We start from the raw sequence: 57,671 nt of genomic DNA on the forward strand, positions 1-57,671 counted from the left end.
GGTCAGGAACGCGAGCCCGGCCCCCATGCATCGGCCGGCCGATGCATGGGGGCCGGTGGAGAGCCGGCCTGTCACGAAGGCTGCTCGGCACCCCTGCCGTCCTCGCGTGCCTGCATCAGCGTTGCGACATCCCGGTCGCCCGACCTCGCCGAAGCCGAAAGGCCCGCGATCACGCCCTGCCGATTGGCGTCCGGATGATGCTGGATGAGCTTCCACACGCCTTCGAGATTCGAGACGGCGAGGCTGACGCCGACGATCGCGCGCGTCAGTGCCGCAACATAGTCCGAGGGTGCATCCGTGACGGCCCATGGCTCCGCCCGGCCCGTCTCGTTGAGCGCCGTCAGCTCCGTGACATGGCGCAAAAGCCAGTCCGGATCGCGCTCGACGGTCAGACTGCCCCGGGCATGGACCACGACGTAGTTCCATGTCGGGACCACCTTGCCGGTCTGCCGCTTGGTCTCATACCAGCCGGGATGAACGTAGGCCTGCGGCCCCTGAAAGACGGCAAGTGCCGCACCGCCGCGCCCGGCCAGTTTCCAGAACGGATTGCCGACGGCCACATGCCCTTCGAGACGGAGCCCGCCCGGGCTATCCTTCACGATCAGCGGCAGATGCACGGCTTCCGGACCATCCGCCCCGGACAGGACGAGCGTTGCGAACTGGATGGTCCGCATCGCGGCCTGCAGAACCTCCGCGCGGTCCTCCCGGAACTGCCGCGGCGCATAGACCATGATGCCGCGCCTTACTCCGCCGCTTCGGCGTAGGACGAAATATCCGGGCAGGAGCAGACGAGGTTCCTATCACCCCAGGCATTGTCCAGCCGGTTGACGGGTGAGAAATATTTCCCCGCGACCGTCCCGTTCGGAAAGATCGCAACTGTCCGGTCATAGACACGGTTCCAGTCGGGATCGGCCAGATCGGCGACCGTGTGCGGCGCGTGGCGCAAAGCGCTCTCCTCGGCCTTCATGTCGCCATTCTCGATCAGGGCGATCTCGGCGCGGATCGCGATCATCGCCTCGCAGAACCGGTCCAGCTCGCCCTTGCCCTCGGATTCGGTCGGCTCGATCATGAACGTGCCGGCGACCGGGAAGCTGACGGTCGGCGCATGGAAACCATGGTCGATCAGTCGCTTGGCGATGTCGTCCACCGTGATCCCCGTCACATCGCGCAAGGGTCGCAGATCCACGATGCACTCATGCGCCGTGCGGCCGTTCGCCCCGCGATAGAGCACGGGATAATGCGGCTCCAGACGGTGGGCGATGTAGTTCGCGTTCAGGATCGCGATCTCGGTCGCGCGCTTGAGGCCCGCATCACCCATCATCAGGATATAGGCCAGCGAGATCGGCAGGATGGATGCCGAACCGAACGGTGCCGCCGACACGCAGTGCGCCTCTCCGCGTTCCGGACGTCCCGGCAGATAGGGGGCGAGATGCGCGCGCACGCCGATCGGCCCCATGCCGGGACCGCCGCCGCCGTGCGGGATGCAGAACGTCTTGTGCAGGTTGAAGTGCGAGACGTCCGCGCCATACGCGCCGGGCCGCGCAAGTCCGAGCTGCGCGTTAAGGTTCGCGCCGTCCAGATAGACCTGACCGCCGGCTGCGTGCACCAGATCGCAGATCTCCCGCACGCGCTCCTCGAACACGCCATGCGTCGAGGGATAGGTGATCATGATGGCCGCGACCGACGCGCCATGCTGCGCGAGCTTCGCCTTCAGGTCGTCCACGTCCACGTTGCCCTGCGCATCGCAGCCGACGACCACGACCCGCATGCCGACCATCTGGGCGGATGCGGGATTGGTGCCATGAGCCGAGGCCGGGATCAGGCAGATGTCACGAGCCGCGTCGTTGCGGGCGCGATGATAGGCGCGAATGGCGAGCAGGCCGGCATATTCGCCCTGCGCACCGGAGTTGGGCTGGAGCGAGACCGCATCGTAGCCGGACAGGCGGCAGAGCCATTCCTCCAGCTCGGCGAACAGCGCGGCATAGCCTTCCGTCTGGTCGGCAGGCGCGAACGGGTGGAGCTGCGCGAAACCCGGCCAGGTGATCGGGATCATCTCGGCGGTCGCGTTCAGCTTCATCGTGCACGAGCCGAGCGGGATCATGGTCCGGTCCAGCGCCAGATCGCGGTCCGACAGCGCACGCATGTAGCGCAGAAGGTCGGTTTCGGAACGATGAGCCGAAAACACCGGGTGCGTCAGGATCGCGTCGCCGCGCTTCAGATCGTCAGGGATGGCGTCGAGGGTTGCCGCGCGGGCTTCGAGTTCACGCTCGATCAGCTCGAGGCGCACCTTGTCCGGGCAGAAACAGCGCCAGATCGCGCGGATCGTCTCCGGCGTCGTCGTCTCGTCGCAGGCGATGCCGATGCGGCCGTCGCCTGCATCGCGCAGGTTGATCCCCGCAGCACACGCCCGCTCCAGCACGAGCGGCGCCGATGCACCGGCAAAGGCCGTGACGGTATCGAAGAACGCCTTCGTCTCGACCTTTACGGCAAGGGCCGACAGTCCGCGTCCCAGGATGGCGGCCATCCGGTGCGTGCGTCTGGCAATGGCGCGCAGGCCTTCGGGGCCGTGATAGACCGCATACATCGACGCGATGATGGCCAGCAGGACCTGCGCCGTGCAGATGTTGGACGTCGCCTTCTCACGGCGGATATGCTGCTCGCGTGTCTGGAGCGCCAGGCGATAGGCCGGATTGCCGCGGCTGTCGCGCGACACGCCGACGAGGCGGCCGGGAATGTGGCGCTTGTATGCGTCGCGCACCGCCATGTAGCCGGCATGCGGGCCGCCGAAGCCCATCGGTACGCCGAAGCGCTGCATCGAGCCCACCGCGATATCCGCACCGCACGCGCCCGGGCTCTTCAGGACCACGAGCGCCAGCGGGTCCGCCGCAAGGGTTGCGATCGCGCCAGCCTCGTGGAGACGGGCGATGATGGCGGTCGGATCGCGCAGTGCGCCGGAGCTCGCGGGATAGGACAGCAGCGCGCCGAACACGGCGCCCGCATCCAGATCCGCGTCCGGGTCGCCGGTCACGATCTCGATGCCGAGCGGCTCCGCGCGGGTGCGCAGGACGCTGAGTGTCTGCGGATGCGTATCGGCATCGACGAAATAGGCGATCGCCTTCGATTTCGCGACGCGCTGCGAGAGCGTCATCGCCTCGGCGCATGCGGTTGCCTCGTCCAGCAGGGAGGCGTTGGCGATGTCGAGGCCGGTCAGGTCCCGCACCAGCGTCTGGAAGTTCAGCAGGGCCTCGAGGCGTCCCTGGCTGATCTCCGGCTGATAGGGCGTGTAAGCCGTGTACCAGGCCGGATTTTCAAGAATGTTGCGCAGGATCACCGGCGGCAGGACCGTGTCGTAATAGCCCTGCCCGATCATCGACGTCATGACGCGATTGCGCGCAGCCAGGGCCCGCAGATGCGCCAGAGCCTCTTGTTCCGACAGCCCCGGCCGCGATTTCTCGATGTCGGCATCCAGAATCGCGGACGGCACGGTCTGCCCGACCAGATCCTGAAGGCTGGCCGCACCGATCTCGGACAGCATGGCCGCGATCTCATCCTCGCGCGGCCCGATATGCCGGGACGCGAAGTCCGCGGCACCCGGTCCGGGCCAGAGGGTCGTGTCGGTCGGCGTCGTATCGATCGCGGGCACGGTGATTTTCCTGCTCTGTCTTCTGGTCAGCCGATCTGGGCCGCGTAGGAGTCCTGGTCCATCAGGCCCGAAAGCTCGGCGGACAGGGCTTCGGAATCGTCGATCTTCAGCTTGAAGATCCAGCCTTCCCCTTCGGAGTCGTTGCTCACGAGGGTCGGCTCGTCCGTGAGCCTGGAATTGAAGCCCGCGATCGATCCGCTGACCGGCGCATAGATGTCGGAAGCCGCCTTGACGGACTCCACGACAGCCGCCGCATCGCCCTGCTTCAGCTCGACGCCAGCATCCTTGGCCTCGACGAACACCAGTTCGCCGAGCTCGTCGGCTGCATGACGGGTGATGCCGACGGTTGCGATATCGCCATCGATGCGAACCCACTCATGCGACTTCGTGTAATACGTGGCCATTGGCACCACTCCTGGACTGTAGGGGTTGAGACTGTAGGGTTCGGCGACGCCGCGATCAGCGCTTGAAACGGGCCGGCGTGAACGGCAGGGCTGCCACCGTGACGGGCACGAACCGCCCGCGCAGCTCGGCATACAGCGGCATGCCGGTGCCGGCATGGGCAGGTGCCACATATCCCATGGCAACCGGATGATCGACGCTGGGACCGAAGGCGCCCGACGTCACCACGCCGACCTGCGTCGCGCCGTTCGGATCGGCGAACAGCGGCGCACCACCGCGAACAGGCGCGCGCCCGGTCGCCTGCAGGCCGACGCGGACACGCTGCGTGCCCTGGGCGAGCTGCGCTTCGACCTCGCCGGCGCCGGGATAACCGCCGGCACGGCTGCCGCCGGGCTTGCGTGCCTTCTGGATCGACCACATCAGCGAAGCCTCGACCGGACTTGTCGTCGTGTCGAGATCGCTACCGTAGAGGCACAGGCCGGCCTCAAGCCGCAGCGAATCGCGCGCGCCCAGGCCGACCGGCAGGACGTTCTCGTTTGCCAGCAGGGCATCCGCGACATGTTCCGCATCCTTGGCGGCGACCGAAATCTCGAAGCCGTCCTCGCCGGTATAGCCGGAGCGCGAGATAATGACGGGCGTATCCATGATCCTGGTCTCGCGCACGTCCATGAACCGCATGGCGGCCGCATCCGGGCAGATCGGCGCCAGAACGGCTTCGGCGGCGGGGCCTTGAAGCGCCAGCAGCGCGCGGTCGAAACAGCGCTCGACCGTCACGCGATTGCCGATCGCCGCTTCGATCCGGTCCGCGTCGGCATCCTTGCAGGCGGCGTTGACCACGACATAGAACCAGTCGCCCATGTTCGCGAACATCAGGTCGTCGCAGATGCCGCCATCCTCGTTCGTCAGCAGGCCGTAACGCTGGCGCCCTGCGCCAAGTGACAAAACGTCAGCCGGGATCAGCGTCTCCAGAGCCGTCGCAGCATCGGCATTGGAACCGCTGCGTGCCGTGATCTTGAGCTGCCCCATGTGAGAGACATCGAACAGACCGGCCTTCCTGCGCGTGTGGAGATGCTCGGCCATGAGCCCAGCCTTGTATTGCAGCGGCATCTCGTAGCCCGCGAACGGAACCATGCGGACACCGAGCGCCAGATGCAGCGCATGGAGCGGCGTCTGTTTCAGAGGGGCATCTGTCGAAGGGTCGGTCATGCGCGATCAACTCCGGATGCCGCTGGACATGTCCCTGGCGCGGCGACGGTTTCGGGCGGCCGGACCGCATGGTGCGATCCGGGTCTCGTGCCCCTTCTGTCCGTTCGCCTGAGATCGCTATCCCGTCGGCGGACACGCGAGATCGCGCGCCTCTCTCCAGAAGTTCGTCGCCGACAAGGTCCTTTGGCCTGAGAGTTTCCGGGGCGGTTGCTCCTTCGGCGCCAGCGGGCTGGTCTCTCCCGTGTCGACGGCCCAACTCTGGCGTCAGGGCGATGCGGCGTCAATCCTTTCGCACAAGACCGCGTTGCACGATCGAGAACCTTCCGGGATCATGCCCGCACGGTTTCAAGCGATCTTGCGAAAAGGAGCTAAGCATGTCCGAGAACTACACGGTGATCGCCGAATTCGAGACGACACCCGACACCCATGATGCGTTCGCCGCGATCTGCCGGTTCGATGCGGAACGGTCCGTTGCCGACGAGCCGGGCTGCTTTCTGTTCCATGTGCTGGAGCCGGTGGATCGGCCCAACGTAATCGTCCTGTACGAAGTCTATGCGAGCGAAGATGCGTTCAAGGCGCACAACCAGATGCCGCATTTCAAGAAGTTCGCGCAGACCGTCAAGGAACTGGACATCGAGACGGTGGCCGTCCGGTTCCATCACCGAATCGCCGGTTGACGGCATTCGACGCAGCGCCCGGGTCGAACGGACCCGGGCGCCTTACGCCGGTCAGCCCGCTGCGTTCGGAACCGGAAGGTGCTCCGCGATATAGGGCGGCAGCTGGAATGCACCGACGTGAACGCCGGGCGTCCAGTACCGCGTGTTGCCCAGAATGCCGGCGGCCTTCGCCCGGGCCTCGATCTGCTCGGCGCTCTGCGTGCCCGGCTTCTCGCCCTTGCCTGCGATCCCGAGCGTCATGAACCCGCCGACATAGGTCGGCACGGCTGCGACATACGCCGAGACATGCGGGAAGAATTTGGCACGACGCAGGCTCGTGTCATGCAGCTCTTCGGCCTGCATGAACGGCACGCCGCACTGGTTCACGATCAGCCCGTCCTTCGACAGGATGCGTGCGCAGTCGCGGTAGAACGCATCCGCGAACAGGACCTCGCCGACCCCGATCGGGTCCGTCGAGTCCACGATGATGACGTCGAAGGACGCATCCTCTGCCTTCGCGACGTAGTCGATGCCGTCGCCCACGATGACGTCGGCGCGCGGATCGTTCCACGCATCGCCCGCGATCCCGGGCAGGAACTCCTTCGACAGGGCGATCACGTCGCCGTCGATCTCGACCATGACCGCGCGCTCGACCGAGGCATGCTGCAGGACGCGCCGGAGCACGCCGCCGTCGCCTGCACCGATGATGAGGACGCGCTTCGGCTCGGGATGCGCCAGCATCGGGACGTGCGCCAGCATCTCCTGATAGACGAACTCGTCGCGTTCCGTGATCTGCGTGACACCGTCGAGCATCAGCACACGGCCATGGAACGCACTTTCGAACACCACGATGTCCTGGAACGCGGAACGCTTGCGCGCGAGTTCGCGCACGACGCGGAAGCGCTGGCCCCAGCTGTCATACAGGGTTTCGTCGATCCAGGTTTCGGTCATCGCTTCGGTATCTCCGGGTCTCACATTCGGGGAAAGTCGCGCGGCTTATAGAGTAGAACCGCGCGCGCCCGAAGAGCGAAGGTCAGAGAATCCCGCCCGAAATCGGAATGTTCACACCCGTGAGGTAGCTCGCGTCGTCGCTGAGCAGGAACGAGACCACGCCGGGGATCTCCTCGATGTCACCGTAACGGCGCATCGGGACGGATCCGATCATCTGCTGGGCCACTTCCTTCGGATCGGACGAGAAATACTGGCTTCCGGCCTTGGCCTGCAGTTCCACCTGACGATCCCACATGAACCCGGGGCCCATCAGGCCCGGACTGATCGCATTCACGCGGATCTTGTGGGGAGCAAGGTCCTTGGATGCGGTCTGCGTCAGCCCGACGATGCCGAACTTGGAGCTCGCGTAGCCGAGCATGTTCGGCGGGCCGCCGATGCCGGCCATGCTGGCCGTATTGACGATGGCACCACCACCCTGGGTCATCATCTGCCGGGCGCAGGCCTTCAGCACATAGAAGGCGCCACAGAGATTGATCTTCAGGACACGCTCGAAATCGTCTTCCGGGTAGTCCTGGATCGGCGTGAAGGCGCCCTGATATCCCGCATTGTTGAACAGAAGATCGATCCCGCCGAATGCCTGGACGACCTCGCCGATCGCGCGGCTGACCGCGCCCGGGTCCGTCACGTCGAACGGGTAGGTGCGCGCCTCGGCGTCGAGAGCCTCGAATTTCGGCAGGGTTGCCGCGAGCTTCCCTTCATCCACGTCCATCAGCGCGATACGGGCCCCCTCCCGGGCCAGCCGCAGGGCGGTCGCCAGACCGATATTGCCGGCAGCGCCGGTGACGACCGCGACCTTGCCGGAAAATCGTTTCGAATCACTCATGACCAAACTTGCGCCTTCTTCCGTGAACAGGACGACCGTGTCAGCCTGAGGAACGCACGCATTGCACGATGGATGCGCCGGGGATCGTCAGGGATTTGCGAGGTGCCGCGACGTGTTTTCCGTCGCCCGACAAAAACATGCGGAAGGGGGTAGAATTCACTTGCATCACGGAAGCACGGGCCTTATCACGCCGCTTCCTGGCCCAAGGGGGCAATACTGCCCAACAGGCCGTCTACTGGTTTTGGGGTACGTGATGAACGCACTTGCCGAACTGGGGATGGTATCGGACCTTCCGAGAGATATCCAGAAGACAGAAACTCTTTGCGCGCACGACGAAGAGCGCAAGGATTACTTCATCGAACGTGATGGCATGCGCTATGCCGGCAACCATCTGCTGATCGATTTCTGGGACGCGATCAATCTCGACGATCCCCAGCGTATCGATGAGGTTCTGTGCGAAGCGGCAGTGACCGCCGGGGCAACGATCCTGCACAGCCACTTTCACCACTTCACGCCCAATGGCGGCGTGTCTGGCGTGATCGTGCTGGCCGAGAGCCATATCTCGATTCACACGTGGCCGGAAAAGAATTTCGCCGCCGTGGACGTGTTCATGTGCGGCGCATGCGATCCGCATCTGTCGATTCCCGTGATGCAGCGCCTGTTCCAGGCCGGCCGCGTCGAGGTGGACGAGCAGCGCCGGGGCCGCGAGGCGGCCTGACGCCTCAGGCCGGTTCAGGCCATCGAGAATGAAAGGCCCGATCCGCCATGCGGACCGGGCCTTTTTCGTATAACGCGCGAGCCAGCGCTCACAACGGTTTTGGGACACGCATGAACGAGCATATCCCGGGCTTCAGCAAATTCTCGAAACTGTTTGACCTTTTCGAAGAACTGTCGATGCTCGTGTTGACGATCGGCATCATGGTCATCGCGGCCATAGGTCTGTTTCACGTGGTCGTCATGGTCGCAGCCGTGGTGCTCAGCACCACGTTTGCACCGACGAGCCCGGCCGTGCTTCAGTCCGTGTTCGCATTGTTCTTCACGGTGCTGATCGCGCTCGAATTCAAGCATTCGATCCTGGTGCTGCCGGAAGCGCAGTCGCACAGCATGATCCGCATGCGCTCCGTCCTGCTGATCGGCATGATGGCCACCGTGCGGAAGTTCATCGTGCTCGATCTCAACGGCGTCAACGTGCTCGAGATGCTGGCCCTTTCGGCCGCAGTGCTGGCTCTCGGCAGCGTCTACTGGCTTGTCCGCGATCGGCCCAGCGACGCATCGCCGCGCCTGATCACTCCTGCGGACAGGACATAGGCCGTCCCGCAGGCCAGAAAAAAGCCCGGCGGCACGATCTGCCGCCGGGCTTTTCCCTGATCAGTTGCGGGTCTTGTCGACCAGGCGGCCCTTGGCGATCCACGGCATCATGCCGCGCAGCTTCTCGCCGACCTGCTCGATCTGGTGCGCATCGTTGCGCGCACGGATCGCCTTGAAGCCGATCCCGCCGGACTGGTTCTCGAGGATGAAGTTGCGCACGAACGTGCCGTCCTGAATCTCGATCAGAACCTTCTTCATCACGTCCTTCGTCTCCGGCGTGATGATGCGCGGCCCCGTCACGTACTCGCCATACTCAGCGGTATTCGAGATCGAGTAGTTCATGTTCGAGATGCCGCCCTCATACATGAGGTCGACGATCAGCTTCAGCTCGTGCAGGCACTCGAAATAGGCCATTTCGGGCGCGTAACCTGCTTCCACCAGCGTCTCGAAGCCGGCGCGCACCAACTCGACCGCACCGCCGCACAGCACCGCCTGCTCGCCGAACAGGTCGGTCTCGACCTCTTCCTTGAACGTGGTCTCGATGATGCCCGCACGACCGCCGCCGTTGGCCGACGCATAGGACAGCGCGATCTCGAGCGCATTGCCCGATGCGTTCTGTGCGACCGCAACGAGGCTCGGCACGCCGCCGCCGCGCTGGTATTCGGAGCGAACCGTGTGGCCCGGGCCCTTCGGCGCAATCAGGAACACGTCGAGGTCCGGACGCGCCTCGATGATGCGGAAATGGATCGCAAGGCCGTGCGCGAACGCCAGCGCCGCACCCTGCTTCAGGTTGGCTTCCAGATGCTCCTTGTAGAGCGCGCCCTGCCCTTCGTCCGGCGTCAGCACCATGACGACATCGGCCCAGGCAGCTGCCTCAGCGGGGCTCACGACCGTGAAGCCTGCCTCGTTCGCCTTGGCCGCAGCCTTGGAACCGGGACGCAGGCCGATCCGGATCTCGGGAACGCCACTGTCCTTGAGGTTGTTGGCGTGGGCGTGACCCTGGCTGCCATAGCCGATGATCGCGACCTTCTTGCTCTTGATGAGACCGAGATCGGCGTCGCGATCGTAATAGACACGCATTGTGCTGCTCCTGGATTGAAAAACTCTGGAAACCGTCAGGGACCTTCTTTTTCAGCCGAAAAAGAGGCAAAAAGACTGGACCGCTTCAGGAAATGCTCGCCCGCCCGTTCAGGCGCCGCAAGCAAGGAAGAAATTTCCGGCTCTCTTCTGCGGAAACGGGCATTTCACAAGACGCCGGGGCCGCGCGCCATCGCAGCGACACCGGTGCGCGACAGCTCGGCCAGACCGAGCGGCCGCATCAGATCCACGAACGCATCGACCTTGTCGGCCGTGCCGGTCAGTTCGAAGACGAAACTGCCCGACGTCGTGTCCACGACCCGCGCGCGGAAGGCATCGGCGATCCGCAGGCCCTCGGTCCGGGTCTCGCCGGTCGAGACGACCTTCACCATGGCCAGCTCCCGCGCGACGCACGGCCCGTCGGCACCCAGATCGCGCACGCGATGCACAGGCACCAGACGCGCGAGCTGCGCCTTGATCTGCTCGATCACGTCGGCCGTCCCGGTGGTGACGATCGTGATCCGCGACAGCCTCGCCTCCGGATCGATGCTGGCCACCGTCAGGCTCTCGATATTGTAGCCCCGTCCCGAAAACAGCCCAACCACACGCGCCAGGGCACCGCTCTCGTCCTCGATCAGCACGCCGATGACGGCGCGCTTTTCCACCATGTTCGCCATCAGACCAGCGCCATCCCAGCCTGGGTCACGCTGGCCGCCTGGGCCTGCTGCTCCGGCCCCAGCAGCATTTCGTTATGGGCCGCACCGGACGGGATCATCGGATAGCAGTTCTCGTCCTGCGCCACGCAGATGTCAGCCACGACCGGCCCGTCATGCGCCAGCATCTCGCGGATCACGGCATCGAGCTCGCCGACATGGGTCGCACGCAGTCCCTTCCCCTGGAAAGCCTCGGCCAGACGGACGAAGTCCGGCAGCGCTTCGGAATAGGACTGCGAGTAGCGCGAGCCATGCAGAAGCTCCTGCCACTGCCGGACCATGCCCATGTAGCGGTTGTTCAGGATGAAGAGCTTCACCGGCAGACGATACTGCGCGATTGTGCCCAACTCCTGAATGTTCATGAGCGTGGAGGCCTCGCCCGCGATATCGATCACCAGCGCATCGGGATTGGCCACCTGCGCGCCGACCGCCGCCGGCAGGCCATATCCCATGGTGCCGAGGCCACCGGAGGTCAGCCAGCGGTTGGGCTTGTCGAACTGGAAGTGCTGGGCCGCCCACATCTGATGCTGGCCGACCTCGGTCGAGACGAATGCGTCGCGGCCGCTCTCGCGCACGATCTCGTAGAGCCTGCGCACGGCATGCTGCGGGCGGATGATCGCGGACGGCGCGGTGTCCTGCCTGAAGCCGAAGCTGTCGATCGCCCGCCATGCCTCGATCTGCCGCCACCAGGCGTCGAGGTTCGGCGCCTCATCGGGGATGTCGCGCCATTCGGCGATCATCGCCTCGATCGTGCGGCCGACATCGCCCAGAACCGGCACGTCAACATGGATGATCTTGTTGATCTGGGCGGGATCGATATCGGCATGGATCTTGAACGAGTGCGGCGAGAACGCATTGGTGCGGCCCGTCACCCGGTCGTCGAATCGCGCCCCCAGCGCCACCAGCACATCGCACCCATGGGTCGCGAGATTGGCTTCGTAGCTTCCATGCATGCCGAGCATGCCGAGGAACTGCCGGTCGGTCGTCGGATAGGCGCCCAGACCCATCAGCGTGGACGTGACGGGAAAGCCCGTCATGTCGGCAAGCTGGCGCAACGCCGTGCTTGCCTGCGGGCCGGAATTGATCACGCCGCCACCGGTATAGAGCAGCGGGCGCCGGGCCGCCTTCATCGCGCGGACGGCGGCGCGAATGGCCTCGCGCTCGGGATCGAGGCGCGGGGGATGCGCACGCTCGCGGCGCTTACCTTCCGGGTTCAGCGGCGCCGGGCCGACCGTGATGTCCTTCGGCAGATCGACCAGCACCGGGCCGGGCCGACCCGAGCGCGCGATCTCGAACGCCTCGCGCAGCACGGGCGCCAGATCCTCGGCGCGCTTGACCAGATAGTTATGCTTGGTGACGGGTCGCGTGATCCCCGTCGTATCGGCCTCCTGAAAGGCATCGTTGCCGATCAGATGCGTCGGCACCTGCCCGGACAGGCAGACCAGCGGGATCGAATCCATCAAAGCATCGAGCAGCCCGGTCACGGCATTGGTCGCACCGGGACCGGACGTCACCAGCACCACGCCGACCTTGCCGGTCGAGCGGGCATAGGCCTCGGCCGCGTGCACGGCGGCCTGCTCGTGGCGCACCAGGATGTGGCGCACGGCGGATTGCTGGAACAGCGCGTCGTAGATCGGCAGGACAGCGCCGCCGGGGTAGCCGAAGACGACCTCGCATCCGAGCTCACTCAGGACGCGCATGACGACTTCCGCACCATTGAGCGTGCGGGTCGGTTTCGCGTCGTAAGCGGCGTCGGTCATCTGCGGGGTAGCGTCCATCGTCCTCGTTCTCCGTCGGGGTGGGCGGTTTAGGCGGGCAACGCCGTCCCGTCAATGACGTTTTGTATGAAAGTTTCTATTTTTGCTCGGTAGCTTTGCATTAATTGCGCAGCACCCTCCCATCTTGCTGGAATGACCTCGGTCAGCGCCGGTGGCGTGAGTGCCTGATGACGGAACCACGTGGCCTGCCGCTTGGTGTAGCGCCCGGTCGCCAGCACAGCCTGGTCCTCGGCTTCCGCGAGGCTGATCGCGCCCTGACGCGCAGCCAGAAGCTCCGGCACGCCATGCGCGCGCATGGCCGGCAGTGCGGGATCCAGTTCGCGCAGGGCGAGACGCGCCACCTCGACTTCAGCCCCTGCCGCCAGCATGGCCGCGAAGCGCGCGGCGATGGCCTCACGCAGGACGTCGCGCGGTGGATCGAGGCGAATGGTGGCAAAACGGCCCGGTGCCGGCGGCAGGGCGTTGATCCGTCTCCATTCCAGCAGACCGCGACCCGTGCCGCGCCAGACTTCCCATGCGCGGGCAATCCGCTGGCCGTCCGCCGGGTTGAGCGTCGCGGCCGTCTGCGGATCGACAGCGGTCAGGCGCGCATGAAGCGCAGGCGCACCTTCGGCCTCCAGCAACGCGCGCGCCTCGATGCGGGCATCGGCACCCGGATCGGGAATGTCGGCGAGCCCCTGGGTCAGCGCGCGCAGATAAAGTCCTGTTCCGCCGCAGAAGATCGGCACCCGTCCGGCCGCTCGCGCCTCGTCAAGCGCCGCGAGCGCAGCCTTGCGCCACCAGGCGACACTGCCGGTCTCGGCCGCGTCCAGCACGCCATAGAGACGATGGGGCGCACGGCGCAGGTCGGCTTCGGGCGGGCGTGCCGTGATGACCCGCAAATCGGCATAGACCTGCATCGAATCGGCGTTGATGACCGTGCCTTCCAGCCGTTCGGCCAGTTCGAGTGCCAGCGCCGACTTGCCGGAGCAGGTCGGCCCAGCCACAATAAGGGCAAGCGCGGTGGAACTGGTCATCGCGCCAGTCTAGCCGAGTTCGCGTATCCGATCGACGCGGCCACCATTCCGCAGCCTGTCCGGAGACCGCATGGCCCTGCCCTATGTCCTCACCCTGATCGCCGATCGTGCGCATGGTCCGCTCAATCCGGCCGTCGTGCGCACGGCCCGTGACATGCTAGGCGGCGCAGCCCCGATCGAATTGTCGCCGGGCGAAGCAGTCGACATTCCCTGCCCGAGCCCTGGCCCCGGCGCACCGGGCGCCGCTGCCCTGCGGGCCGCCTTCGCCCCGCATCGCGTGGATGCGATCTTCCAGCGCGTACGAGGCCGCCGCAAGGCCGTCCTGATCGCGGACATGGACAGCACGATCGTCGCCAACGAAACACTCGACGATCTGGCGGCCCTTGCCGGATGCGGTGAGGCCGTGGCCGCCATCACGCAGGCCTCGATGAACGGCGAGATCGAGTTCGAGGACGCCCTGCGCCAGCGCGTGGCCCTGCTGAAAGGGCGCCCGGCCACGCTTCTGAAGCGTGCCTGGTCCGAGACGCGGATCAATCCCGATGCCCGGACAGTGGTGCAGACCATGCGCAGGCACAACGCGCGGACGGCCCTGGTATCGGGCGGCTTCACCTGGTTTACCGCGCGCGTGGCCGAGGCCTGCGGCTTCGACGAGCATCACGGCAATGCCCTGACGCTCAGTGGCGACACGCTGGCCGGAACGCTTCATGCCGAAATCCTGGGACCGGACGCAAAGCGACTGCATCTGGAACGTCTGGCCGAGGAGCGTGGCGTGAAGCTTTCGGCGACATGCGCGATCGGGGATGGCGCGAACGACATTCCGATGCTGACGATGGCGGGCCTGGGCCTCGCCTTTCACGGCAAGCCACGCGTGCGCGCGGTCGTCGAGCGGCAGATCAATTTCACCGGGCTTCGGACCGTGCTGTTCGCACAAGGCTATCCGGCCGCTTCGTTCGTGGAATGATCGACGCGCAGTCTCTGGCGTGAAACCCGCTGGAGGCTGTCGCCCTCAAGGCCCCTATCGACCGCGCCTTTGAAGAGGGCGAACAGTCCGGTCCGTGTGTTTCGGTAAGTATATGAGACCAGAGAGGCCCTGGCCCTGACACGAGAGGTCCGGGGCGAAAGCATCTATGGCGCACCGGGTTCGCGTCAGCGGCACCGCCGGGGAGCCAGGGTGCGGACAGATGGCCGTTTTGTCTGATCGCTGCCGAAGGCCCGGGGTTTTGATCAGGCCCGCGCCGGCACGCCATCACGCGCAACAGCTTGCGCTTCCATCTCCCGCTGCCACCGCCGTGCCAGCATCGTACAGGTGAACAGCTGGATCTGGTGATAGAGCATCACCGGCAGCACGACGACGCCGACCGTCGCGGGCGGGAAGATGACGTTGGCCATCGGCACACCTGATGCGAGCGATTTCTTCGACCCGCACAGGACAACCGCAATCTGGTCCGCGCGCGACAGGCCGCGCAGACGACACGCAAGCGTCGTCAGCCCCAGCACCGCGGCCAGCAGGGCTGCCGCCACGATCGCCATGCCCACGAGCGCTAGCGCCGAAAGGCGATGCCAGATGCCCTCCACCACGGCGCCCGAAAAGGCCGTATAGACCACCAGCACGATCGAGCCGCGATCGGTCAGCGACAACAGCGCCTTGTGGCGCCGCGCTGCCGGTCCGACCCACGGCTGCAGCACCTGCCCCAGCACGAAGGGCAGCAGCAGCTGCAGCGCCACATCCACGATCGCGTGTCCGGAAAACAGACCGTGCCGATGCAGCACGAGCCCGACCAGAACCGGCGTCGCGATGATCCCCACGATATTGGATATCGTGGCTGCACAGATCGCGGCGGCGACGTTGCCGCCGGCAATCGAGGTCAATGCGATCGAGGATTGCACGGTGGAGGGCAGGCAGCACAGGAACAGGAGCCCGTCCCACAGCGGCGGCGCGATCAGCGTGGGTGCAACCGCGCGCACCGCGATGCCGATCAGTGGAAACAGCGCGAACGTGGACAGCAGGACCATGCCCTGAAGCTCCCACGCCCGCATCGCGTCGATGACGGCATGGCGCTCCAGTCGCGCGCCCTGAAGGAAGAACATCACGAAGATGCAGACCGTCGTCAGACGCTGAAGCCAGAGCGCGCCCGCCCCATAACAGGGCAGCTCGGATGCCAGCGCGATCGCGCAGATCAGCGCGATCAGAAACGGATCGAGAGGGAGCTTGCGTCGTGCGGCCATGCTTCGCCTGTTAGCACAAAGCATCGTCGCGGAAATCGGCCAACCGCTCCAGCAACAGGCCTGCACGCATCACCACTTCGCGTTCATCGTCCGACAGCCGGGCATCCATGGCACGTGACAGCCACATATCCCGGCGACGGCGGCTCTCGTCGAGCAGCATTTGTCCCGCGCCGGTCAGGACGAGGCGCGTCACCCGCCGGTCCGTCGCATCGGTGGCACGCAGGACGAGACCGGAATTTTCCAGATCGCGCAGCACGGCCGCGACCTGCGGCGAGCGCATGTCCTCGGCGCGCCCGATGGCCGAAGGGGTCGCACCGACGCCCAGCCGATCGATCGCACTCAAGACGAGCATGCGTGTCCATGACTGTGGGTCGTTGCGCGCTTCCTGGCGCAGCCGGCGCGCGACCTGCGTCAACTGGCCGCGCAGGCGACTGATTTCTGCGGAACTGTCGGCTCTCATTTTTGCTACTTTATATTAGATAATTTTCATGAGCAATATGGCCCGCCATCCATGGAGACCTTCCGATGACCGAACCACGCCTCGACCGCGTGCTGCTGACCAATGATGACGGAATCGATGCGCCGGGCCTTGCGGTTCTGGAGGAAGTCGCCGCGACACTGGCGCAGGAAGTCTGGGTCGTGGCCCCGGTGCATGACCAGAGCGGCACCTCGCACAGCCTCAGCCTGCATGATCCCTTGCGCGTCACCGGGCACGGCCCGCGCCGTTTCGCGGTCTCCGGCACGCCGGGAGACTGCGTGGCGCTCGGCGTACGCCATATCATGGCGGCTCACCCCCCGACGCTGATCCTCTCCGGCATCAATCGTGGCGCCAATCTCGGGGTGGAAACCGTGTTTTCCGGAACCGTGGGCGCTGCAATGACCGGCATGCTGCTCGGCATCCCGTCCATTGCGCTGTCGCAGGCGTTCACGGATGGCCAGCCGGTGCGCTGGGAGACAGCCCGCGCCCTCGCGCCCGAAGCGATCCGGCATCTGGCCAGGACGGGCTGGCCGGACGATTGCTGTCTGAACGTCAATTTTCCCGGCTGTGCGCCCGAGAAAGCCGCAGGTCTGCGCCTGGCGACGCAAGGCGCCGGCCTGCTGGACGGGATCGACGCCATCGTTCGCACGGATCCGCGGGGCCTGGATTATTACTGGCTGAAACTACGCCGTTCACAAAAGCCGGACAGGCCCGACACCGAAACCGCAGCACTCGCGGCCGGCTACGTCGCGGTCACACCGTTGCGGTTTGAGCGCACGAGCGACGCCGCATACGAGGCACTTCGCGGCAGGATATGAGGTTTCCAGATCGTTCCATGCTGCCTGAGCGGATCGGCCTGTTGCGTCCTTCTGCGGCGGCTGCGCTCAGCCTTCATGCGTGAGGTTCAGGATCGGCGGGAGGCCGTTCGCGACACCTGCTCGGCTCAGGGCAGGGACTTCACCTCCCTGCCCCACGTCATCGTCCGCTGCCCTGGCCCCTATGCCTGCAAAGCCGCCGCCTCATTGGCGAAGGTCGGGCGCCCATCGAAGAAATTGGCATTCTCGCGCAATTCCAGCGTGACGATCGCAAGCGCACCGATCGCCTGCGTGACGGCAAGCCGCGCCGCCGCACCCGCTTCCACCGTGTCGAGCTGACGCAGCAGTGCCATGCTTTGTCCGGCGATCGCCACGAACCCGCGCGCGCCGTGATCCCTGTGCGACAGATCCTCGAAGGCCGCGCGCACCGCGCCGGCCGCCTCGGCCGGCATGTCGGGATCGGTGATCACGTGATGGAGATGCATCAGGTTCCGGCCCACGGTCATCAGGGCCAGCGTCCCGTGGAGATAGGCATCGACCAGAGGCGTCGTTTTTGACCCGCCATAACGGATCAGGCGTTCCATTCCCTGCGTGTTATGCCCGATCCAGCGGTTTTCATCGATGGTGCTGCCCTTGGGGCCGCCGATCCGACGCACGCCGGCCAGAACGCGGGCACGCAGCAGGGCGCAGACCCGCCGCTCGTCGAACGGCAGCACGCATTTGAACACCAGGACACCAAACAACAGGCCCAGCAGGAGTGCGGGCGTTCCGTTGAACCACTGGATTTCCTGGATCCGGGCCTGATTGCCCAAGCCCAGCAACGCCGGGAAAAACACGTTGTAGGCTCCGGCACCCAGTGCGGTGCGGGGATTGCGCGACGCAAGTCCACCCAGAAGCATGGGCACGAATAGGATGAGGGCGAGCCCTTCGAAATTCGTCGCAAGCGGCATTAGCACGAACACCGGCAGGATCGTGGCGACGGCCGCCCAGCACGCGCCGTAGAAGAAGGCATTGCTGGCCAGAACGGTGTTTTCAAATGCGGCGAAGCGTCCGCAGATGACCGAGACGAAGGCCACGAAGGCGCCACCCTGCGGCCAGGCGGTGACTTCCCAGATCAGCCCGGCCAGCAGGATGGCGACCGTCGAGCGCGTGCCGTTCGACATCGCGTTGCGCCACGTCAGCGCATGCCGCAGGCGATATCGCTCAGGCGTCAGCTGCTCCGCGCGATCGGCCTCGAAGTACCGCAGGAGTTCGGCAAATTCGTGAAGCAGAAGGTCGAGCCCGAGCAGCGCCACGCGGTCGTTGATGGCAATGTCTTCGGGTTCGCGCCGATCCATCGTCGCGGCGACGGCATGGCGACACCGGTCGCGCACGCCGTCCAGCGCGATGCGCGCGACGCGCACATCCGCGTCCGTGGCAAGCGCGTTCGGCAGGGCAGTCAGGAACGCCGCCGCGTCCGCGATCACGTCCGACGACAATGCCGAGCGCGTGCCGACAGCGGCCAGCCGCGACTTCATGCCCAGGGTGCGGGAGACGGCGCGCGACAGCAGGCCGAGCGTTGCGTAGGCGCAGCGCACGAGCCAGCGGTGGTCCTGCTGGAGTTCGACCGCGCTGAATTCGATCTGGTCATTCAGCGAAAGCGTCAGGCTGAAGATCCCGCGCAGCGAAGCCTCCGACGGGGGTTCGCCGCGCAGGATGCCGGCTGCCGCCATGCTCGCACGTCCGATGGCCGATACCAGTTTCCCGCGCATCGTGACCCGCGTCACGGCAGCGAGATCGACCGTGAAGACCATGCCGGCCACCATCTCGCAGATCACGCCCAGCAGGATGTAGGTCCCGCGCGACATGGCCGTCTGAAACACGCTGTCAGGGTGTGCGGTCGAGTCCATCGCGATGATGGCGCAGGTGTAGGCCGCGAGAACGAAGGCATAGGACCGGAAATTGCGGACCAGCGTTGCAAGGCCCGCACACAGACCGGTCCAGAGCGCCAGGGCCGGGAAGAACAGCCAGGGCGCCTGAGGCATAGCCGCGATCAGCGTGACGGCGGCAACCATGCCAAGCACGGTCCCGACGATACGCCAGCGTCCCTTCGACAGGCTCTCCCCACGCGAGCCGAGCGCCACGATCCAGACGGTCATCGGCGCCCATTGCGGATCGCCGAGCTCCATCCAGAGCGCGATCGCCAGCGCGAAGAGTGCGGCAAGCGTCGTGCGGACGGAAAATCCCAGTGCCGTCAGCTTGGGCGCATAGATCCACGCCAGCGGCCAGTCCCCAATCGGCCGCACGCCACGCCACCACGCCTCCAGACCGGCACGCACGCCCGGCAACTCCCTCAATCCCAGATTCCAGCGGGATTACTGGAGCGAAACCCGGCGGAATACAATCCGCCGGCTCGAATCAGGCCTTGATCGCGATCGACTTTCCCTTGGCGCCGAGATCGGCGAACGCCTCGTCCAGACGCTCGACGATCCCGACTTCGCCGATGCGCAGCCATTTGCGGGGGTCATAAAGCTTCTTGTAGGGCGCGCCGGTTTCAGGATCGATCTGATGCTGGAATGCGACGGGATGGGACAGCACGAAACCGCCCACGGCCTCGGCGAAGGCAAACTGGATGTCGGTGTCGATGTTCATCTTGAACACGCCATACGACACCGCGTCCGTGATCTTGTCCTTCTCGGAGCCCGATCCGCCGTGGAAGACGAGGCTGAGAGGCTTCGGACCGGTCCCGAGCGCCTTCTGAACGGCTTCCTGGCTGTGCAGGAGGATTTCCGGACGAAGCTGGACGTTGCCCGGCTTGTAGACGCCATGGACGTTGCCGAACGACGCCGCGACCGTGACATGACCCAGCGGCGACAGCAGGTTCCACGCCTTCAGCACATCCTCGGGCTGGGTATAGAGATGCGCGTTGTCGGCGCTGTCATCGAGATCGTGACCGACCCCGTCTTCCTCGCCGCCCGTGACACCGAGCTCGATCTCGAGGCTGATGCCGAGCTTTGCCATGCGCGGCAGGAGATGCGCGCACTCGGCGAGGTTGTCGTCCAGCGGTTCCGCGGACAGGTCGATCATGTGCGAGGAGAAGAGCGGCGGACGCCCGGCCTTCACCTCTTCTTCCGACAGGTCGAGCAGCCCCTCGATCCAGGGGATGAGCTTGCGATTAGCATGATCGGTATGCAGGATCACGCAGATCCCGTATTCCTTGGCGAGCAGATGCACATGGCGCGCCATGGCGGCAGCCCCCAGGACACGGGCCCGATGCTGGTCGGGAAGCCCTTCCCCCGCATAGAAACGCGCGCCACCGTTCGACACCTGAACCACGACATCGGCGTTGTTCTTGGCGGCCGCCTCGAGCACGGCATTCACGCTGTCCGTGCCGACCACGTTGACGGCCGGCAGCGCATAGCCGCCCGCCTTGCAGGCCTCCAGCAGCTTCAGATAGTCCGCGCCCGTCACGACCCCGGGCGCAAGCCCGATCTTCTGGGAGGGCCTGGCGGTGGTCGGTTCAGCGGTGGCGGACATGGGCAGCGGAGCTCCATTCAAATGTCGTTGGCGCCGTGTGTCATATCGCATCACGCCACTTTCATGGAACCTTGCACGCCCCCCCGCCCACGCTACCCGCCTTCACGTTATGCGGCGCGCGGGTGATCGGGCCTCTCAGTGCGCCGTGCTTGCGAGAACGGAGGCGCTTGCCGGATAGGCACTTTCCCAGCCGCCGCCGAGCGCGTTGTAGAGCTGCACGAGGTTCGACGCGAGCGTCGTGGTGCTGTCGCTGAGCGACATCTGCGCGGACAGCAGATTGCCCTGTGCGCTGAGCACGTTGAGATACGTCACGAGCCCGTGGCGATACTGGTCACGTGCCAGATCGAGCGCGCGCTGCTGATCCGCGACCGCCTGCTCCAGACCGGCGCGATGGGTCTGCTCGTCGCGATAGGCGATCAGGGCGTTGTCCACGTCATGCCATGCGCCGAGCACGGTCTGCTGATAGCTGATGGCCGCTTCCTTCTGCTGGAAGCGCCGCAGCGCCAGCTGCCCGCGCAGCTGCCCGCCCTGGAAGATCGGCAGCGAGATCGACGGCCCGACATTCCAGGCCCGCGCGTTCCAGAAGCCGAGATCGCGGAACGACAGCGACTGGAATCCGAAATCCGCCGTGATCATGACCTTCGGATAGAACTCCGCCGTTGCCTCGCCGACATTGGCGACCGCGGCATGAAGCTGCGCTTCCGCCTGACGGATGTCCGGCCGGCGCTGGGCGAGTTCCGAAGGGACGCCGGTCGGTACCACTGGCGGAACGACGGGCACACCCGCCCCCGCCTCCAGTTCGTGCGTCAGGGCACCGGGAGGCGCGCCGAGCAGGAGCGCGATCGCATTTTCCTGCTGTTCGATCCGCTGGCGATATTGCGCAATCTGCGCCGTCGTCGAATCGAGCTGGCTGCGGGCACTCGCCACGTCGAGCTCGGTCACCAGGCCGCCATGGAAGCGGTCCTCGCTCACCTTCACCGTCTGCGCCTGCGTGTCGCGATTCTGTTCGAGGATCTGCAACTGCTGCTGCTGACCGCGCAACGTCATGTAGTCGCGCGCCATATCGGCTTCCTGCGCGATCAGCACGCCGCGCCGTGCCTCGTCGGATGCTTCGAGATCCGCCTTCGCCGCTTCGTACTGTCGTGCGACGCGTCCCCACAGATCGACTTCGTACTGTGCGTCGACCTTGTCGCTCCACATGTCGAGCTGAGGGATGACCGCGCGTCCGGCGCTGCTGCTGATCAACGGGCCAATCTGCCCCCCGAGACCGCCGCCGACGCTGCTCCCGATGTTGCCGCCCACGCGACTGATCGCATATTGCAATTCCTTGGTGCTGTACTGCTCGCGCTGGTACGCGGCCGACGCACCGAGCGTCGGATACCGGTTCGCCCCTTCGATCAGCACCTGAGCGCGGCTTTCCGCCAGACGCGCGGTTGCCACACGTACGTTCAGGTTCTGCGTTGCGACCTGCCGTTCCAGCGCGGTCAGCTCCGGATCGTGAAACACGTTCCACCAGTCGGGATCGGGTGCTTCCTCCGTGACACGACTGGCGACAGCTGCGTTTTCGCCATGCGGGCGCCAGTCCTTCGGCGACCACTGCGCAGGCTTTTCATAATTCGGGCCGACGTGACATCCGGCCAGGGCCAGAACGAGGGCAGTCGTCAGACCAACCTGGTTGATGTTTGCGCGCAATCTGGTTCGTGCCTTCACCGCACGGCTCCTGTAATGACCCGCGTTCCCGGCAGTGCCGGGCAAGCGGTGTGGTGGCCGGATCGTGGCGCGATGGGGAATTTCGCCTTGCGCTGACCGATCAGTTCGGTCAGCATCGGCCGACCTTGACAAATTTTTCGTGCGGTGTGCGTGCGCCGCCCGTCGATGACGGGCCGTTGTGCCTGCGCCGCAGACCGCCGGGACAACTGCTTGTGAATACGTCGACCCTGCCTTCCGATCAGACGCTGAACGCCGCCTGCACGGCCAAGCGGCAGCAGATCCTGGACGGGGCTGCGACATTGTTCCTGCACAACGGTTACGAAGGCACGTCCATGTCCCAGGTGGCGCGGGAAGCCGGCGTCTCCAAAGGAACGCTCTACAACTACTTCGACTGCAAGGCTCAGCTCTTCTCCGCCCTGATCGAGGCCGTCGCCGAGACCAAGCTGCGCAACGTCTACGAGCGGATCCACTCGGACGACCTTGATTGCGCAACGACTCTGCAGCGCGTCGCCGAAGCCATGATCCGCACGTTGCTCCAGCCGGATTCGATGATGCTGTACCGCATCATCGTGGCGGAAGCCCGGAAATTTCCGCTGCTGGCCGACATTTTCTGGCAGCGCGCATTTGGCGTCTCGATCTCGACGCTGGCCGACTGGATCGCGAACCGGGCCGCCCGCGGCGAACTGGTCGTGGATGACCCGGTCTTTGCGGCGGAGCAGTTCTTCATGCTGTGCCAGACCCGCATCGTGCAGCGACACCGTTTCGAACTGCCCGTCGACAAGTCCGATGCCGCGATCAAGACCGTCGCCCGCATCACGAGCGAGAGCTTCATGAAGCTGAACGGCGCGCACTGACATGCCGTTCACGGGAGGAGTGGTCATCAATGCCCACCTCCCTTCGCGCCGCGTCCGCCCCCGGTCAGCGGCGAGAGCAGCAGGCACGCCGGCGACACGACGAACGCCACGATTCCGATCAGCATGAACGTCTCGTTGTAGGCGAGCATCGCCACCTGGCTCGAGAACGTCGACACGAGCTGGTGCGTCGCGAACGTGGACGCCTGCTGGGCCGTCATGCCGTAGTTTTCCGCCGTGCGCTGCACCGTCGAGAGATACGCCTGGTACTGCGGACGATAGGGCGACATCTGGTCGGTAACATAGACCTGCCGCTTCTGCTGGATCTCGGTCACGGCGGCGGTGGCCAGCGAAATCGCAAGCGACCCCACGTAATTGCGCGCCATGCTGAACAGCGCTGATGCGTCGCCGTTGAGCTCGCGCGGCAGGGTCGAATACGCGATCGTCGAGATCGGCACGAACATGAAGGCCAGCGAACTGGTCTGCATCACGCGGTAGAAGATCAGGTGCCGGAAGTCGGTATACGGCACGAGATGTGCCGAGACGAACATGGCAATGCCCATCAGGAAGAAACCGAAGGCAATCAGCCAGCGGATCTGCGCGACCTTCATGATGCGCCCGACAAGGGGGATCAGCACGATAACCGCGACGCCACCCGGAGCCAGCACGAGGCCGGATACGGTCGCCGTGTAGCCGAGCACCTGCTGGGCAAACTGCGGCACGATGATCGCCGAGGCATAGAGCGTTGCCCCCAGCATCGCGATCAGGAATACGCCCACCGCGAAATTGCGGTCCTTCAGCACGCTCAGGCGCAACAGCGGATTTTTCGCCTTCAGCAGCCACAGGATGGCGCCGACGATGCCGACGACCGACAGGATGCCGAGGACCGTGATGAACGGCGAGCCGAACCAGTCGTCATCCTCGCCGCGATCGCACATGACTTCGAGGCAGCCGAGCCCGAGCGAAATCAGTGCGATGCCGATCACGTCGATCGGCTCGCGCGCCTTGCGGGCCCACGGCGGATCCTCCACCAGCGCGGAAACGCCGATGGTCGCGAGGATACCGAAGGGGATGTTGACGTAGAATACCCACCGCCAGGAATAATTGTCCGTGAGCCAGCCGCCCAGCGCCGGCCCGAGGACCGGCCCCACGATGGTCGCGATCGCTGTCAGGCCGAACGCGGCCCCTCGCTGCGAAGGCGGAAACGTGTCGAGAATGATCGACTGCTGGGCTGGCTGAAGACCGCCGCCGAAAAATCCCTGCATCAGGCGGAAGATGATCAGCATCGGCAGGCTGTCGGACAGGCCGCACAGGAACGACGATACCGTGAACATGATGATGCAGATGATGAAGTAGCGCTTGCGCCCGAACAGTTTCGAGAACCAGCTCGAAATCGTCAGGACGATGCCGTTCGCCACGAGATAGGACGTCAGCGCCCATGTGGCGTCGTCATAGCTGCTGCCGAGCGTGCCCGCGATATGGGGCAGCGCCACGTTCACGATGGTGGTGTCGAGCACCTCCATGAAAGCCGCGAGCGTCACCGTGAGCGCAATCAGCCACGGATTGGCTTTCGGCTTCCAGACTTCCTCGCGGCTCCCGCTCATGGGAAATAGACCGTCGGTTCGACCGAGAGGCCGAGCGGCAGCGGCACGTTCGGATCAAGTCCGCTGTCGATGAGAATCTTCACCGGCACGCGCTGGACGATCTTCACGTAGTTGCCCGTCGCATTCTCCGGCGGGAACGTGCTGAACGCGGCACCGGCACCGAGCTGGACCGAATCGACATGCCCGTGGAGCTTCAGGGACGGGTAGGCGTCCACGTCGATGTCGACCTTCTGCCCTGCCCGCATGCGCGTGATCTGGGTTTCCTTGTAGTTCGCCACCACCCACACTTCAGGCTCGACGATCGAGAACAGCTGCTGTCCGGTCTGGACGAAATTGCCGCGTTCGACATTGCGCTGGGAGATCCAGCCATCGACCGGCGCACGCACGACGGTCCAGCCGAGGTTCAGCGAGGCCTGCTCGAGGTTGGCCTGCGCCTGGGCAAGATTGGCCTGCTGGACGGTGACCTGCTGTGTGGAGCTTGCGATGTTGGCCTTGACCGGCTGGGCGGTCTGCAACTGGCCCTGCGCCTGCATGACACCGGCTTCCGCCTGTGCCAGCGCGGCCTTGGCGTAGTCGATGTCCTGCTGGGTCGTCGCAGCCCGGGAGATGCTCTGCTGGCGCCGGTAGTCGGTCTGTGCCTTGAACAGCTGCGCCTGGGCCGAGGCAAGGTTACCCTGTGCCTCGACGAGACGGCCCGGATAGTTCTTGGTCGCAACCTCGTGCGAGAGTTCGGCCGCCGCGATGTTGGCCTTGGCCTGGTCCACGGACGCCATGCCCTGATCGTATGACGCCCGATAGTTGCGGTCGTCGATCACGAGCAGCACCTGTCCCTTGTGGACATACTGGTTGTCGTTGACCAGCAGCTGCGTGACGTAACCGCTCACGTGCGGGGCGATGCCCACCTTGCGCCCTTCGGTATAGGCGTCGTCGGTGCTCATCTGATTGCGCGTCAGGAACCAGTAGAGCCCGCCACCGATGATCGCGAGCAGGACGACGGCGATCAGAATGATGCGGACGAGCGGACTGCGCTTCTTCTGCCCGTTCTCCTGCTTCGCCTGATCCTGCTGCTGCCCACCATTTCCTTGGCCGCCCCCTTGGGCGTCCGTATCGTGCGAGCTCTGCCCGCTTCGATCGTCTTCCGACATTCCATCCCTTTCGGCAAAGCCCGAGACGCCCGCGGCACGCCTTTCCCCGTAGCGGGGTTCGGCGTAGCGGAACTCGACGCGGCATCCGGACATGCGGGCAGTTCACGCCGCCGTGACTGACCGACCAGTTCGGTCACTCATGGCATACATCCCGAGGGTCTTCAACAGCCTATTGAGGGTCGTCAGTCCCGATCTTCCGGAACGCGCGGCAGACGTTTGCGAAGGCTGTGATGAAAGGCCGGAGCGGGGGCCGCCTGCTGCGCCGCCATGCGCCGAACCCGTGCATCGGCGCCTGCGAGCAGCGCGGGAATATCGTTCGTTTCCGGAAGATTCCGCCAGTATTTCCGCGGCATCTCGGACTTCATGGCCTGGATCTTCACACGTGCGGGATTGAACGTCGCACCGTAATAGGTCCGCCAGAGCTGATCGAGGTCGTCAGCCAGCTCTGGCCGCGTGAAAGCCCCGGAACGCACGTCCAGTGTCTCACCGTCCCAGGCGATCGATCCCCGGGGCGTCGCGATCAGCCAGTCCATGTCGGTGAAGCGGTTGGCGAAGAAAGGCGCGACCCGCCGAAGGATGTGATGATCGGGCTCGAACCACGCACAGAATCGTCGTCGCCCGTTGCATCCCGGCTGCTCCCGGAAGCGCACGAATGCCGTCATCTTGTGCGAATCCCGTCGAACGGCCTGGGCCATGCGGCGCAGACGCGCGACATCCGCATCGGTTGAAACCGCAAGCAGGCCGGCCTCGTCCTGCAGACGCCAGACCAGCCGATAGGCCAGATCATGTCGTACCGGATCGCTGTGACACAGCGCCGTCTCGATGAGCGTCAGCGCAGCCCGTGACAGGACGGGCGCGCGAGCGGGATCCTCCTCAGGCCATGGCGCGTCGACAGGAAAGAGGTCGTCGTCTTTCCCGTCTTCAATCCAGTCCAGACGCTCCGGCGCGATACCGGCACGAAGGGCCCGCCGCGCCAGCGTGCGCCAGCACGCGCTGTCGCCATCGGCGCTCACACGCGCACGGAACCGGGTCACAGCAGGGACATCTGCTGCGGCTTGGGCGCGAACAACGTGCCGAGATCATGACGGTCTGCGAGTTTGGTCGGACTCCAGCCGCGCGCGCTGACGAACGGGCGCACCTTCCGGACCGAGACGTTCAGGCGCGTCAGATCCTCGACCCGGATCGTCCGGTGTTGACGCGCGGCCAGCAGTGCCTGGACGGCCTTCGGCCCGAGCCCCGGCACGCGCAACAGCATCTCGCGAGATGCCGTGTTCAGGTCGAGCGGAAACAGGGCACGGTTGGCCAGCGCCCATGCCAGCTTCGGATCGAGATCGAGCGACAGCATCCCGTCGGGAATCGCCGCCGTGATCTCGTCTGCCGCGAACCCGTAGAACCGCACCATCCAGTCCGCCTGATACAGCCGATGTTCCCGCACCAGCGGCGGCGGCCGCACCGGCAGCAGCGCCGATGCATCGGGAATGGGACTGAATGCGGAGTAATAGACCCGACGCAGGCGATACCCGTTGTAGAGGCGGGTCGCGCTCGTCAGCACGTCACGATCGGATGCGGCATCCGCACCTACGATCATCTGCGTGCTTTGCCCGCCAGGGGCAAAACGCGGCGGACGTCGGCCACCGTGCGATCTGTCGCGGCCAGCGTCGATCAGACCGCGCACATCACCCATGGCCTGCCGGATGCCGGCGGCCTCTTTCTGGGGGGCATACTGCGCCAGCCCCTGCTCGGTCGGCATCTCGACATTGATGGACAGGCGGTCGGCGTAAAGCCCGGCCTCCTCGATCAATCCGGGCGATGCGTCGGGGATCGTCTTGAGGTGAATATAGCCGCCGAATCGATGGGTCAGGCGAAGTTCCCGCGCGACCCGCACGAGTTGCTCCATCGTGTAGTCGGATGAGCGAATGATCCCCGACGACAGGAAAAGGCCCTCGATGTAGTTGCGGCGATAGAATTCGAGCGTCAGCCAGACGACGTCCTCAACCGAGAACCGCGCCCGCTCCACATTGCTCGACGAGCGATTGATACAATAGGCGCAGTCATAGACGCAGAAATTCGTCAGCAGGATCTTGAGAAGGGAAATGCAGCGTCCGTCCGGCGCATAGGCGTGGCAGATGCCGCCCCCTCCGGCCGAGCCCAGTCCACCGGCCTTGCGCGCATTGCGCTTGTCCGTCCCGCTGGATGCGCAGGAGGCATCGTATTTCGCCGCATCCGCGAGAATGGACAGCCGATCGGACATCGAGCGCTTCATGTGCGTTCGCTATATGTTCTGACCATTCTCGTCAAGTGGCACCGCAAGGCGGCGCAAAGAAAAGCACAGGGCGTTGAGAGATCATTAACCAATGACGGCTCAGATAGGCGGGCAAAATGCACAACTGGAGAAAATTCCAATGAGCCTGTCGATCAACACCAACAATTCCGCCATGGCCGCGCTGCAGAGCCTGAACCAGACGACCAATGCCCTGAACAAGACCGAGAACGAGGTCTCCACAGGCTATGCCGTCGGTTCCGCCTCGGACAACCCGGCGATCTATTCGATCGCCCAGACCATGAATTCCCAGATCTCGGCCCTGTCGGGCGTGTCCACCGGGCTTCAGTATACGTCCCAGGTGCTGAATACCGCATCCGGCAATGCATCGTCGATCAGCAGCCTGCTCACCAGCCTGACGAGCGCCATCAGCACCGGCGTGACCAACGGTGTCAGCGCCGACACGATGAACTCGCAGATTTCGAGCTTTCTGACCCAGATCGACAGCGACGCCAACACGGCGACGTTTCAGGGCGTGAACCTGTTGTCAGGCGCGACGGGCAACGGCGTTCAGTACACCTCGGTGTCGACCGCACAGGACATAAACGGCAATCTCTATACGCAGTCGGGCTTCAACGCGACGGCCGCGGGCCTCGGCCTCACGGGCCTGAACATCAACCAGTCGGGCTCCCAGGTCGCGCTTGGCGCCAACCAGTTCGTCACGTCGGACAGCGCGACGGGTGGCGGAAGCACGACGGCCAGCACGCTGTCTATCTCGAACAGCGTCGCCAGCGGGTCCGGAACGGCCCAGAGTCCGTCCATGACCTATGACTTCGTCATGGACAGCAACAGCTCCGGGATGCAGTCGACGACGTCGCTTGCCACCGCGCTCAATACGGCATTGACAGGCAGCGCCACGGCTCCGGCCGCAACCGATCCCATCGATCTGTCCGTCGGAACTGATGGCAAGATCACAAATGGCGGCACGTCCAAGATGACGACGTCCACGACCAATGGTGTCACGACGTATTCCTTCGACAATGGCGAGTCGCTTTCTGCCTCGAAGGACGCCAGCGGCAACACCGTCTACACCGCATCCACGGCATTCGATGCAAACGGCAATGCGACCGCCAAGACGATGGTCGTCGATGTGAACACAAGCGCTGACGCCAGCGCATCTTCGAGCGTCACGTCAGGTTCCAGCGTATCCGCCCAGACCGTCGCTCAGACCTCAACGCTGATGCAGGCCATGTCGAACGCAGGGTTCGGCGTCTCGACAGACGCCAGCAACACGCTGACGATCGCCGGCAATAATATCAGTTCGACGTCACCATCCATGACGGGGATGAACGCCAGTTCGACTACGGCGGCCTCGACAATCAAGGCAACGACCACCAGCGGTTACGAAGTCGCGCTGTCGGCCGTGCAGGCGGCGGTCACGAAAATGAACTCGATTTCGAGCGCTTTCGGCTCTGCCACGAACCAGGTCAGCCAGTTGGAGGGTTCGACGAGCAGCCTGTCCAGCGCTCTGACCAGCGGCGTCGGCGCCCTGACGGATGCTGATCTGGCTTCTGAAAGCGCCAAGCTGACTTCGCTTCAGACGAAGCAGCAACTCGCGATCCAGTCGCTTTCGATCGCAAACTCGCAGTCCTCGACCCTGCTCAGCCTGTTCCGCGGCTGACAGTTCTCTCTCCTGCGGCGCCGTATTCGCGTCGTCGCAGGAACAGTTGTCAGACAGAGGCGACGACCTTCCATGAGTTTCAGACCGCCAAACGCCGCCACGGCGTGCGATTGGACGCAGAAATGAGCTCTTGCCCGGCGGCCGTCGCCTCCTCTTCCTGACCCCTTCACCTTAACGCGCCTGCCAGCCTTTGGCCGCCCCCGCCATCGACCGCACGAAGAGGACGACATGAGCTACGCCGCCTTGCAGCAATATGGACGTTCGTCCGGCTCCTATCTCAGCGGCCGCGAAATCGAAGTCATCGCCCTGAATTTCGCCAACCGCAAACTTCGTGAAGCCCAGGCGCCGCAGCCGCGCCGGGAGGCACTGGCCGTCAATATCAGACTCTGGTCGACGCTTCTGAACGGCGTGCAGGATCAGAACAGTCCCCTGCCGCCCATTCTCAAACAGGATCTCGTATCAGTCGGCACCTGGGCGATGCGATACAGCAACCAGGCGCTGAACCGCATGATGTCCCTGGACCCTCTGATCGACATCAATCAGGACATGATCGATGGCCTGTCCGCCGGTTCGATCGCGATGCCAGAAAAACAAACCGACAATGCCGCGATGGCACCGCTCCAGTCACATCATTCACTTGCCTTGGTCGGCTAAGGCATCGGAGCGCTATCCGGCTCCCAACTGATTATCGGTACCGGCTCCTGATGAAGGGAGCGGGCACAGCCGATATCCTGTGCCAGATGATACGCCTGACGAATGACAGGAAAGGCTGCCGTCACCACTGCGGCGCCCGCTTGGACGGCATATCGCGCCCCGGGCGTTTCGTCTCTGTCGTCATTCCGGGCAATCTGTATGCAGCTTGTCTGCTCGCATCAAATGCGAGCAGATGTCTCACGGATACTGGATCAGATGACTCCGTTGCATGACATGACGATGTTTCAAGCGTTCGAACAGAGTGGCTACGGCAACCCGACTGAAAACCTGGCTCCAAACGAGTCCTCGTCATATCTTCCAATAAAATACAGAATTCAAAGGTCTTTTCTGAAAATCGATATGATGACGCCACAGCCAAAGCAGCATCACGTATCATGACAATGTCATGTCCGCATCGCAGGCATGCCGCCGATATCTCGATATCCGCTTACGTTCGCCGGCAGGGAAATTGACCATTCAGACTTCAGCGCCTTAATCGGTCGATTTCCGGGACCACGTGCGGGAACGCACGCAGTTGCCGCCATGTTGGCGCACGCGTCCCGACTGAAAGCGACTTTTATTATCAGGCAGCCGCCTGGATCTGATGCTGATACAGGTCAACCAGCCGAACCAGACGTGCGCGCACTGTCTGTATGACCGATTGCCAATCGCCGGGCGCCGCCTGCCTGACGATGCGCATTGACGGATACCAGGGAGTATCTTCGCATTCTTCGAGCCAGCGCCAGCAGGCATCGAAACGCGAGAGCATCCAGACAGGGCGGTTCATGCTGCCGGCAAGATGCACGATCGACGTGTCGACGCTGATCAGCAGATCAATCCCGGCCAGTCTTGCGGCAGTGTCCGCAAAGTCCGTCACACCATCCATGGCATCCAGCACAGGCCAATGACCCTGTGCGAGTGCGGCTCGCGCTGCCCCGAACTGAAAACTGACGAAGCGAATGCCAGGCACGTCGAACAATGGCGCGAAATCTCCGAGGCCGATCGAACGGCGACGATCGACCAGATTCGATTTCGGATCATTGGGGCGTGGATCGCCGGACCAGACGATTCCGACGACGAGATCCGGCGGCGTCATGCCCCCGGTTGCGCGCGCGCGCAACGCGTTACCCTGCCGGGCCTGATCGTCTTCTGGAACATGAAGGTAAGGACATGCCGGAATCCGACCGGGACGCGCACCGAACCGGAGCGGCAAGGTCGCCATCGGACAATGAAAGTCATAGGACAGATCATGTTCGAGACGCGTCACGACACGCGCAACGCCTGTGACATTGTGCATCAGACGTTGCAGCGCGGGAGGCACCTGCAGCACCACACATGCACCCAAGCCGGCCAGAAGCGGCACGAAGCGGACGAACTGCAATGAATCCCCGAAGCCCTGTTCGGCATGAATCAGGATCGTGCGCCCCGCGAGCGGCTCCCCGAGCCACAACGGCGCCCGCAGATCGCATCGCGGCCTCTGGCAATCCCGCCAGCGCCATTCATATTCGGCCCAGCCCTGATCGAAATGTCCGGCCTTGAGCAACGCCACTGCCAGCCCGAAACGCACAGCCGGCATGTCCGGCGCATCTGCCGCTGCCTGCGCATAGACAGGAATCGCTTCCTGGCTGCGGTTGAGCTGGACCAGCGCATAGCCGAGATTGTTGAGCGCCTTGACGTCGGACGGGGTTCTGGAGAGCGCCATTTCCGCGGCTTCATGTGCGGCCGTGAACTGCCCGTTCGCGGCCAGAGCGGCACTGAGGTCAGTCCATTGCTCCGCGAGGGGGGCCTCCTCGGCCATGGCGCGACGCATGTTATCCAGAGCACCGATCACGTCACCTGCGGCGAGGCGACAGAGTCCTGCCCGATGACGGGCGCGTGCATGACCGGGACGGGCTGAAAGGCAGCGTTCGTAAAGTGTCAGGGCGCCAGTCCGGTCCTCGAGAAGCTCGCACACGCTGCCGAGAACGAATTGTGCATCCGGCAGGTCCGGGACGCAGGCCACCGCTTTTGCGAGTTGCTCGCGCGCCTCCTGTGCACGACCGAGTGCATGCAGGCTGGTCGCGAGCAGGCCGAGCGTCAGGAAGTTTGGCGACAGCGCGGCCGCGCGGGCGAACCGGTCACGCGCTTCCTCCGTCTGCCCGGCTGCAAGCGCCGTCTGTCCAATCACGATCAGGGGAGACGGCAGTTGCGCGTCGCATTCATGGGCCTTCTCCGCTGCTTCTCGCGCTGCCGCGCCATCGCCACATGCCAGCGCCGCCTGCATCAGGTCGACATACCGCCCTGCGGCAGCTTCGACCTCCCTTGCTTCACGAACCACCGCCGCCACTCCCGAACCAAATTCCGATGGCGTCGAAAGTATTGCCCTTGCATTTCCACAAGGTTAACGCGCAGCCGGGGGACGCATTTGCGCCTTGGCAAGTCGCAAAACTTTGCTAGACCCCGAAGGAGAACCACGCCCACACTCTCTCTGGCGCGTTACCGGACCTTCTTCCGCATGACACAGTCCCTCGCCTCCCACGCCGTTTTCCCGGCGCACGCACCCCTGCGCGAGGCCATCGCGGATGCAACGCGACGTCCCGAGCCCGATTGCATGGGGCCGCTGATCGCAGAAGCGACGCTCGACCCGGAGCAGTCGGAACTGGCGGATGCGACGGCACTCGATCTTGCAACACGCCTGCGTGCACGCGGCCCTGCCGCCGGGGTGGAGGCGATGTTGCAGGCGTTCTCGCTGGATTCGCGCGAGGGCATCGCCCTGATGTGTCTGGCGGAAGCCCTGCTGCGCATTCCCGATGCCGCAACGCGCGATGCGCTGATCCGGGACCAGATCGGGCGCAATACATGGACGCTACCGAGCGGCCATGACCGTCCGATGATCGTCAATGCCGCCGCCTGGGGCATGGCGCTGACCGGACGCATGACCGGCGGGAGCAACGCCTCGATGCGCGGCGCGCTCATGAACATCGCCGGGCGCGGCGGCGCGCCGCTGATCCGTCGCAGCGTCGATGCCGCGATCCGCACCATGGGACGGCAGTTCGTCATCGGCGAGACGATGGGACAGGCGTTGAAGGCCGCACGCGCACGCGAGGCACAGGGCTTTACCTATTCCTATGACATGCTCGGCGAAGCGGCCCTGACGGCGAACGACGCCATCCAGTTCCGCAACGCCTACATGGGCGCGCTCGAGGCGCTGGCCCCGCAGGCCGCCCGACATGGAGCGCTGCACGAACGCCCGGGACTTTCGATCAAGCTGTCGGCACTGCATCCGCGTTACAGCCGTGCGCAACGCGATCGGGTGATGAGCGAGCTCCTGCCGACACTGCGCATGCTGGCCCTGCGTGCACAGGCCCTGGGCGTCGGCCTCAACATCGATGCCGAAGAGAGCGAGCGGCTCGACCTGTCGCTCGATCTGCTCGAAGCCCTGTGCGACATGCCGAAGCTGGCAGGCTGGGACGGCATCGGCTTCGTCGTGCAGGCCTATGGCAAGCGCGCCCATGCCGTCATCGCCTTCCTGATTGCCCTTGCGCGGCGGACGGAACGGCGGATCGCGGTCCGGCTCGTGAAGGGCGCCTACTGGGACAGCGAAATCAAGCGTGCGCAGGTGGAAGGTCAAAGCGACTTTCCGGTCTTCACGCGCAAATGCCACACCGATGTCAGCTATATTGCCTGCGCACGGCAGATGCTGAATGCGACCGATGCGCTATATCCACAGTTCGCCACTCACAACGCGCGCACGATTGCGACTATCCACGCGCTGGCAGGGCCTGATTTCACTCCCGGCCTGTTCGAGTTCCAGTGCCTGCATGGCATGGGCGAAACCGTCTACGAGCCGGTGATCAGCCCGGCAGGCCTTGCGCGCCCCTGCCGGATCTATGCCCCGGTCGGCCCGCATGAGACACTGCTGTCATACCTCGTGCGCCGCCTGCTCGAGAACGGGGCCAATTCCTCCTTCGTCAATCAGGCGAACGATCGCGACGTGTCGATCGAGACGTTGATCGCCGATCCGCTGGAACGCGCCCGCGCGATCATGCCGCCGCATAGTGCGAACCCGGGCATCCTGCGGCCGCCGGCCCTGTTCACGCGCGATCCGTTCGCGCCCGTGCGAACGAATGCGCGCGGCATGGACCTTGCCGATGAGGCGACGCTTGAGGCAGTCGCGAATGTCGCGCATTCGATGACGGGGCTGTTCCATGCGGGCCCCATGCTCGGCAATGCCGATGGCAGGGCAGCATTGTCCGCCACGCCCCTGCCCGGTCCGGCTCATGCTATACGCAATCCAGCGGACAAGGGTGATCGGGTCGGCGACGTGGTATTCGCACGCTCCGAAGATATCGACGCTGCCCTGTCAATCGCCCGCGATGCTGCGCCCGGATGGTCAGGGCGTTCACCGTCCGCCCGGGCCGAAGTGCTGGAACGCGCGGCTGATCTCCTGGAAGCCGATGCCTATTCCATGTTCGCGCTGCTGGCCCGGGAAGCAGGCAAGACGTTGCCGAACGCAGTCGCGGAAGTGCGCGAGGCGGTCGATTTCCTGCGCTATTACGCGGCCGGGATCCGGGTGCGCTTCGACAACGCAACATACGTGCCGCTTGGCACTATCGCATGCATCAGCCCGTGGAACTTCCCGCTCGCGATCTTCACGGGCCAGATCGCGGCAGCACTTGCCGCCGGAAACGTGGTCCTCGCCAAGCCGGCCGAAGAGACGCCGCTTGTCGCCGCGCGCATGACGGCACTCCTGCATGAGGCCGGCGTGCCGCAGGATGCACTGCAGCTTCTGCCGGGCGAAGGCGATGTCGGCGCCGCCCTCATCGGGGATGCGCGGGTCGATGGCGTGATGTTCACCGGATCGACCTCGGTTGCGCTGTCGATTGCGCGCATCCTGCAGGAACGCACCGGGCGCGACAGCCGTCCTATTCCCCTGATCGCCGAGACGGGCGGCCAGAACGCGATGGTGGTCGACAGTTCGGCGCTGCCGGAACAGATCGTCTCCGACGTCATCGCATCCGCTTTCGACAGCGCGGGTCAGCGCTGCTCGGCGCTGCGCGTCCTGTGCGTGCAGGAGGACTGCGCCGAGCGTGTGCTGGAGATGCTGCGCGGGGCAATGCGCGAACTCCGCGTGGGCGATCCGCGCCGGCTCGAGACGGATATCGGGCCGGTCATTTCGGGCGAGGCACAGGCGCGGATCGAGGCGCATATCGCCGACATGCGCCGCGCCGGGCGACGGATCTGGCAGGCCGAGTTGCCGGAAGACGGATCGCGCGGTTATTTCGTGCCGCCGACGCTGATCGAGATCGGGCGTGTCGCCGATATTGGCGGCGAGGTGTTCGGGCCCGTCCTGCATGTGCGGCGGTTCAAGCGCGCGGAATTCGACGGCGTGATCGATGCGGTCAATGCCACGGGTTATGGCCTGACATTCGGCGTGCACAGCCGGATCGAGTCCACGATCCAGCGCGCCGTCGCCCGCAGCGGCGCAGGCAATGTCTACGTCAATCGCAACACGATCGGGGCGACCGTCGGCGTGCAGCCGTTCGGCGGATCGGGCCTGTCGGGGACAGGGCCGAAAGCGGGAGGGCCGCTTACGCTCGGGCGTCTGCTGACGCGGTCGCCGGTCTATGCGCCGCCGGTCCCGGGACACATCCCGCATGCAGCCCGCGCGCTCGTGACCTTTCTCGAATCCCGCGACCCCGTGGCCGCACGTCGGGCGCGGATCGACATCGCCCATGCGTTGCCGGGCACGACCTTCGAACTGCCCGGCCCGGTCGGGGAAACCAACACCTACGCGCTGCGTCCACGCGGGGCCATCTTGTGCGCAGCCGAAAGCTGGGGCGCCATCCTGCAGGCGGTGGCCATGGTGCTGGGCACCGGCAACACAGCCCTGGTGCTGGCGCCGGACACGGCGCTCGAATGGATGGCGCGGATGCCGGCCAGCCTCAACGCCGCGATCCAGAAAGTCGATCCCGGCGCCCTGCCGGACTGCGCCGCAATGCTGATGCAACCGAGTTCGGCTCTCGCGCAGGCGGCGGCCGCAACGCTGACCGCGCGCGAAGGCCGCGTCGTCCCCCTGCATCATATCGGCACCGTGCGCCCCGAAGAGCTGCTGGAAGAACGCGTGGTCACGGTGAACACGACCGCTACGGGCGGCAATGCAGCCCTGATGTCGATGGCCTGACATGGCAGCGCGTGAGAAAAACTGTCGCCTGTCCAGACCGTCAGGCGCCATATCCATAACCGCGGGTTCATCGGGCGAGCCATTCCCGACATGTGGCGCACGATCCGCCGGATCGCTTGACCGGCAGCGACCAACAACGTGATATCAGCGATCCCAGCCTAGAAATTCAGGCTCAGCTCCGGCCCCGGGGCCTGCAGATCATTGCGAAGAGGTATTCGTGTCCTGTGGCCGTCCAACAATGCGCCTGATCCATGTTAACTGAGCTTGCCCCGCATGGCGCGCCCGCGACCGCGGATGAGTGGCAGAAGCGGCTCGCGCGCGTCGCCCCGGATATCGCGTCTCTCGTGGCATCGGTCGTCGAATCTCATGCCGATGCGTGCGTCGAGACGTTCTATTCGGTGCTGCTGACCCAGCCGGATGCAACGGATTTTCTGTCGCATCAGATGGTCAACACCCAGCTGCGCGCAGGTCTGCACAAATGGCTGCTGACCCTTTTTTCCCGCAAGACGCCCGATGCCAACGTTTTGGTCGCGACACAGGCCAGGATCGGTGCCGCGCACGCACGGATCCATGTTCCCATTCACATCGTGATGCAGGGTGCGCGCCTGCTCAAAGGCGTCATCCGTCAGTTTCTCTTCGAACGCGATCTTTCGCGCGATACGCTTTTCCGGGCGATCAGCCATGTCGGCGACATGATCGACATCGCTGTCGAATTCATGAGCCAGGCGTTCGTGCAGGACCTTCAGAAAGGTGCCGTCGCGGATGAGGCCTATCGACTTGTCTCGCTGGGGCAGGACGTGACGCTCGAGCGGGAAATCCAGCGTTCCGCACTCCTCGACTGGAGCCACAAGCTCCTGTTCAACCTGTGGGATGCCACACCGACATCCGTGATACCGCTCGAAAAATCGGATTTCGGATTGTGGCTGACGCACAAGGGAAATGTCCTGTTCCAGGGCACGCCGGGCATCGAGCAGGTGCGTGTCATCGTATCCAGGATCGATGCGGAGCTTGTCCCCGCTCTCGTGAAAAGCAAGCCTCCCGCGTCGGCGCTGATCCAGAACCTTCAGACGACGGTCAATGAAATCCGTTTCCTCATCGACCAGCTCTTCAAGGAGACGGAAGCGGTCGAGGGTGGACGCGATCCCCTGACGCACATGCTGAACCGCCGTTTCCTGCCGACCATTCTGGGACGCGAGGTCAAGCTGTCCCTTCATCGTGGCACGCCTTTCAGCGTACTCATGCTGGATGTCGATCATTTCAAGGCCATCAACACGACGCTCGGGCATTCGGGCGGAGACAGCGTGCTGCGTGGCATCGCCGAGCTGATCGTCGACGCCTGCCGCGTGACGGACTTCATTTTCCGTTACGGCGGCGAGGAATTTCTGATCGCGCTGGTCGAGACCGACCGGGAGGGCGCGTGGCACGCTGCCGAGCGGATCCGTCAGACCGTCGAGCAGAACACGAACACCATGGGCTGGGGCGAGGACGTGCGCGTCACGATCTCGATCGGGATCGCCACATTCGATGGACATCCGGACTACACACACCTGATCGAGGAAGCCGACCGCGCGCTGTATGCGGCCAAGGCTGCCGGGCGCAATCGCTGCGTCGCCTCCACCGAAACCTGTATCCAAAGCGAAGCCTAGGCGGCTTCACCCTATCTGCAACAGGTCGGCTTCCAAAGACGCGCCCTACCGAGATTAAGTGAACGCCACGCACGGCGGCGATCGCGTCTTCCGACTTGTGATGCCGCAGGTTTCATCGCAGTCCTTTCTGTTGAAAGCGACGAGGTGGAGCGTCCGTCATGTCACCTGCCGATCCATACCCTGCCATCAGGATGACGCGGCGATCGGCCTGGAAGGCATTGGGGCTAGCGGGAGCGGCAGGCCTCGCCGGCCGCGCAACAGGGGCTGCCGCCGTGATCGCGACATCGGATTCCGACGCATCGGAAAGCGCCAGCGTCGGAGTGAGCGGCGCACCATTCGAGGCAGGATCGGGCGCTGCGACCGCGCCGGTCATTCCGGGCATCGAGGCCGCAGGCGAAGGATCGAGCGCACCGATGCGGCTGCTGCGTCTGGACGGAACGCGCGCCACCCTGTTGCTGATCGCGCGCCATACCGGCCTGCCGGAAATAGCGCACTGGGGTGCGAGACTTCCGGACGATCTCGACGCGCAATCCGTCTTTGCGATGCGCGCGCCCGAGATGCCCGACAACGGTCCCGATCAATGGCAGCCACTGATCACGCTCCTGGACACGATCGGCGGCTGGAGCCTCGACATGCCGGGACTGATCGCCAGCCGGCCCGACGGCACGGCATGGACGGCCGCGTTCACGATCACCGCGATCGACCACACGCCGGGGCAGCTCACCCTTCAGGCAACCGACGATCTCTCCCGACTCAGGCTCGACATCACCCTGACCCTGGGGACCGAGGACGTGTTGTCGGCGCAGACCGTGCTGACCAATACCGGAGAGACACCGCTCGATGTCGCGCGACTTGTCTCGGGAACATTCCTCCTGCCCGACACGATGACGACGTTCGGCGTCATGCATGGGGCCTGGGGGATGGAATGGGGCCAGTCACCGACCGAATTGCGAAATGGTGCGCTTGTCATCGAGAGCCGCCGCAACAGATCGCATGACCATTTCCCCGGCCTGGTCGCCGGAGCCACCGGCACGACCCAGAACACGGGCGAAGCCTATGGCGCGCAGCTGGGCTGGAGCGGCGGACATCGCTTCTGCGTCGAGCGGATGGAGGATGCGCGCTACCGGTTGTCCGTGAGCGAGTACCTCTATCCCGGAGAAGGCAGTCTGCCGCCCGGCGCGGCGCTGAAAACACCCGTGGCCTATGCCGCCTTTTCTCCGCAAGGCTATGCGGGAATTGCCCGTGCCTTTCAGGCTTTCGCTCGCGCGCATGTCCTGCAGTGGCCGGGAGGTGCGATGAAGCCCCGTCCTGTCCTGCTGAACTCATGGGAAGGGAACCTCTTCGATCTCCATGAGGACTGTCTGCGCCGTCAGATCGATGCGACGGCGGATCTTGGCGTGGAACGCTTCGTGCTGGACGATGGATGGTTCGGCAGCCGGCGCAACGACCGTCAGGGCCTGGGCGACTGGACCGTCGCCCGCTCCATCTTTCCTCAGGGCCTGCGTCCGTTATCGGATCACGTTCATGCCAGAGGCATGCAGTTCGGCCTGTGGTACGAGCCGGAGATGGCCAACCCGGACAGCAACGTCTTTCGCGCGCATCCGGACTGGGCGCTGCAGGTGCGCGGTCGCCCGTTGCTGACGTCACGCCGCCAGGTCGCACTCGATATCAGCCGTCCGGAGGTCGCGGACCACCTGTTCACCACGCTCTCGCATGAAGTGACGAACAGCCGCATCGATTACATCAAGTGGGATTTCAACCGCGATCTGCTGGATGCCGCCGATGCGCAGGGCCGGGCAGCCTACCGGCGGCAGGTCCTGGCGCTGTATGCCCTGTGGGACCGGCTGCATCATGCCCATCCCGAGCTGGAAATCGAAAGCTGCGCGTCGGGCGGCGGTCGCCATCTTCGGGCATCTGGGCATCGAGCTGAACCCGCTGAAACTCACAGATGTCGAACGCATGCGCCTGCGCGACTGGATCGCGCTCCACAAACGCCTGCGTGGCGTGCTGCATCATGGCGAGGCCCAGTTCGCGGACGACGGCCCGGATCGGATCGTGCGAGGCGTCACCTCGACGGACCGGCGGACGGGCATCTATCTTCTGGCGCAGGAAAACTGGCCGCCGGTGCGGCGTTCGGCACCGGTCAGGCTCTGCGGCCTCGACACGGCGTCTCGCTATCGCGTGACGATCCCGAAACCCCAGACCGCCCCCGGAGGCCGACTGTCACCCGCACAGATGCGCCTTTACGCGGATGGCCTTGTCCTGTCCGGCGCGGCCCTCATGGACATGGGGCTCTTCCTCCCCGACCATGCGCCGCAGACGGCGTGTGTGATCGAGTGCCAGGCGGTGCGGAACGCCTGATGCGATGCAAGCGGCCGCATTACAGACGCATGCCGCCGTCCGCTTCACCCACGCGCCAGTAGCCTGCCGCCTTGATCTGCGTGCGAGACAAGGCTTCTTCCTCGATCAGTTCCGCTCTCAGGCGACGTGCGACCGATGTCTCGGTCGCGATCCAGGCTGTGATATCGGCGGCCGACCAGTCGTGCCGGCGCGCAGCGTGACGCAGTCGCACCCAGCCAAGATCGTCCATGCCGTCGGGATCGAGCCATGCAAGGGTATCGCCAGGGCGCAGCGGCTTCAGATCCCGCTGCCGTTCACCTGCGTCATCGAGCGCGACATAGACGTGCACGCGGCCTGAATGGCGGTCTGCGGTCTCGAGGCATCGCGCCATGGCCGGTAGCGCCGTCGTATCGCCGAACAGGATACGGGTCTCGGCGAACGCCACCGGTTCGTGACGCGGCTTCGGCCCGAAGACGGTGACACGATCGCCTGTGCGGACGGAAGCCGCCCATTGCGCAGCCGGCCCGTGACCATGCAGGACGCAATCGAGCGTCAGTTGCCGCGCCTGCGCGTCGACATGGCGGATCGTGTAGCTCCGGCGCACATCCGTGCCGGGCACGAGCAGTTTCACATGATCGTCGAAGCGATCCGAGCGGATATCGGCGAGATCGGGGCCTTCGAGCACGATGCGGCGCAGGCGGGGCGTCGGCGCCATGACCGACGCCACCGTCACATCCCGCCGGGCCGGACGGGGCGCGGGATTGTCGGCCACCTTCATGCATCCGTCCTGCCGGAAGGCGCGGCCGGCGCGTCGCCGCCTGCACGGCCCGCCGTGCCGTCGCTCTCGATCTCGCGTGTCGCGCGGTTCAGGATCTCGGCGATCCGCATGGCTTCGCGGGCATCGCAGCCCCGGCGACGCATGAGGGCCCGCTTCAGCCCGTGACGCGCGGCATGCAACGCATCGCCCGCTGCCGGGTCCATGTCGTTGACACCTGCGAACGCGTCGCGCACTTCGCCCATGCGGCTGCCGATCCGCGTCAGGGCCGCAATGATGGCCTCCGCCCGCTCGGCCTGGCTGCGGTAGTGCGTCTTGCCCTCCTCCGTCAGGGCATACAACTTGCGGGCACCGGCAGGCTGCACTTCGGCAAGTCCCGCATCCTCGAGATAGGTCAGCGCCGGATACACCATGCCGGGGCTCGGCTTGTAGAAGCCGCCTGATAGCGTCTCGATCTGGCGGATCAGATCGTAGCCATGGGCCGGCGCCTGCATGAGCAGCGATTCCAGAACGAGCTGGAGGTCATCCGAGCTCAGCTTGCGGCCGCCGGGAAAGTCCCCGCCGTCGCCAAAACCGCCCCAGCCACGTCCGCCGGGACGGCCGCCACCGAAGCCGCGACCGAACCGGCCTGCGAACATGGCTTCTTCATGCCCATGGCCGGAGTGGCAGCCGCCCTTGTGTCCATTCCTGGACCTGTGATCGCCGCGAAACATACCAAACTTCATATCTGTTCTCCTCGATATATCGTAAGATAGTAAGTCTTAAGATATATCTCAAGGGCTATTTGCACGGGCTTGCGTTGATCGCCGAAATCCCTTCGATTAGTGGAACGCGATCGATACGATCCCGGGATACGCCGCCGGATCGTCCACGCTCACATCCTCTTGTCGGAAAGACCTGACGCTCCGTGAAACGACACGCCCTTCTGGCCGCCCTGCTCGGCAGCAGTATCCTGCAGGCCGCCCCCGTTTTCGCCCAGTCGCGCGACCCCGCTGCCCCGGCGCCCGGCCAGTCCCAGCCGCAGCCCCTGCCGATGCCGCCTCCGATCGCCGCGCCGAAAGACGTGCCGTTCCCCGGCACGATGACGGTGCATGTGGATGCGACCGACCTCGACCGGCACATCATGACGATCCACCAGACGATCCCCGTGCCTGCGGACGCGGCGGAAAAGGGCGAGATGGTCCTGCTCTTCCCGATGTGGGTTCCCGGCGATCATTCGCCGACCGGCGTGATCCGCCAGTTCGCGGGCCTGAACGTTCGGGACGGCGGCAAGACGGTAACGTGGACCCGTGATGTCGTCGATGTCGCGGCCTTCCACGTGCCGGTCACGAAGGGCAGCCACACGCTCGACATCGACTTCAAGCTGCTGACGCCGGTATCGGACAACGAAGGCCGCGTCGTCATGACGCCGACCATCGTCAACGTGCAGTGGAACCAGGTTTCGCTTTATCCGGCGGGCTATTTCACGCGGCAGATCCATGTCACACCGAGCCTGACGCTGCCGCACGGATGGACCTACGGCACGGCCCTGCGTCCGCAGGGCACGACGCACGCCGCCGGGTCCGGCGATGCGACGACCTTCCAGAGCGTGACCTACAACACGCTGGTTGACTCGCCGCTGTACGGCGGCCGCTACGGCAAGCGCGTCGAGATCGACGATCATGACGGCCCGCCGGTTTATCTCGACCTGTTCGCCGACAAGCCGGAATCACTCGCAGCAACGCCCGAGCAGATCGAGGCGCACCGCAACCTCGTGCGGCAGGCGACGCTGACCTTCGGGTCGCATCATTACGACCATTACGACTTCCTGCTGGCCCTGACCGACGAGCTCGGCGGCATCGGGCTCGAGCATCACCGCTCGAGCGAGAACAGCGCCGATCCCGGCTACTTCACGAAGTGGGACCACACCTTCCCCGAGCGTGATCTGCTGGCCCACGAGTACACCCACTCCTGGAACGGCAAATATCGCAGGCCTGCAGATCTGTGGGCGCCGAACTTCAACACGCCCGAGCGTGATTCCCTGCTCTGGGTCTATGAGGGACAGACGCAGTTCTGGGGCAACGTGCTCGCCGCCCGCTCAGGCCTGGTCACGAAGCAGCAGGGTTTCGACGCACTGGCCGAAGCGGCGGCGGGGTACGATCAGGTCGCGGGCCGCACGTGGCGTCCGCTGCAGGACACGACGAATGATCCGACGATCGCTCAGCGTTCCGTCCAGTCCTGGCGCTCGTTCCAGCGGTCCGAGGACTACTACGTCGAAGGGCAGCTCGTCTGGCTGGACGCGGATTCGCTGATCCGCCAGCTCTCGCACGACACGAAGTCGATCGACGATTTCGCGAAGGCCTTCTTCGGCACGAACGACGGAAGCTACGTCGTCAGCCCCTATCGCTTCGAGGACGTGGTCGCCGCCCTGAACGCGGTGCAGCCCTATGACTGGGCCAAGTTCCTGCGCGATCGTCTCGACCACACGGGCGTCCATGCGCCGCTCGACGGTCTTGCGCGCGACGGCTGGCGCCTCGTCTTCACGGACAAGCCCTCGTCGTTCGCAAAGGCGCTCGACAGCGGGCGGCACGCCATGGGCGAGCGTTACTCGCTCGGCCTCATCGTCGGCCATGATGGCACCATCAAGCAGTCCATCTGGGGTTCGCCCGCATTCGATGCGGGTCTGACGCGCGACGAGAAGATCCTGGCCGTGAACGGTGAGACCTTCAGCGGCGAAGGGCTGACGGACGCCATCACCTCGGCCCATGCGCCAGGTGCCGGTCCGATCACGCTGGTCATCAAGGACGGCACGCATATCCGCACCGTCTCGATCCCGTATCACGGCGGGCTGCGATATCCGTCGCTCGAGCGGATCCCGAACACGCCGGACCGTCTTTCGACCCTCTACGCCCCGCGCCACTGACGCGGGAACCCGCGTCCCGTCATGCAGGCGCCATCAGCGCCGCATGACGGGCCGTCGTGTGCAGCCGGATCCGCGCGTGCAAGGCCTGGACCTGCACGCGCGTCAGCCTCTTGCGGGCAATTTCAGACCACAAACGGGCATCGAGCCGCGAAAGCCGTTTCAGCGATTCCATCGCTTCCGGCGCGAACGTATCCGCAAGCCCGGTCCGCAGGGCCGGCGGGATCGGCGCCGTCTCGTTCACACGCGGCAGTATGAGCGGGACACCCAGATAGCCCGACAACCGGCGCAGCATTGCCGGATCCTCGAGAATGTCCGCAAAAACATACTGCTTCAGGGCCTGTCGCGCGGCTTTCAGCAGGATGGCATCGACATGCGGATGGATGAAGTCATCCGGCGGCACCAGCGGATGGCCGTGCAGCAATGCACGCAGGCACGCGTTGTCGGTCTGGCAGGCGGCCTTGGGTTGCGCCAGAAAGTCGTGGAGCGGCCTGCGCGCCAGTCGCACGACATCGCCCCAGCTTCCCAACCCCTCCAGGGCATCGTCGGATTGTGCGCGCCAGTACAGCCATTGCGACATCAGGCGCGAGATCGGCTCGCGCAAGACGATGAGATGCGCTGCGTCCGGATACAGTCTGCGGGTCGTCCGGTAGCAGAAATGCCCGCCGACAAAGTCGGCATCCGCCGGGTAATCGGCGTCGTGCAAATAGATACGGGCACGCTCTTCCGGCACCAGACTGGCAAAATCACAAAAGCCGCCGAACAGGCTGTCGTCGAAACCGACGAGAGGTCGCCTGGGCGCAAGCGCCGTCTCGATCGCCTGCACCAGTGCCGTTCCGGCCGCTTTGGGAACATGCGTGAAGACGACCGGCGCACCCGCCATCCGTCGGGCAGGTCGCCGTGCGGGGGCCATCATCATTCGCTCGATCCGCGTTCTTACGCGGTTCATGATCGCTGCCTCATACAGGCAGCATCACATCACATGCGGCGGTGCCCAGCGATTTCCAAGATGTAAGGCAGTGTAAGGCGTGTGACGAAAAGCCTCAGTGCCCCGGCGCAGGAGGGGTATCGTCGCGATGCCACCATCCGCCGCCGACGGCCTGAAACAGGGCTACGGTATCGGTAAACCGCGCGCCCTGCGCGGCGATCAGCGCCAGCCGGGCCTGCGCATCCGCCTGTTGGGCATTCAGCACCATGACCTGGCTGATATCGCCCAGACGCTGCTGCGCGCGCGCGATCCGGAGGCTTTCGGCCGTAACGCGTGCCGCATTGGCGTTGGCGACGAGAGCCTGTGAATCATCGGTCGTCGCATGCAGGCAATCCGCCACGTTCTGCACCGCCGTCAGGACGGTCGCATGGTATTGCTGCACAGCCTGTTCGAACAGATGACGCGAGGCGCGCTCGAGATGCAGGAGCTGCCCGCCCTCGAACAAAGGCTGCGTGATCATGGCGCCCAGGGTCCACATCCCGTAACCGGGCGTGAAGAACTGGTCCATGTTGTTTACGACGATGGACGGCATGGCCTGAAGCTGCACGTTCGGCAGGCGGTTCGCGATGGCGACGCCGACCTGCGCGCTCGCATCATGCATTACGGCCTGCGCCGCCCGGACGTCGGGACGCTGTTCAATAAGACGCGATGGCAGGGTCGCGGGCAGCGTCGGCGGCAGGACGAAGTCGTCGAGCGAGAAATCCGGCAGGGTCGCGTTGGGGGCAAGTCCCGCCAGTGCCGCGAGTTGATCCCGCGCCTGGTCGAGCTGCAGATGAAGGGGCGCCAGCGTCGCCTGCGCCTGTGCGAGCAGCGCCTGCTGGGACACCACGTCATGCACGCCTGCCTCGCCGAGCGTCTTCTCGCCGTTCAGCGTCGTGAGCAGGTGCTGCTGGGACGCGATGATGTCGCTGGTCGCGGCAAGCTGGGCGCGGATCGTTGCATACTGGATCGCGGTCACGACCAGATTGGTCGTCAATGTCAGGTAGGTCGCTTCGAGCTGGAAGCGCTGCACCTCCTGCTGGGCCGCGAGCGCCTCGTGCTGGCGGCGGATTCCACCCCAGATATCGGGCATGTAGGAGATGTTCAGCTGTGCCGTATGCAGGTTGTACAGATAGCCGTTGCTTCCCGGCACCGGCGACAGGGCGATCGAGGTCTTGTTCCGGGTCGGATTGAAGAACCCGTTGATCTGCGGATAGAACTGGCCCGCCTGCGACCGTTTCTGCTCGGTCGCGGCGCGCAGGGATTCCTCGGCGGATTTCAGCGACGGATTGTTCGCCAGCGCCAGGGTCACAAGCTGGTTCAACGCCCGGCAGTGGAACAGCGTCCACCAGTCACCCGGAAGATCGTAATCGCTGCTGATCTGCTGGAGCGCCCCGGCGGCCCCTGCATTGCTGGGCGTCGTGTGCTGCGGCACGCCGCCCGCCTGATAGCCCATCGTGGCCAGAACCGTGGGCTTATGGAAATCAGGGCCCACGGCACACTGCGTCAGCGCGAATGCCAGAAGGGGCGCGCACGCGCGCGGGGCGAGAAAAGCGAGGTTGCGCATCACGGACGGTCCGCCGAACGCGTGCGGGCAAGGCGGCGCTGCACGCGCATCTCGAGCTCACAGAAATAGGTGGGAAGCGCGAACAGCGTCAGCAGTGTCGCGATCCCGAGGCCCCCCACCACCACGGTCGCAAGCCCACGCTGGACATCGGTGCCGATACCGGTGGCAAGGGCCGCGGGAAGCATGCCGGCGGTTGCAACCGTTGCCGTCATCAGGACGGGCCGGAACCGTTCACCGGCACCTTCCAGCACGGCTTCGCGGACCGGCACGCCGTCGGCGCGGTGCCGGTTGATATTGGCGATCATGATGATGCCGTTCTGCACGGCGACACCGAACAGCGCGATGAAACCCACGGCAGTCGCGATATTGAGCGTCTCGCCGCGCAGGTGCAGCGCCACCAAGCCGCCGAGCGTCGCCAGCGGCACGACGCTGAGCACCAGCAGCGCATGGCGCACGGTGCCGAACTCGATGAAAAGCAGCACGACCATGACCGCGAGCATGACAAGCAGCGCGATGGACAGGCGTTCCTGCGCGCGCTGCTCCTGCTGGAACGTGCCGGCCCATTCCAGATGGAACTGGCGGTGGTCGTAATGGACCTGGTTCTCGATCCGCGCCTGCGCATCGGCGAGATACTGCGACAGCGGACGCTCGCCATTGTCCACGCGGATCGTGATCTGCCGCCGATACAGCTCGTGGGCGATGTTGCTCTCGCCCGTGCGCAGCGCGATCTTCGCGACCTGGCCAAGCGGAATCTGCGCCCCTTGCGGATCGAGCAGCGGCAGTTGTTCGATCGCCTGCAGGTTGCGCGCCTCCATGCGCGCGATGTGGATCGTCGCATTGTAGACGCGATCCTGGACATAGACCTGCGTGATGGCCGCATCCCCGATCGCGTTCTGCACCACGTTGGCGATGTCGCTCACGCTGACCCCGTAGCGCGCCGCCGCCGCGCGATCGGCGGTGATGCCGAGCTGCGGGATGCGCGGCTCCTGGAAGATCGAGGCCTCCGCCGTGCCCGGCACGGCATGCAGGACGTCCACGATGTCGCCGCCGATCCGGCGCAGTTCGTCCAGGTCGTTGCCGTAGACGCGCAGGACCAGCGGCGAATGGGCGCCGCCCACCAGATCGCTCATGTTGTCTTCGATCGGCTGGCTGATGCCGAAGCTGATGCCGGGGATCATGCTCAGTCGTGCACGCAGCCGGTTCACGAACTGGGCCTTGCTCTCGCCTGCGGGCCATGAGCTGTAGGGCGTCAGACCGACCGGCATCTCGATATGCGAGGGCGACCACGGGTCCGTGCCGTCGTCGTTCCGCCCGAGCTGCGTGATGGCATAGGATGTCTCGGGGAATTCGCGCACCGTGTCGCGCAGCCGGTCCGCGATCGCGCTGCCCGCGTCGACTGAAATGCCCGATGGCATCTGGACCTGGATCCAGAGTGCGCCCTCGTCCAGATCGGGCAGGAATTCACGCCCGACAGACATCCCGAGACCCACGACCAGAACGAGCGCGATCACGCCGCCGGCATAGGCCACCGCCGGCCGGTCGATCATGTGGCCGAGCACGAAGCGATAGCGGTGGTGAAGCCATTCGAGCGGGGCGTTGTGCCACAGGCGCTGCGGCTTGCGCAGGGCGATGAAGCTGAGCGTCGGGATCAGCATGATCGCGCAGGCCAGTGCCCCCAGGAGCGCGAAGCTCACGGTGAAGGCCATCGGCCGGAACAGCTTGCCCTCGCTGCCCTCGAAGGCGAACAGCGGGCTGTAGGCCACGATGATGATGAGCGTGGACGAAAAGATCGACCGGCCCGCCTGTCGCGCGACCGTCAGGACCTCGTCCGGGCGCAGCGCGCGATCGGCATAATGTTCGCGGATACGCAGGATCGCTTCCGTCACGACGATGGCGCCGTCCACGATCACGCCGAAATCGATCGCGCCGAGCGAGAACAGGTTCGCCGACATGCCGAGCACGCGCATCAGGACGAACACCATGCTGAGCGCCAGCGGGATCGTGACGGCGGTCACCAGCGCGCTGCGCGGACTGCCGAGGAAGATCGTCAGGATCAGGAGCACGAGCCCGATGCCCTCGACCATCGTCTCGCCAACCTTGTTGGTTGTCGCATGCACGAGATTGTCGCGGTCGATATAGGGCACGATGTGCACGCCCATGGGATCGAGCTGCTTCTGCAGGCGCTGGACGGTCTCATGGATATGGTCGAGCACGAGCGACGGATTGTCGCCCGTCAGCATCGTCACGATGCCCTCGATCGTATCGGGATTGTGGTCCTTGCCGAGCACGCCTTCGCGCACCTGATGGCCGAACTGGATCTGCCCCAGGTCGCGCAGCATGACCGGCGTGCCGTTGTGCTGCGTCACGCCGATCGCGCCCAGATCGTCGAGCGAGTGGACCATGCCGATCCCGCGCACGATGTAGGACTGCTCGCCGCGCGTGATGCGTCCGCCGCCCGCGTCGACCGAGTTGTTCTTGATCGCGTTGATGACGTCGTTGACACCGACATTGTAGCGCTGAAGCGCCTTTGGATCGACGACGAGCTGGTATTCCTTGGTGAAGCCGCCGAAATTGTTGACGTTCACCACCCCCTGGATCTGCTGCAGGGCCGGAATGACGGTCCAACGCTGGATGTCGGACAGCTGCATCAGGTTCTGGCGATCCGACTCCAGCGTGTAGCGATAAATTTCGCCCGCCGGGCCGGAAATCGGCCCGAGTGTCGGCGTGATGCCGGCAGGCAGTGTCGCCTGGGCGATGGCCTCGTTCGTGAGCTGACGCGCGAGATAGATGCTCGTCTTGTCCGAGAAGATCAGGGTGACGAGAGACAGGCCGAACGTGCTGCTGGACCGGCTGTCCACGACACCCGGGACACTGGCGAGCGCGCGCTCCAGCGGCGTCGTGATCTGCTGCTCGATCTCTTCGGCCGCAAGGCCGGGCACCTGGGTCGTGACGAGGACGTTGGGGGCGCCGAGATCGGGATAGGCCTCGACCGGAAGCCCCTGCCATGCGGCATAGCCGCACAGGGCGAGCAGGATCGCCGCGAAGAACACGACCTTGCGGCGCCCGAAACACCAGGCAATGGCACGCTCAATCATCGTTGAGCAGAATTCCGCCGGCGGTCACGATCCGCGCATCCGCCGAGAGCCCTGACAGGACGCGCACGTCTTCCCCTTCGTCATACGAGATCTCGACGCGCTGCCTGCGGAAGGTGCGGGGCGCGACCTCGACGTAGACGTTGACCGCGTCGTTGTTCATCAGCAGCGCGGATTGCGGGACCATGACCTGTGTGCCTTCCGGCGCCGTGACGGCCACGTCGCCGAACATGTTGGGTCGCAGCAATCCGTCAGGATTGGCGCAGGCGGCATGCGCCTCCAGCCTGCGCGAGTCCGGATGCAGTGTCGGATCGAGGCTTGCGATATGGCAGTCGATCACATGGCCCGGTGCTGCGGTCAGCGTCACCTGAGCCGTCTCGCCGACCGCGATCTGGGTGATCTGGTCTTCGGGCACCTGCGCGTTGACCCAGATTTCCGACAGGTCGACCATCGTCATCTGCACGGCGGTCGGGTCCGTCACCATGTTGCCCGGCGCCATCGTCACCGTGGAGATGATGCCATCGACGGGTGCGACAAGCGGGATCAGCCCCCTGGTGCTGTAGGCCGCATTGGCGTTCAGCGCATTCAGACGCTGGTCGGCTCGGGTCGCCTCGGCCTCGGCCTGCCCCAGATCGTTGCGCGCCGAGTCGAGATCCTTGGCGGCATTGCCACCGACCGCGAGCACACCCTGGGCGCGGGTGAACGCCTTGTGGGCCAGCGTCAGCGCCGACTGCGCCTTCTGTTGATCGGCATAAGCCTGCGCGAGATCACCGGAGGCGAGAACGGCCAGCACCTGTCCGCGCGTCACGAACGCGCCGGGCGCCGTGGAGACCGAGACGACCCTGCCTGCGACCGGCGTGAGGATGGATACCGAGCGGCTGGGCTCGGATGCCACGACGCCGGGGAAATGCGTGATGTGCGGCAGGGCGACCGAGCGGGCCTGCGCCACGACGAGCGCATGCAGGATCGGGGATTGCGGGTCGACCACAAGGTCGCCGGACGCATTGCGCGCGACTTCCTCTTTCGGTCTGCCCTCCGATACGGGCGCCGGTCTACGCCAGACGACCACGATGATCAGCAGGACGAACACGGCCGCAGCAAGTGCAAGCAGCCCTTGGCCGCGGGAAAAGCGCATCGATATGTGGGCCCTGGGTTCGCTCTGGCATGAGGCGGAGGGTTTTGCGACAAAACATCGCGGACTACCGCCGGGTTACTGCCCGAGATCAGCCCTGCTGCCAAGCGCCATCACAAAAAGTTCCAGAACGGTGATAAAAATTTCACCGAGCCTTTGCACCTGCGTGCCACAGACCTTGCGTAAATCTTTGATATACAACACGAAAACGCCCGACCCCTTGCGGGGCCGGGCGCATGATCATTTGCCTTGCAGCGGCAGGATCAGACGGTATGGGTCCGCTTCTCCCGATCCCAGAAACGAACGTCCCGACAGGTCGTCAGGAAACCCGCAAAATCGCCGCCTGCCCGGATCTCGGCAAACCCGGCATCCATGTCGGACGGTCCGACGCCTGCGCGCTCCATCAGCGGGCGCGCTTCCTTCACGTAGGCGATGAACTTCGCATGGGCGAACGCATCGGCAATGAAGTCACGGGCCGTGGCCTCGTCGTTCAGAAGGGCAGCGCCGTCGGCGGACGGCAGCAGCACGACGGCGTCATACAGGACAGACGGTGCGCCGACGATCTTCTGTCCTGCCGGCACGAGCTTGCCGTCGGTCGTCTTCACGCCGCCGACCGCAGGGGCCACCAGTTCCACGAGCGTACCTTCGTCGGCTGCGGCCTTCATCAGACCGGACAGCAATGTCGCATCCGTGCCGTCCGTCACCAGCACGCCGAGCTTGCGGCCGGCGAATGACTTCGGTCCGTTCTTGATGATGCTCAGCGCCGGCGATTCCGGCAGCGTGCTGACGACCGGTCGCGCGGGCGGTGCGGCCTGCGGAATCTTTTCCAGACGCAGACCCTGCGCCACCTGCTGCGCCAGCATCTCATCGACATTCAGGAGATGCGAGACCACCCGCTCACGGATTGCCGGCACCTCGACCTTGCTCAGCTCGAAGACAAACGCGTTTTTGATGTGCGTCTGCTCCGGCTCGGTCTGGCTGATGTAGAACTGACGTGCCTGGCTGTAGTGATCCGCGAACAGCGCACCGCGTTCGCGCGTCGTTGCGTCGCGAAGCGGCTCCTGGAACGGCGTGTAACCGGCCGTCGGGCTCTCGCGGGGGCCGCGGTCGAGCGAACTCGGCTCATAGTTCGCGCGCCCTTTCGGGTTGTGCATCGCCATATGCCCGTCCTGCTGGAAGTTATGAAACGGGCATTTCGGTGCGTTTATGGGGATATGCGTGAAGTTCGGACCGCCCAGGCGCTTCGTCTGCGTGTCGAGATACGAGAAGTTGCGGCCCTGCAACAGCGGATCATTGGTGAAGTCGACGCCCGGCACGATGTTCTGGGTGCAGAACGCCACCTGCTCAGTCTCGGCGAAGAAATTGTCCACCATCCGGTCCAGCACGAGACGGCCGATCCGGCGCACGGGCACCAGTTCTTCCGGGATAAGCTTCGTGGCGTCGAGGATGTCGAAGTCGAACTTGTCCGCGAATTCGTCGTCGAACAGCTGAACGCCCAGTTCCCACTCCGGGAAATCGCCGTTCGTGATGGCCGTCCAGAGGTCGCGGCGATGGAAGTCGGGATCGGCACCGTTGATCTTCACGGCCTCGTTCCAGACGACCGACTGCATGCCGAGCTTCGGCTTCCAGTGGAACTTCACGTAGGTCGATTTGCCCTCGGCCGTGACCAGGCGGAAGCTGTGAACGCCGAAGCCTTCCATGAAGCGGAACGAGCGCGGGATCGCGCGATCGGACATGATCCACATGAGCATGTGGGTCGTCTCGGGCGAAAGTGATGCGAAATCCCAGAACGTGTCATGGGCGGACTGTGCCTGCGGGAACCCGCGATCGGCCTCCTGCTTCACGGCATGCACCATGTCCGGGAACTTCATCGCGTCCTGGATGAAGAAAACCGGGATGTTGTTGCCGACGATGTCCCAGTTGCCCTCGTCGGTGTACAGCTTCACGGCAAAGCCGCGCACGTCCCGGGCGACATCGAACGAGCCCTGGCTGCCGGCCACTGTCGAGAACCGGACGAATGCCGGCGTCTTCTTCCCGACTTCGCTCAGAACCTTTGCGCGCGTGACGTCGGCCAGTGAATCCGTGAGTTCGAAATAGCCGTGCGCGCCATAGCCGCGGGCATGGACGACGCGCTCGGGGATCCGCTCATGATCGAAGTGGAAGATCTTTTCGCGAAAGTGCAGATCCTGCAGGAGCGCCGGACCACGCGGTCCTGCCTTCTGCGTGTTCTGGTCATCCGAGACAGGCAGACCCTGCTGGGTGGTCAACACCGGCGCGCCGGGAGATGCAACCTGATGTGTGGCGCCCTGAGGCCCACGCTCGACGATCTCATCCCCGAGCTTGACTGTTTCGCGCTTGCTGCCGGCCATTATTCGAACCCCGTCCGTTCTTCGCTGTGCCCAGTCGAACGTTCCCCGGGCTCGGGCGGTTGCACATCGGAGTGACCGTTCAGAGTTACAGGTCGAGCACCAGCCTTGCCGATTTCGAGCCGGAACAGCAGATCATCATCGTGTTCCCCGCTGCCTGCTCGGCGTCGGTCAGCACGGAATCACGATGATCGGGGCACCCCTCAAGCACCCGGGTCTCGCACATGCCGCAGACCCCTTCCGCGCAGGAAAACGAAACGCCGGCACCTGCCGCGCGCGCGACCTCGAGAATCGTCTCGCCGGGTGTCACCCGCAGGGTCCGGCCGCTTCTGGCCAGCGTGATCTCGAAGCCACCGCCAGTGGCCGGAGCATGCACGGCTTCGAACAGCTCGCGATGACGCTGCTCCGACGGGAATGACGCAAAGGCGCGCTCGAATGCGTCGATCATGCGCGCCGGGCCGCAGCAATAGACATGCGCGCGCGGATCCGTGCGGGCGGCCAGCGCGGCCAGATCGAGCCGCAGATCAGCCTCATCGGCAAAGCAGGTGGCGACGGATGAGCCGGGCAGATCGTCCGCGAACGCGGCCGAGGCACGGCTGCGGGCGGCATAATGCAGGGAGAACGGTGCACCCAGGGCCTGTAGCCGCAGGGCGATCGACCGGATCGGCGCGATCCCGATGCCCCCTGCGATCAACACGCTCTGCACTGCCGCCTCGAACGGGGCGAAATGATTGCGTGGGCCGCCTACCTGAAGGACATCGCCGATCGCAAGGTTTGCGTGGATATAGGCCGAGCCACCCCGACTGCGCGGCTCACGGAGCACGGCGATTTCATAGGCATCCCGCGCACCGGGTGCGTTGGTGAGGGAATACTGCCGTACGATGGGCGTGAACGCCGGGATGTGCAGGTCGATATGCGCGCCTGCCGTTACGGGCGCCAGCGGAGCACCGTCGGCTGCCACGAGCGTCACGCCGCGAACGCAATCGGAGAGATCGCGCAGGTTCGTGACGCGCATCGCCATGGTCCGCTCCGTCATGCCTGTTCCCCTTTCACGTCGGATCAAGGTCGAGCGTTGGCGGGCCGCGCCGTCTCCGACAAGGCGGAGAACCCGGTTTTGCGCCTTCGTTCCGATCAGGGGCGCGCAGGCGCAATTCGGATGCGGGCGCGCCCCGATATGCTGCATCGTTGCCAATCCCTGACATGAGATGCCGCACAGACCCATGACGCTGACCTGCACCGCACCGCCCACCGGCCCGATCGTCGTCCCCCGCGCGCTGCATCGCCTGGAGGCGACGCCGCAGACCACGCATTGGGGGTATTTCGATGCCGCCATGGCTCCGGCGCTGATGGTCGATTCCGGCGATCTGATCCACGCGCAGGCGCTGACCCATCATGCGGGCGACGACCCGGCGCTGATGATGGATGACGCCATGCATCGCGTCTGGCGCGAGACCCCGGAATCCGATCGCACGCCGGGCGTCCACATCATGACCGGGCCGATCTTCGTGCGTGATGCAAAGCCAGGCGACATGCTCGAGGTGCGGTATCTCGGCATGCAGCCGCGCTTCCGCTTCGGTTCGAATCTCGCGGCCCACTGGGGGCAGCTTTACGAAGACCTGGGTGCGCGTGAGCGCGTCACGATCTATGAACTCGACGAAGGTGCGAACACGGCACAGGCCCTCTATGCCTACGACGTGCCGGACAAGTATCTAATCCCCGGCCGGATCACCCATTGCCCCGAATGCGACAGGCAGCGCGCGCTTGCCGGCGTGCGCGTTCCGGTTCGCCCGCATCTCGGCACGGCGGGCGTCGCACCTGACGAGACCGGGCGTGTCAGCACCGTGCCGCCGGGCCTGCACGGCGGCAACATCGACAACTGGCGCATCGGCGCGGGTGCCACGATGTACTACAAGGTGCAGGTCGATGGCGGGCTTTTCTCGATCGGCGACCCGCATATCAGCCAAGGCGATGGCGAGATCAGCGGCACGGCGATCGAGGCATCGCTCGACGTGCTGTTCCAGATCATCCTGCGCAAGGATTTCTCCTTCCGCTCGCCACTTCTGGAAACGCCGCAGAACTGGATCGTCCATGGTTTCGGCGACACGCTCGACATTGCGGCGAAGGAAGCCTCCCGCGACATGCTGACGCTCCTGACCGACCGGGGGCTGTCGACCGACGACGCCTATTCCCTGCTGTCCGTTGCCGGTGACATGGCCGTAACACAGGTCGTCGACGGCAAGCAGGGCGTGCACATGCGCATTCGCCGCGACATGTTTCCGATCACCCGGACCTGACGCTTCCCGGTTTCGAAGCTGCCGGACGCACGAGATCGAACGCGCCCGACAGCCGTGGAGCTGGAGCGGTCACGCTGCGCGAGCCGCGGCCGCCGATGAGGCGCCAGCCTGCAGTTCGGGCAATTCGTTCGCGTCAGACGGCGTTCTTCAGAAGCATCCGCGCTGATCGACGCTGCCCGCTGGCTCCTGCCGGGCGGCGTCTTTCCGTCTGTCGCGACGAAGGCGGCATTCACACCTGATGGATTTCGATCGAGATCGGGCGCGCGGACTTGCGACGCGGCGGCGATGCCGTTTGCAGCTCCCGGTGCGGATGTCATCGCGAACGCCCCGGGCGTCCACAAGCATCCGGCGTGCATCGAAGCGCGGACAAAGGCGCACCAGAAGTTCGGGCAGACGGTCGGTCAATTCCGGCAAGCAGACGGTGCGCACGGCGTCCGAACGCCTCGGCGCCATGGGCGCGGTCTTCGTCTGCCATTGCACGGACGACGTCGGCGATGCGTCTTCCGGACTGAAGCAATGCCGATAGAAAAACCCGGTTCCGGTGTTCGCTCATGCCGCGATCGTCACCGTGCCTGCGGGCATATAACCGCGTTTCCGCAGACGTTCGATGCCGATGCGCGGAACCGACGCCATGCTGTCGAACAGCGAAACGATCCGGCTCACGGACCGTGACATTCCCCTTGACGAAGTTGAGGATACACTCAAGTATCCAATTTTATGGAGGAGATCCTCTAGTTTCGATGCCTGTCGCACCCGCATGGAACGTTCAGCGGATTTCGAGAGCTCGAACCTGTTTTCAGGCGTTTGTTCCCGCGCACGCACAGGATCATTCGGATACGGATCGCATGCCACCTTCCCGGAGTGATGACAGCGCCGTCGCGCAGACCGACGCGGGACAGGGCCATGGTCTGGCCCCGGGGGCCTGGAAGATCATATGTGTTGCCGCGATCGGTTCCTTCATGGCGCAGCTCGACGCCACGATCGTCAATGTGTCGCTGACCAGCCTCGCCCGTGACCTGCAGGCATCTCTGGGCACGATCCAATGGGTCATGAGCGGCTACCTGCTGGCTCTGGCCCTGGCCTTGCCGCTGAACGGGCGGCTGGTCGATCGCATCGGGTCCCGGGCCGTCTATCTCTGGTGTTTCGCGGCTTTCACGCTGTCATCGGCCTTATGCAGCGGCGCCTGGTCGGCCGGGTCGCTGATCGCATTCCGGGTCCTGCAGGGCATGAGCGGCGGTCTGCTGGCGCCGATGGCCCAGATGATGGTCGCGCGCGTGGCTGGCAGACAGATGCCCCGGGTTGCGGGCCTCATGACGATGCCGGTCCTGCTTGCGCCTCTGCTCGGACCGGTCGTGGCAGGCGCGCTGCTCCATGTCGCGTCCTGGCGGTGGCTCTTCGTGATCAATCTGCCGGTTGGCGGGATCGCGTTCCTGCTGGCCGCCCGCGCGCTTCCGCACGATCATGCGGAACGGCGACCGCGCAGCCTCGACCTCGCGGGTCTGGCAACCCTGTCGCCCGCACTGGTCCTGTTTCTCTACGCTGCGGATCATGTCGGCACGCATTCCGGCGATGCGATCATGATCGCATCGCTAATTCTGTTCGGGTCGTATGTGCATCTTGCCCGCCGCAAGGGAGGCGACGCGCTGATCGACCTGCGGCTGTTGAACAATCGCCCGTTCCGCTCGGCCGCCGGCAGCATGTTCCTGATGAACTGCGTGTCTTTCGGCGGCCAGATGCTGATCCCGATCTATCTGATCGATGGCTGCGGGCTGTCGCCGGGTCGGACCGGATTGCTTCTCGCGCCGCTGGCGCTGGGCA

42 protein-coding genes, 1 pseudogene and 1 riboswitch (1 of these 44 running past the window's edge) are annotated in these 57,671 nt (G+C 64.9%); of the genes and pseudogenes, 15 read left to right on the forward strand and 28 right to left on the reverse strand.

From position 1 onward, the window contains the following. Positions 1-71: 71 nt before the first annotated feature. From B8446_RS15295 to gcvT, 4 genes are read right to left on the reverse strand one after another with little or no spacing between them, the layout of a single operon-like run. Positions 72-731, reverse strand: a complete 660-nt coding sequence (locus B8446_RS15295) for an FMN-binding negative transcriptional regulator (protein ID WP_053053927.1) — start codon at positions 729-731, stop codon at positions 72-74. A gap of 11 nt (positions 732-742) precedes the next feature. Next, on the reverse strand, positions 743-3,634 hold the full coding sequence (gene gcvP / locus B8446_RS15300) for an aminomethyl-transferring glycine dehydrogenase (protein WP_048851228.1): 2,892 nt from the start codon (positions 3,632-3,634) through the stop codon (positions 743-745). Positions 3,635-3,669: 35 nt separating this feature from the next. After that, on the reverse strand, positions 3,670-4,047 hold the full coding sequence (gcvH, locus tag B8446_RS15305; protein WP_048851151.1) for a glycine cleavage system protein GcvH: 378 nt from the start codon (positions 4,045-4,047) through the stop codon (positions 3,670-3,672). A 55-nt stretch (positions 4,048-4,102) separates the two neighbouring features. Beyond that, entirely contained in the window at positions 4,103-5,251 is a 1,149-nt protein-coding gene (gcvT, locus tag B8446_RS15310) for a glycine cleavage system aminomethyltransferase GcvT (RefSeq protein WP_048851153.1), read from the reverse strand. A gap of 166 nt (positions 5,252-5,417) precedes the next feature. Next, a riboswitch (glycine riboswitch) is annotated at positions 5,418-5,503 on the reverse strand. 122 nt (positions 5,504-5,625) lie between these two features. On the opposite strand from gcvT, the gene B8446_RS15315 reads away from it, so the two are divergent. Continuing rightward, positions 5,626-5,928: a putative quinol monooxygenase gene (locus B8446_RS15315; RefSeq protein ID WP_048851154.1), complete on the forward strand. Its 303-nt coding sequence runs from the start codon at positions 5,626-5,628 to the stop codon at positions 5,926-5,928. A 51-nt stretch (positions 5,929-5,979) separates the two neighbouring features. On the opposite strand, the gene speE is transcribed toward B8446_RS15315, so the two are convergent. Both speE and B8446_RS15325 read right to left on the reverse strand, forming a co-directional pair. Next, complete coding sequence (gene speE / locus B8446_RS15320) at positions 5,980-6,858, reverse strand: polyamine aminopropyltransferase (protein WP_048851155.1); 879 nt, start codon at positions 6,856-6,858, stop codon at positions 5,980-5,982. 82 nt (positions 6,859-6,940) lie between these two features. Further along, on the reverse strand, positions 6,941-7,741 hold the full coding sequence (locus B8446_RS15325; protein ID WP_048851156.1) for an SDR family NAD(P)-dependent oxidoreductase: 801 nt from the start codon (positions 7,739-7,741) through the stop codon (positions 6,941-6,943). 253 nt (positions 7,742-7,994) lie between these two features. On the opposite strand from B8446_RS15325, the gene speD reads away from it, so the two are divergent. Both speD and B8446_RS15335 read left to right on the forward strand, forming a co-directional pair. Continuing rightward, positions 7,995-8,459 (forward strand): adenosylmethionine decarboxylase, encoded by a 465-nt coding sequence (gene speD / locus B8446_RS15330; RefSeq protein WP_048851158.1) that lies wholly within the window; start codon positions 7,995-7,997, stop codon positions 8,457-8,459. A gap of 110 nt (positions 8,460-8,569) precedes the next feature. Then, the gene (locus B8446_RS15335) at positions 8,570-9,049 is read left to right on the forward strand and encodes a phosphate-starvation-inducible PsiE family protein (protein WP_048851159.1); all 480 of its coding nucleotides are present in this window, start codon (positions 8,570-8,572) and stop codon (positions 9,047-9,049) included. Positions 9,050-9,109: 60 nt separating this feature from the next. On the opposite strand, the gene ilvC is transcribed toward B8446_RS15335, so the two are convergent. The 4 genes from ilvC to miaA all read right to left on the reverse strand — a co-directional run bounded on the left by ilvC (position 9,110) and on the right by miaA (position 13,633). Beyond that, the gene (gene ilvC / locus B8446_RS15340) at positions 9,110-10,129 is read right to left on the reverse strand and encodes a ketol-acid reductoisomerase (RefSeq protein WP_048851160.1); all 1,020 of its coding nucleotides are present in this window, start codon (positions 10,127-10,129) and stop codon (positions 9,110-9,112) included. A gap of 164 nt (positions 10,130-10,293) precedes the next feature. Continuing rightward, positions 10,294-10,803, reverse strand: coding sequence for an acetolactate synthase small subunit (gene ilvN / locus B8446_RS15345; RefSeq protein WP_148506046.1), 510 nt, complete (start codon positions 10,801-10,803; stop codon positions 10,294-10,296). Next, complete coding sequence (ilvB, locus tag B8446_RS15350) at positions 10,803-12,617, reverse strand: biosynthetic-type acetolactate synthase large subunit (protein ID WP_048851163.1); 1,815 nt, start codon at positions 12,615-12,617, stop codon at positions 10,803-10,805. Before ilvB ends, ilvN begins: the two co-directional genes overlap by 1 nt. Before the next feature lie 29 nt (positions 12,618-12,646). After that, on the reverse strand, positions 12,647-13,633 hold the full coding sequence (gene miaA / locus B8446_RS15355) for a tRNA (adenosine(37)-N6)-dimethylallyltransferase MiaA (RefSeq protein WP_048851164.1): 987 nt from the start codon (positions 13,631-13,633) through the stop codon (positions 12,647-12,649). A gap of 70 nt (positions 13,634-13,703) precedes the next feature. Between miaA and serB the strand changes: the two genes are divergently transcribed. Beyond that, positions 13,704-14,594, forward strand: a complete 891-nt coding sequence (gene serB / locus B8446_RS15360) for a phosphoserine phosphatase SerB (RefSeq protein ID WP_048851165.1) — start codon at positions 13,704-13,706, stop codon at positions 14,592-14,594. A 263-nt stretch (positions 14,595-14,857) separates the two neighbouring features. Here serB and B8446_RS15365 read toward each other — a convergent pair whose 3' ends face one another. Beyond that, entirely contained in the window at positions 14,858-15,859 is a 1,002-nt protein-coding gene (locus tag B8446_RS15365) for a bile acid:sodium symporter family protein (protein WP_048851166.1), read from the reverse strand. 10 nt (positions 15,860-15,869) lie between these two features. Further along, positions 15,870-16,319, reverse strand: a complete 450-nt coding sequence (locus B8446_RS15370; protein ID WP_048851168.1) for a MarR family winged helix-turn-helix transcriptional regulator — start codon at positions 16,317-16,319, stop codon at positions 15,870-15,872. A 65-nt stretch (positions 16,320-16,384) separates the two neighbouring features. Here B8446_RS15370 and surE point away from each other — a divergent pair, with 65 nt between their 5' ends. After that, positions 16,385-17,155, forward strand: coding sequence for a 5'/3'-nucleotidase SurE (gene surE, locus B8446_RS15375; RefSeq protein WP_048851169.1), 771 nt, complete (start codon positions 16,385-16,387; stop codon positions 17,153-17,155). 179 nt (positions 17,156-17,334) lie between these two features. Here surE and B8446_RS15380 read toward each other — a convergent pair whose 3' ends face one another. The 3 genes from B8446_RS15380 to B8446_RS15390 form a co-directional block, all read right to left on the reverse strand. After that, positions 17,335-19,470: an FUSC family protein gene (locus tag B8446_RS15380; protein ID WP_158507613.1), complete on the reverse strand. Its 2,136-nt coding sequence runs from the start codon at positions 19,468-19,470 to the stop codon at positions 17,335-17,337. Positions 19,471-19,549: 79 nt separating this feature from the next. Further along, complete coding sequence (gene fbaA / locus B8446_RS15385) at positions 19,550-20,668, reverse strand: class II fructose-bisphosphate aldolase (protein WP_048851173.1); 1,119 nt, start codon at positions 20,666-20,668, stop codon at positions 19,550-19,552. A gap of 135 nt (positions 20,669-20,803) precedes the next feature. After that, positions 20,804-22,378, reverse strand: a complete 1,575-nt coding sequence (locus B8446_RS15390; RefSeq protein WP_241767827.1) for an efflux transporter outer membrane subunit — start codon at positions 22,376-22,378, stop codon at positions 20,804-20,806. 212 nt (positions 22,379-22,590) lie between these two features. Here B8446_RS15390 and B8446_RS15395 point away from each other — a divergent pair, with 212 nt between their 5' ends. Continuing rightward, entirely contained in the window at positions 22,591-23,232 is a 642-nt protein-coding gene (locus B8446_RS15395; RefSeq protein WP_048851232.1) for a TetR/AcrR family transcriptional regulator, read from the forward strand. A gap of 26 nt (positions 23,233-23,258) precedes the next feature. Here B8446_RS15395 and B8446_RS15400 read toward each other — a convergent pair whose 3' ends face one another. From B8446_RS15400 to B8446_RS15415, 4 genes are all read right to left on the reverse strand, one after another. After that, positions 23,259-24,833, reverse strand: coding sequence for a DHA2 family efflux MFS transporter permease subunit (locus B8446_RS15400; protein WP_048851178.1), 1,575 nt, complete (start codon positions 24,831-24,833; stop codon positions 23,259-23,261). After that, on the reverse strand, positions 24,830-25,978 hold the full coding sequence (locus B8446_RS15405; RefSeq protein WP_048851234.1) for an HlyD family secretion protein: 1,149 nt from the start codon (positions 25,976-25,978) through the stop codon (positions 24,830-24,832). Before B8446_RS15405 ends, B8446_RS15400 begins: the two co-directional genes overlap by 4 nt. A 182-nt stretch (positions 25,979-26,160) precedes the next feature. Continuing rightward, complete coding sequence (locus tag B8446_RS15410) at positions 26,161-27,012, reverse strand: TIGR03915 family putative DNA repair protein (protein WP_053053929.1); 852 nt, start codon at positions 27,010-27,012, stop codon at positions 26,161-26,163. Next, complete coding sequence (locus tag B8446_RS15415) at positions 27,009-28,241, reverse strand: putative DNA modification/repair radical SAM protein (protein ID WP_048851180.1); 1,233 nt, start codon at positions 28,239-28,241, stop codon at positions 27,009-27,011. The genes B8446_RS15410 and B8446_RS15415 overlap by 4 nt, the downstream gene beginning before the upstream one ends. Positions 28,242-28,380: 139 nt before the next feature. Here B8446_RS15415 and B8446_RS15420 point away from each other — a divergent pair, with 139 nt between their 5' ends. Both B8446_RS15420 and B8446_RS15425 read left to right on the forward strand, forming a co-directional pair. Next, positions 28,381-29,919 carry a flagellin N-terminal helical domain-containing protein gene (locus B8446_RS15420; protein WP_048851181.1) on the forward strand — a complete coding sequence of 513 codons (1,539 nt, stop codon included), beginning with the start codon at positions 28,381-28,383 and terminating at the stop codon, positions 29,917-29,919. Positions 29,920-30,147: 228 nt separating this feature from the next. After that, positions 30,148-30,573: a flagellar biosynthesis regulator FlaF gene (locus tag B8446_RS15425; RefSeq protein ID WP_053053931.1), complete on the forward strand. Its 426-nt coding sequence runs from the start codon at positions 30,148-30,150 to the stop codon at positions 30,571-30,573. Between the two features lie 622 nt (positions 30,574-31,195). Here the strand turns inward: B8446_RS15425 and B8446_RS15430 are convergent. Then, a complete protein-coding gene (locus B8446_RS15430; protein WP_148506047.1) occupies positions 31,196-32,929 on the reverse strand; it encodes a tetratricopeptide repeat protein in 1,734 nt (577 codons plus the stop codon). Between the two features lie 177 nt (positions 32,930-33,106). Between B8446_RS15430 and putA the strand changes: the two genes are divergently transcribed. The 4 genes and pseudogenes from putA (at position 33,107) to B8446_RS16805 (ending at position 40,782) form a co-directional block, all read left to right on the forward strand. Further along, positions 33,107-36,775, forward strand: a complete 3,669-nt coding sequence (gene putA, locus B8446_RS15435; protein ID WP_048851185.1) for a bifunctional proline dehydrogenase/L-glutamate gamma-semialdehyde dehydrogenase PutA — start codon at positions 33,107-33,109, stop codon at positions 36,773-36,775. A gap of 251 nt (positions 36,776-37,026) precedes the next feature. Beyond that, positions 37,027-38,421: a diguanylate cyclase gene (locus B8446_RS15440; protein ID WP_048851187.1), complete on the forward strand. Its 1,395-nt coding sequence runs from the start codon at positions 37,027-37,029 to the stop codon at positions 38,419-38,421. Positions 38,422-38,834: 413 nt separating this feature from the next. Next, positions 38,835-40,313, forward strand: a pseudogene (locus tag B8446_RS15445) (alpha-galactosidase); the annotation flags it as partial. 67 nt (positions 40,314-40,380) lie between these two features. After that, positions 40,381-40,782, forward strand: a complete 402-nt coding sequence (locus tag B8446_RS16805; protein WP_373277155.1) for a GH36 C-terminal domain-containing protein — start codon at positions 40,381-40,383, stop codon at positions 40,780-40,782. Between the two features lie 19 nt (positions 40,783-40,801). On the opposite strand, the gene B8446_RS15450 is transcribed toward B8446_RS16805, so the two are convergent. Further along, entirely contained in the window at positions 40,802-41,539 is a 738-nt protein-coding gene (locus tag B8446_RS15450; RefSeq protein WP_048851189.1) for a siderophore-interacting protein, read from the reverse strand. Next, a complete protein-coding gene (locus B8446_RS15455; RefSeq protein WP_241767829.1) occupies positions 41,536-42,261 on the reverse strand; it encodes a PadR family transcriptional regulator in 726 nt (241 codons plus the stop codon). Before B8446_RS15455 ends, B8446_RS15450 begins: the two co-directional genes overlap by 4 nt. 308 nt (positions 42,262-42,569) lie before the next feature. On the opposite strand from B8446_RS15455, the gene B8446_RS15460 reads away from it, so the two are divergent. After that, complete coding sequence (locus B8446_RS15460) at positions 42,570-44,438, forward strand: M61 family metallopeptidase (RefSeq protein WP_084712393.1); 1,869 nt, start codon at positions 42,570-42,572, stop codon at positions 44,436-44,438. Between the two features lie 19 nt (positions 44,439-44,457). Here the strand turns inward: B8446_RS15460 and B8446_RS15465 are convergent, their stop codons facing one another. From B8446_RS15465 to B8446_RS15490, 6 genes are all read right to left on the reverse strand, one after another. After that, positions 44,458-45,354 carry a sulfotransferase family 2 domain-containing protein gene (locus B8446_RS15465; RefSeq protein ID WP_148506048.1) on the reverse strand — a complete coding sequence of 299 codons (897 nt, stop codon included), beginning with the start codon at positions 45,352-45,354 and terminating at the stop codon, positions 44,458-44,460. Positions 45,355-45,478: 124 nt separating this feature from the next. Next, positions 45,479-46,969, reverse strand: coding sequence for an efflux transporter outer membrane subunit (locus B8446_RS15470; RefSeq protein ID WP_048851192.1), 1,491 nt, complete (start codon positions 46,967-46,969; stop codon positions 45,479-45,481). Further along, complete coding sequence (locus tag B8446_RS15475; protein ID WP_048851194.1) at positions 46,969-50,064, reverse strand: efflux RND transporter permease subunit; 3,096 nt, start codon at positions 50,062-50,064, stop codon at positions 46,969-46,971. The genes B8446_RS15470 and B8446_RS15475 overlap by 1 nt, the downstream gene beginning before the upstream one ends. After that, the gene (locus B8446_RS15480) at positions 50,057-51,196 is read right to left on the reverse strand and encodes an efflux RND transporter periplasmic adaptor subunit (RefSeq protein ID WP_048851196.1); all 1,140 of its coding nucleotides are present in this window, start codon (positions 51,194-51,196) and stop codon (positions 50,057-50,059) included. The genes B8446_RS15475 and B8446_RS15480 overlap by 8 nt, the downstream gene beginning before the upstream one ends. A gap of 260 nt (positions 51,197-51,456) precedes the next feature. Next, complete coding sequence (locus B8446_RS15485; protein ID WP_048851197.1) at positions 51,457-53,562, reverse strand: catalase; 2,106 nt, start codon at positions 53,560-53,562, stop codon at positions 51,457-51,459. Between the two features lie 85 nt (positions 53,563-53,647). Next, the gene (locus B8446_RS15490) at positions 53,648-54,595 is read right to left on the reverse strand and encodes a PDR/VanB family oxidoreductase (protein WP_048851242.1); all 948 of its coding nucleotides are present in this window, start codon (positions 54,593-54,595) and stop codon (positions 53,648-53,650) included. Between the two features lie 184 nt (positions 54,596-54,779). Here B8446_RS15490 and B8446_RS15495 point away from each other — a divergent pair, with 184 nt between their 5' ends. Beyond that, positions 54,780-55,853, forward strand: a complete 1,074-nt coding sequence (locus B8446_RS15495) for an acetamidase/formamidase family protein (RefSeq protein ID WP_048851200.1) — start codon at positions 54,780-54,782, stop codon at positions 55,851-55,853. Positions 55,854-56,698: 845 nt separating this feature from the next. Further along, positions 56,699-57,671 carry the 5' portion of a DHA2 family efflux MFS transporter permease subunit gene (locus B8446_RS15505; protein WP_084712392.1) on the forward strand. 455 nt of this gene lie beyond the right edge of the window, so only the first 973 of its 1,428 coding nucleotides appear in the window; the start codon lies at positions 56,699-56,701; its stop codon lies beyond the right edge, outside the window.

The sequence above is a fragment of the Tanticharoenia sakaeratensis NBRC 103193 genome, assembly GCF_000963885.1.
Lineage (GTDB): Bacteria > Pseudomonadota > Alphaproteobacteria > Acetobacterales > Acetobacteraceae > Tanticharoenia > Tanticharoenia sakaeratensis.

What these genes read in the sequence shown, in the direction of transcription:
- miaA (WP_048851164.1), bottom strand. Translation starts at nt 13,633, where the DNA reads ATGACCAGTTCCACCGCGCTTGCCCTTATTGTGGCTGGGCCGACCTGC.
- serB (WP_048851165.1), top strand. Translation starts at nt 13,704, where the DNA reads ATGGCCCTGCCCTATGTCCTCACCCTGATCGCCGATCGTGCGCATGGT.
- B8446_RS15450 (WP_048851189.1), bottom strand. Translation starts at nt 41,539, where the DNA reads ATGAAGGTGGCCGACAATCCCGCGCCCCGTCCGGCCCGGCGGGATGTG.
- B8446_RS15495 (WP_048851200.1), top strand. Translation starts at nt 54,780, where the DNA reads ATGACGCTGACCTGCACCGCACCGCCCACCGGCCCGATCGTCGTCCCC.
- ilvB (WP_048851163.1), bottom strand. Translation starts at nt 12,617, where the DNA reads ATGGACGCTACCCCGCAGATGACCGACGCCGCTTACGACGCGAAACCG.
- B8446_RS15335 (WP_048851159.1), top strand. Translation starts at nt 8,570, where the DNA reads ATGAACGAGCATATCCCGGGCTTCAGCAAATTCTCGAAACTGTTTGAC.
- B8446_RS15415 (WP_048851180.1), bottom strand. Translation starts at nt 28,241, where the DNA reads ATGAAGCGCTCGATGTCCGATCGGCTGTCCATTCTCGCGGATGCGGCG.
- B8446_RS15455 (WP_241767829.1), bottom strand. Translation starts at nt 42,261, where the DNA reads ATGAAGTTTGGTATGTTTCGCGGCGATCACAGGTCCAGGAATGGACAC.
- surE (WP_048851169.1), top strand. Translation starts at nt 16,385, where the DNA reads ATGACCGAACCACGCCTCGACCGCGTGCTGCTGACCAATGATGACGGA.
- B8446_RS15400 (WP_048851178.1), bottom strand. Translation starts at nt 24,833, where the DNA reads ATGAGCGGGAGCCGCGAGGAAGTCTGGAAGCCGAAAGCCAATCCGTGG.
- gcvH (WP_048851151.1), bottom strand. Translation starts at nt 4,047, where the DNA reads ATGGCCACGTATTACACGAAGTCGCATGAGTGGGTTCGCATCGATGGC.
- B8446_RS15490 (WP_048851242.1), bottom strand. Translation starts at nt 54,595, where the DNA reads ATGACGGAGCGGACCATGGCGATGCGCGTCACGAACCTGCGCGATCTC.
- gcvT (WP_048851153.1), bottom strand. Translation starts at nt 5,251, where the DNA reads ATGACCGACCCTTCGACAGATGCCCCTCTGAAACAGACGCCGCTCCAT.
- B8446_RS15470 (WP_048851192.1), bottom strand. Translation starts at nt 46,969, where the DNA reads ATGCGCAACCTCGCTTTTCTCGCCCCGCGCGCGTGCGCGCCCCTTCTG.
- B8446_RS15440 (WP_048851187.1), top strand. Translation starts at nt 37,027, where the DNA reads ATGTTAACTGAGCTTGCCCCGCATGGCGCGCCCGCGACCGCGGATGAG.
- ilvN (WP_148506046.1), bottom strand. Translation starts at nt 10,803, where the DNA reads ATGGCGAACATGGTGGAAAAGCGCGCCGTCATCGGCGTGCTGATCGAG.
- speD (WP_048851158.1), top strand. Translation starts at nt 7,995, where the DNA reads ATGAACGCACTTGCCGAACTGGGGATGGTATCGGACCTTCCGAGAGAT.
- ilvC (WP_048851160.1), bottom strand. Translation starts at nt 10,129, where the DNA reads ATGCGTGTCTATTACGATCGCGACGCCGATCTCGGTCTCATCAAGAGC.
- B8446_RS15460 (WP_084712393.1), top strand. Translation starts at nt 42,570, where the DNA reads ATGCCGCCTCCGATCGCCGCGCCGAAAGACGTGCCGTTCCCCGGCACG.
- speE (WP_048851155.1), bottom strand. Translation starts at nt 6,858, where the DNA reads ATGACCGAAACCTGGATCGACGAAACCCTGTATGACAGCTGGGGCCAG.
- fbaA (WP_048851173.1), bottom strand. Translation starts at nt 20,668, where the DNA reads ATGTCCGCCACCGCTGAACCGACCACCGCCAGGCCCTCCCAGAAGATC.
- B8446_RS15405 (WP_048851234.1), bottom strand. Translation starts at nt 25,978, where the DNA reads ATGTCGGAAGACGATCGAAGCGGGCAGAGCTCGCACGATACGGACGCC.
- putA (WP_048851185.1), top strand. Translation starts at nt 33,107, where the DNA reads ATGACACAGTCCCTCGCCTCCCACGCCGTTTTCCCGGCGCACGCACCC.
- B8446_RS15475 (WP_048851194.1), bottom strand. Translation starts at nt 50,064, where the DNA reads ATGATTGAGCGTGCCATTGCCTGGTGTTTCGGGCGCCGCAAGGTCGTG.
- B8446_RS15480 (WP_048851196.1), bottom strand. Translation starts at nt 51,196, where the DNA reads ATGCGCTTTTCCCGCGGCCAAGGGCTGCTTGCACTTGCTGCGGCCGTG.
- B8446_RS15295 (WP_053053927.1), bottom strand. Translation starts at nt 731, where the DNA reads ATGGTCTATGCGCCGCGGCAGTTCCGGGAGGACCGCGCGGAGGTTCTG.
- B8446_RS15325 (WP_048851156.1), bottom strand. Translation starts at nt 7,741, where the DNA reads ATGAGTGATTCGAAACGATTTTCCGGCAAGGTCGCGGTCGTCACCGGC.
- B8446_RS15425 (WP_053053931.1), top strand. Translation starts at nt 30,148, where the DNA reads ATGAGCTACGCCGCCTTGCAGCAATATGGACGTTCGTCCGGCTCCTAT.
- B8446_RS16805 (WP_373277155.1), top strand. Translation starts at nt 40,381, where the DNA reads ATGCGCCTGCGCGACTGGATCGCGCTCCACAAACGCCTGCGTGGCGTG.
- B8446_RS15315 (WP_048851154.1), top strand. Translation starts at nt 5,626, where the DNA reads ATGTCCGAGAACTACACGGTGATCGCCGAATTCGAGACGACACCCGAC.
- B8446_RS15420 (WP_048851181.1), top strand. Translation starts at nt 28,381, where the DNA reads ATGAGCCTGTCGATCAACACCAACAATTCCGCCATGGCCGCGCTGCAG.
- B8446_RS15485 (WP_048851197.1), bottom strand. Translation starts at nt 53,562, where the DNA reads ATGGCCGGCAGCAAGCGCGAAACAGTCAAGCTCGGGGATGAGATCGTC.
- B8446_RS15370 (WP_048851168.1), bottom strand. Translation starts at nt 16,319, where the DNA reads ATGAGAGCCGACAGTTCCGCAGAAATCAGTCGCCTGCGCGGCCAGTTG.
- B8446_RS15365 (WP_048851166.1), bottom strand. Translation starts at nt 15,859, where the DNA reads ATGGCCGCACGACGCAAGCTCCCTCTCGATCCGTTTCTGATCGCGCTG.
- B8446_RS15465 (WP_148506048.1), bottom strand. Translation starts at nt 45,354, where the DNA reads ATGATGATGGCCCCCGCACGGCGACCTGCCCGACGGATGGCGGGTGCG.